This window comes from Sphingobium sp. CCH11-B1 (genome assembly GCF_001556865.1).
In the GTDB taxonomy this organism is placed as follows: Bacteria; Pseudomonadota; Alphaproteobacteria; order Sphingomonadales; family Sphingomonadaceae; genus Sphingobium.
Genome location: NZ_LSJY01000094.1, coordinates 1 through 46,039, shown reverse-complemented (window position 1 = coordinate 46,039; position 46,039 = coordinate 1). Strand labels below are relative to the sequence as shown.

General features: G+C 63.7%; 43 protein-coding genes. 22 read left to right on the top strand and 21 right to left on the bottom strand.

Annotated elements, in window-relative coordinates:
- Positions 1 to 294: 294 nt before the first annotated feature.
- Complete coding sequence (locus AX724_RS10500; RefSeq protein ID WP_231736628.1) at positions 295 to 1,386, bottom strand: aromatic ring-hydroxylating oxygenase subunit alpha; 1,092 nt, start codon at positions 1,384 to 1,386, stop codon at positions 295 to 297.
- A 620-nt stretch (positions 1,387 to 2,006) separates the two neighbouring features.
- Between AX724_RS10500 and AX724_RS10495 the strand changes: the two genes are divergently transcribed.
- Positions 2,007 to 2,768 carry an IclR family transcriptional regulator gene (locus AX724_RS10495; RefSeq protein WP_066766032.1) on the top strand — a complete coding sequence of 254 codons (762 nt, stop codon included), beginning with the start codon at positions 2,007 to 2,009 and terminating at the stop codon, positions 2,766 to 2,768.
- An 84-nt stretch (positions 2,769 to 2,852) separates the two neighbouring features.
- Here AX724_RS10495 and rutA read toward each other — a convergent pair whose 3' ends face one another.
- From rutA to rutB, 4 genes are read right to left on the bottom strand one after another with little or no spacing between them, the layout of a single operon-like run.
- Positions 2,853 to 3,911, bottom strand: coding sequence for a pyrimidine utilization protein A (rutA, locus tag AX724_RS10490; protein WP_066766030.1), 1,059 nt, complete (start codon positions 3,909 to 3,911; stop codon positions 2,853 to 2,855).
- 6 nt (positions 3,912 to 3,917) lie between these two features.
- Positions 3,918 to 4,703: a pyrimidine utilization protein D gene (gene rutD / locus AX724_RS10485; protein ID WP_066766028.1), complete on the bottom strand. Its 786-nt coding sequence runs from the start codon at positions 4,701 to 4,703 to the stop codon at positions 3,918 to 3,920.
- Entirely contained in the window at positions 4,696 to 5,079 is a 384-nt protein-coding gene (gene rutC, locus AX724_RS10480; protein ID WP_066766026.1) for a pyrimidine utilization protein C, read from the bottom strand. Before rutC ends, rutD begins: the two co-directional genes overlap by 8 nt.
- Positions 5,079 to 5,816: a pyrimidine utilization protein B gene (gene rutB / locus AX724_RS10475; protein WP_066766024.1), complete on the bottom strand. Its 738-nt coding sequence runs from the start codon at positions 5,814 to 5,816 to the stop codon at positions 5,079 to 5,081. The genes rutC and rutB overlap by 1 nt, the downstream gene beginning before the upstream one ends.
- Before the next feature lie 114 nt (positions 5,817 to 5,930).
- On the opposite strand from rutB, the gene AX724_RS10470 reads away from it, so the two are divergent.
- Both AX724_RS10470 and AX724_RS10465 read left to right on the top strand, forming a co-directional pair.
- Positions 5,931 to 6,344: an MbcA/ParS/Xre antitoxin family protein gene (locus AX724_RS10470; RefSeq protein WP_066766023.1), complete on the top strand. Its 414-nt coding sequence runs from the start codon at positions 5,931 to 5,933 to the stop codon at positions 6,342 to 6,344.
- The gene (locus tag AX724_RS10465) at positions 6,341 to 7,060 is read left to right on the top strand and encodes an RES family NAD+ phosphorylase (RefSeq protein WP_066766022.1); all 720 of its coding nucleotides are present in this window, start codon (positions 6,341 to 6,343) and stop codon (positions 7,058 to 7,060) included. The genes AX724_RS10470 and AX724_RS10465 overlap by 4 nt, the downstream gene beginning before the upstream one ends.
- 247 nt (positions 7,061 to 7,307) lie before the next feature.
- Here AX724_RS10465 and glpK read toward each other — a convergent pair whose 3' ends face one another.
- The 4 genes from glpK to AX724_RS10445 form a co-directional block, all read right to left on the bottom strand.
- Positions 7,308 to 8,795, bottom strand: a complete 1,488-nt coding sequence (glpK, locus tag AX724_RS10460; RefSeq protein ID WP_066766020.1) for a glycerol kinase GlpK — start codon at positions 8,793 to 8,795, stop codon at positions 7,308 to 7,310.
- Complete coding sequence (locus AX724_RS10455) at positions 8,792 to 10,318, bottom strand: glycerol-3-phosphate dehydrogenase (protein WP_066766018.1); 1,527 nt, start codon at positions 10,316 to 10,318, stop codon at positions 8,792 to 8,794. Before AX724_RS10455 ends, glpK begins: the two co-directional genes overlap by 4 nt.
- 96 nt (positions 10,319 to 10,414) lie before the next feature.
- Complete coding sequence (locus AX724_RS10450) at positions 10,415 to 10,693, bottom strand: hypothetical protein (RefSeq protein ID WP_156448050.1); 279 nt, start codon at positions 10,691 to 10,693, stop codon at positions 10,415 to 10,417.
- A gap of 583 nt (positions 10,694 to 11,276) precedes the next feature.
- A complete protein-coding gene (locus AX724_RS10445; RefSeq protein ID WP_066766038.1) occupies positions 11,277 to 12,581 on the bottom strand; it encodes a radical SAM protein in 1,305 nt (434 codons plus the stop codon).
- Positions 12,582 to 12,711: 130 nt separating this feature from the next.
- On the opposite strand from AX724_RS10445, the gene AX724_RS10440 reads away from it, so the two are divergent.
- Positions 12,712 to 13,374 (top strand): OmpW/AlkL family protein, encoded by a 663-nt coding sequence (locus tag AX724_RS10440; RefSeq protein ID WP_066766015.1) that lies wholly within the window; start codon positions 12,712 to 12,714, stop codon positions 13,372 to 13,374.
- A 334-nt stretch (positions 13,375 to 13,708) separates the two neighbouring features.
- Here the strand turns inward: AX724_RS10440 and AX724_RS10435 are convergent, their stop codons facing one another.
- Positions 13,709 to 14,206 carry a GNAT family N-acetyltransferase gene (locus AX724_RS10435; RefSeq protein WP_066766013.1) on the bottom strand — a complete coding sequence of 166 codons (498 nt, stop codon included), beginning with the start codon at positions 14,204 to 14,206 and terminating at the stop codon, positions 13,709 to 13,711.
- Between the two features lie 16 nt (positions 14,207 to 14,222).
- Entirely contained in the window at positions 14,223 to 14,585 is a 363-nt protein-coding gene (locus tag AX724_RS10430) for a hypothetical protein (RefSeq protein WP_066766011.1), read from the bottom strand.
- 118 nt (positions 14,586 to 14,703) lie between these two features.
- Here AX724_RS10430 and AX724_RS10425 point away from each other — a divergent pair, with 118 nt between their 5' ends.
- The 12 genes from AX724_RS10425 (at position 14,704) to ccoS (ending at position 26,097) form a co-directional block, all read left to right on the top strand.
- Positions 14,704 to 15,519 carry a universal stress protein gene (locus AX724_RS10425; RefSeq protein WP_066766006.1) on the top strand — a complete coding sequence of 272 codons (816 nt, stop codon included), beginning with the start codon at positions 14,704 to 14,706 and terminating at the stop codon, positions 15,517 to 15,519.
- Between the two features lie 20 nt (positions 15,520 to 15,539).
- Positions 15,540 to 16,685, top strand: coding sequence for a sensor histidine kinase (locus tag AX724_RS10420; protein WP_066766003.1), 1,146 nt, complete (start codon positions 15,540 to 15,542; stop codon positions 16,683 to 16,685).
- 15 nt (positions 16,686 to 16,700) lie between these two features.
- Positions 16,701 to 17,306, top strand: coding sequence for a response regulator FixJ (gene fixJ / locus AX724_RS10415; RefSeq protein WP_066766001.1), 606 nt, complete (start codon positions 16,701 to 16,703; stop codon positions 17,304 to 17,306).
- Positions 17,307 to 17,446: 140 nt separating this feature from the next.
- Positions 17,447 to 18,190, top strand: coding sequence for a Crp/Fnr family transcriptional regulator (locus AX724_RS10410; RefSeq protein ID WP_066765999.1), 744 nt, complete (start codon positions 17,447 to 17,449; stop codon positions 18,188 to 18,190).
- A gap of 198 nt (positions 18,191 to 18,388) precedes the next feature.
- Positions 18,389 to 20,047 (top strand): cytochrome-c oxidase, cbb3-type subunit I, encoded by a 1,659-nt coding sequence (gene ccoN / locus AX724_RS10405; RefSeq protein ID WP_066765997.1) that lies wholly within the window; start codon positions 18,389 to 18,391, stop codon positions 20,045 to 20,047.
- A gap of 11 nt (positions 20,048 to 20,058) precedes the next feature.
- Entirely contained in the window at positions 20,059 to 20,793 is a 735-nt protein-coding gene (gene ccoO, locus AX724_RS10400; protein ID WP_066765996.1) for a cytochrome-c oxidase, cbb3-type subunit II, read from the top strand.
- Entirely contained in the window at positions 20,790 to 20,966 is a 177-nt protein-coding gene (locus AX724_RS10395) for a cbb3-type cytochrome c oxidase subunit 3 (protein ID WP_066765995.1), read from the top strand. Before ccoO ends, AX724_RS10395 begins: the two co-directional genes overlap by 4 nt.
- Positions 20,959 to 21,879, top strand: coding sequence for a cytochrome-c oxidase, cbb3-type subunit III (gene ccoP, locus AX724_RS10390; protein ID WP_066765993.1), 921 nt, complete (start codon positions 20,959 to 20,961; stop codon positions 21,877 to 21,879). Before AX724_RS10395 ends, ccoP begins: the two co-directional genes overlap by 8 nt.
- Before the next feature lie 30 nt (positions 21,880 to 21,909).
- Positions 21,910 to 23,346, top strand: a complete 1,437-nt coding sequence (gene ccoG / locus AX724_RS10385) for a cytochrome c oxidase accessory protein CcoG (RefSeq protein WP_066765991.1) — start codon at positions 21,910 to 21,912, stop codon at positions 23,344 to 23,346.
- Positions 23,346 to 23,819 (top strand): FixH family protein, encoded by a 474-nt coding sequence (locus AX724_RS10380; protein WP_156448049.1) that lies wholly within the window; start codon positions 23,346 to 23,348, stop codon positions 23,817 to 23,819. Before ccoG ends, AX724_RS10380 begins: the two co-directional genes overlap by 1 nt.
- Positions 23,819 to 25,954 (top strand): heavy metal translocating P-type ATPase, encoded by a 2,136-nt coding sequence (locus AX724_RS10375; RefSeq protein ID WP_066765987.1) that lies wholly within the window; start codon positions 23,819 to 23,821, stop codon positions 25,952 to 25,954. Before AX724_RS10380 ends, AX724_RS10375 begins: the two co-directional genes overlap by 1 nt.
- On the top strand, positions 25,951 to 26,097 hold the full coding sequence (ccoS, locus tag AX724_RS10370; protein WP_066765985.1) for a cbb3-type cytochrome oxidase assembly protein CcoS: 147 nt from the start codon (positions 25,951 to 25,953) through the stop codon (positions 26,095 to 26,097). Before AX724_RS10375 ends, ccoS begins: the two co-directional genes overlap by 4 nt.
- A 60-nt stretch (positions 26,098 to 26,157) precedes the next feature.
- Here ccoS and AX724_RS10365 read toward each other — a convergent pair whose 3' ends face one another.
- A complete protein-coding gene (locus tag AX724_RS10365) occupies positions 26,158 to 26,601 on the bottom strand; it encodes a pseudoazurin (RefSeq protein ID WP_066765983.1) in 444 nt (147 codons plus the stop codon).
- An 80-nt stretch (positions 26,602 to 26,681) separates the two neighbouring features.
- Positions 26,682 to 27,221 (bottom strand): rhodanese-like domain-containing protein, encoded by a 540-nt coding sequence (locus AX724_RS10360; RefSeq protein WP_066765981.1) that lies wholly within the window; start codon positions 27,219 to 27,221, stop codon positions 26,682 to 26,684.
- Positions 27,222 to 27,301: 80 nt separating this feature from the next.
- Here AX724_RS10360 and AX724_RS10355 point away from each other — a divergent pair, with 80 nt between their 5' ends.
- The gene (locus AX724_RS10355; RefSeq protein ID WP_066765976.1) at positions 27,302 to 28,120 is read left to right on the top strand and encodes a quinoprotein dehydrogenase-associated SoxYZ-like carrier; all 819 of its coding nucleotides are present in this window, start codon (positions 27,302 to 27,304) and stop codon (positions 28,118 to 28,120) included.
- The gene (locus tag AX724_RS10350) at positions 28,117 to 29,067 is read left to right on the top strand and encodes a quinoprotein relay system zinc metallohydrolase 1 (RefSeq protein WP_066765968.1); all 951 of its coding nucleotides are present in this window, start codon (positions 28,117 to 28,119) and stop codon (positions 29,065 to 29,067) included. Before AX724_RS10355 ends, AX724_RS10350 begins: the two co-directional genes overlap by 4 nt.
- A 5-nt stretch (positions 29,068 to 29,072) precedes the next feature.
- Here the strand turns inward: AX724_RS10350 and AX724_RS10345 are convergent, their stop codons facing one another.
- From AX724_RS10345 to AX724_RS10325, 5 genes are all read right to left on the bottom strand, one after another.
- Positions 29,073 to 31,394, bottom strand: coding sequence for a TonB-dependent receptor (locus tag AX724_RS10345; protein ID WP_066765967.1), 2,322 nt, complete (start codon positions 31,392 to 31,394; stop codon positions 29,073 to 29,075).
- Positions 31,395 to 31,462: 68 nt separating this feature from the next.
- Positions 31,463 to 33,421 carry an acetate--CoA ligase gene (gene acs / locus AX724_RS10340; protein WP_066766036.1) on the bottom strand — a complete coding sequence of 653 codons (1,959 nt, stop codon included), beginning with the start codon at positions 33,419 to 33,421 and terminating at the stop codon, positions 31,463 to 31,465.
- A 12-nt stretch (positions 33,422 to 33,433) separates the two neighbouring features.
- Positions 33,434 to 35,449, bottom strand: coding sequence for a TonB-dependent receptor (locus AX724_RS10335; protein ID WP_066765965.1), 2,016 nt, complete (start codon positions 35,447 to 35,449; stop codon positions 33,434 to 33,436).
- A gap of 110 nt (positions 35,450 to 35,559) precedes the next feature.
- Positions 35,560 to 36,939, bottom strand: a complete 1,380-nt coding sequence (locus tag AX724_RS10330) for a hypothetical protein (protein WP_066765963.1) — start codon at positions 36,937 to 36,939, stop codon at positions 35,560 to 35,562.
- A 104-nt stretch (positions 36,940 to 37,043) separates the two neighbouring features.
- Positions 37,044 to 38,006, bottom strand: coding sequence for a PQQ-dependent catabolism-associated beta-propeller protein (locus AX724_RS10325; protein ID WP_066765961.1), 963 nt, complete (start codon positions 38,004 to 38,006; stop codon positions 37,044 to 37,046).
- A 170-nt stretch (positions 38,007 to 38,176) separates the two neighbouring features.
- On the opposite strand from AX724_RS10325, the gene pedF reads away from it, so the two are divergent.
- The 4 genes from pedF to AX724_RS10305 all read left to right on the top strand — a co-directional run bounded on the left by pedF (position 38,177) and on the right by AX724_RS10305 (position 42,080).
- Positions 38,177 to 38,605: a cytochrome c-550 PedF gene (pedF, locus tag AX724_RS10320; protein WP_066765960.1), complete on the top strand. Its 429-nt coding sequence runs from the start codon at positions 38,177 to 38,179 to the stop codon at positions 38,603 to 38,605.
- Positions 38,602 to 39,462 (top strand): substrate-binding periplasmic protein, encoded by an 861-nt coding sequence (locus tag AX724_RS10315; RefSeq protein WP_443018694.1) that lies wholly within the window; start codon positions 38,602 to 38,604, stop codon positions 39,460 to 39,462. Before pedF ends, AX724_RS10315 begins: the two co-directional genes overlap by 4 nt.
- Before the next feature lie 96 nt (positions 39,463 to 39,558).
- On the top strand, positions 39,559 to 41,301 hold the full coding sequence (locus AX724_RS10310) for a methanol/ethanol family PQQ-dependent dehydrogenase (RefSeq protein WP_066766034.1): 1,743 nt from the start codon (positions 39,559 to 39,561) through the stop codon (positions 41,299 to 41,301).
- 11 nt (positions 41,302 to 41,312) lie between these two features.
- Positions 41,313 to 42,080 (top strand): response regulator, encoded by a 768-nt coding sequence (locus AX724_RS10305; protein ID WP_066765959.1) that lies wholly within the window; start codon positions 41,313 to 41,315, stop codon positions 42,078 to 42,080.
- Between the two features lie 40 nt (positions 42,081 to 42,120).
- Here AX724_RS10305 and AX724_RS10300 read toward each other — a convergent pair whose 3' ends face one another.
- The 3 genes from AX724_RS10300 to AX724_RS10290 form a co-directional block, all read right to left on the bottom strand.
- Positions 42,121 to 44,367 (bottom strand): hybrid sensor histidine kinase/response regulator, encoded by a 2,247-nt coding sequence (locus AX724_RS10300; RefSeq protein ID WP_066765958.1) that lies wholly within the window; start codon positions 44,365 to 44,367, stop codon positions 42,121 to 42,123.
- Positions 44,364 to 45,515, bottom strand: coding sequence for an FIST N-terminal domain-containing protein (locus AX724_RS10295; RefSeq protein WP_066765956.1), 1,152 nt, complete (start codon positions 45,513 to 45,515; stop codon positions 44,364 to 44,366). Before AX724_RS10295 ends, AX724_RS10300 begins: the two co-directional genes overlap by 4 nt.
- Positions 45,516 to 45,615: 100 nt before the next feature.
- Positions 45,616 to 46,008, bottom strand: coding sequence for a DUF779 domain-containing protein (locus AX724_RS10290; RefSeq protein WP_066765954.1), 393 nt, complete (start codon positions 46,006 to 46,008; stop codon positions 45,616 to 45,618).
- Between the last annotated feature and the right edge of the window lie 31 nt (positions 46,009 to 46,039).

Below are 46,039 nucleotides of genomic sequence, written 5' to 3'. Positions count from 1 at the left end.
GGTCGCAGGTTCAAATCCTGCTCCCGCAACCATAACACCAATATACATACCAACACATGGTAAGCATCCGCTGAGGGCCGTCACATGCTTCTCTAGAGATGAGTCCACGGCTGTGTTGCCAAAGCTTCGCTCTCGGGCGTAGACCGACTTATGCCTTTCGGAATTAACATCCGCGTCGATAACGGTGACACCGAAGCAAGCCATCGCAAGGAAGGCGATTGGCCCAGATCGCAATCACCACGGATCGCTCAGTGTATTGGGCCGATAACGCTCAGCAGTTTGATGGGACCGAACCTAGGAGGCGGCAACATCCAGCGTTGAGGTTTCTTCGGCAATGGCTCGATCAATCATCATGCGGGATCGCACGCCCCCCGCGTCGATATTCAGTTTGAGCAGGCGGCGGTCAGGGTAGCGAGACAGGTTTTCCTGCTGCAATTCCAGGATCTCCATATCTTCGCGGAACACCGCCCCCTGCTGTTCGCGAATAGTATTGGTGAGTGCAGTGTCATCCACCGCGAACTGACGGGCCATACCCCAGAAATACCAGTGCGACGTTTCGGTTTCAGGCGTGATGAAATCCACGACGATGCTGGACGCCTTAAAAGCATTATCCGCATCATATCCGCCATGTCCGGCCAGCGCCACGCCTACCTCTATCATGACATGACTCGGCAGGGAAAAGCGGCAGATTTGCCAGCGATCGACGGGCGCGCTGTCGTCCAGCCCAGCGCCGCGTAGCGCCATTTGCCAGAAGGGCGGCGCCGTCACATTGGGCATGAAGCGGCTTGTGACGACTTCGCCATCCAGCACGCGCGTCTGAACAGGGGCTTCGTCGATCTCCCGCTGACCGATGCTGCTTGCATGAACGTAGGTTTCATGGGTCAGGTCCATGAGGTTGTCGATCATCAGGCGGTAGTCGCAACGGATATGGTACACCCCGCCGCCATAGGCCCAGCCGTCATCCTCGGCCCAGGGCAGATGATGCAGGCGATCGGCATGGGCATCCTCTGCCCGCCCTGGCCACACCCATATGAAGCCATATCGTTCGAGGGTGGGGAAAGTTCTGGCAGGGGGAAAGCCGCCGACCCGTTGCCCCGGCATGCCCGCCGTCCGGCCATTGCAGTCCATCGCCAGACCATGATAGCCGCACACAAGATTGCCATCACGTATAAAACCGAGCGACAGGGGTGCGCCGCGGTGCGGACAAAAATCCTCAACGGCAGCAACCCGTCCGTCTCTGGCGCGGAAGAACACCATCCGTTCGCCGCAAATCTGGCGACCAAGCGGTCGATCGTCGACTTCTGCTGAGGTAGCCGCAACATACCAAGCGTCACGTGGCCATGGAGCCTTTTCATCCGCGATGACCGGGCTGAATTCCATCGACATCCTCCGCTTTAAACGACGCTTCATACGTCGATATTCAAAGCCCGGCGTATGGGCTGTTCAGCGATACGCTATCATATCTACTGGCGCGGCAACAAGAGATAATTCATATCTACGAATCATTCATGTACACGTATTACGTGGTGTACGATAAAGCGACGTGCTGAATATTAGGGGCTAATGGTGGACATCGCTCCCGTCAGGTCGATTTCGCCGATATTCTCGACATCTCGGGAACCGGCCGTTCGGCCACGCTTCAATTGACAGTTGGCGCGCGCTCGTCAGCGGCCGAAAATAGAGTGGGCCTGTATCCGATTGAAGAATTGTGCGCTGCGCACCGATGCCACTGACTGGGCGGCGGCGATTTCACCAAGGATGGTCCGCTCGGCACGCCCGTCGCACGACGCGATACATGTGCGCCAATGTGGCCATTGTTCTCGTCCGCCGGATACAGCGCTTGGCGACAACGCGATGCTGCTATTCACCTCGAAGGTCCGCCTTTGCCGGATCGTTCCGCAACCTTTTCGTCCCGCCCGAAGGCCGCCGCTTTGCGGCGTGCAAAAGGCTGCTGGACCATTTTCCGCTGAGCTTCCTCTCACCCGATCGTTGGCTATAAGAGCGACATGAAGGACAACGCTCAATCCGCGTCGGTCAAATCGGCGACACGAACCCTCGATATCATCGAGTTGGTCGTTTCGCGTAACACCCCGATCATTGCGCAGGATATCGCCACCGCTCTAGGCATACCAGTGAGCAGCCTCTCCTATCTCCTGGGCACCCTGGTGGATCGCGGCTATCTTGCGCGGGAAGGGCGCTATTATCGCCCCGGTCCGGGGCTGGAGCGATTACAGGCACCGCGTCCGGCGTTTACCTTGGCCGAACGCGTGGCGCCGCTGGTTCGCACACTCCGTATCCAATTGAACGAAACCGCCTCTTTCTTCATTCAACGGGGGTGGGAACTCGAAGCGCTGGTAACCGAAAGCAGCCAGCAGGCCCTGCGCTATGCCGTCCAGATCGGATCATCAGCTCCTCTGCATGCTATTGCGGCGGGGAAGGCGATCCTGGCGGCCATGGATGATGAGCAACTGAATCTCTATTTCGCCTCGACCCGGCGCGAAGTCTTCACCCCCACAACCATTACTACAGACACTGGGCTGCGGGAGGAAATTGCCGAAATCCGCCGTACCGGAATAGCGCGGACCCACGAGGAGCATACGCCCGGTATTCGTGGCCTTGGCCAGGCGGTGATCATTCGAGGTGAAGTGGTCGGCGCCTTTGGCATAGCGATGCCGCTGGTCCGCGCTGATGCGGAATTGGAACGGCGCGCAATCTTGCTTCTGTCTCGGACGGCCGAACTGCTCGAAGACGACCGTCCACCGGCCTGATCGGTCCAACGCTAGTGTCGCCATTCCGTCAGTCATTTTCAGGGTGCAGACGTGCATCGGCGGCAGGAACGCTTAGGAAGCGGCTCAACGACGACTTTTCATCAGCGGTTGGATTCGGGTGCCGAATGCTTCAACGCCCTCAAGAAAATCATCGAATGTCAGCAAGACGCCGCCGGTATTGGGCACCTGCGCCATCTCGTCCAGCATCCGCGCGACCCGTTCGTAGCTGCCGACCAAAGTACCCATATTGATGTTGACGGCGCCTTCGGGCGCAGCGAGCTGGCGAACGTTGGTGGTCGCGTTGACCGTGTCCGCCGCACCCTGGTCCCTGAGCCAGGCGATCGCGACATGATCGACGCCGTCGTTGTAGCTGCGCCATTTGGCCATCGCTTCCTCGTCGGTTTCGGCGGCGATGATCATGACCAGCACGAACACGGACACGTCGCGCCCAGTCTTCGCGGTCGCCGCGGCGAGGCGGTCGTTGTTGAACGCGAAAGCGGTGGGCGTGTTGACGCCCTTGCCGAGGCAGAAGGCATAGTCCGCCCATTTGGCGGAGAAGGCGAGGCCTTCGTCCGAGCTGCCAGCGCATATGATCTTCATCGCACCCTGCGGCTGGGGCCGGACGAGGCAGTCGTCCATCTGATAATAGTTGCCCCTGAAGTCCGAGCGACCAGTCTCCCACAGTTCGCGCAGGATGTGAGCATATTCGTCGAGCATCTTGTAGCGGTCACGGAAATGCGCCTCGCCCGGCCATAGGCCCATCTGGCTATATTCGGGCTTTTGCCAGCCGGTGATGAGATTGAGGCCAAAGCGCCCATGGCTGATCGAATCGATCGTGTTGCACATCCGCGCGGCGAAGGCGGGCGGGATGATGAGCGTGGGGCAGGTCGCGTAAATCTTGATCCGCTCAGTCACGGCGGCGAGCCCGGCCATCAGCGTGAAGCTTTCCAGGCCATATTCCCAAAATTCGGTCTTGCCGCCGAACCCGCGCAGCTTGATCATCGACAGGAGGAAGTCGAGCCCATGCTCTTCCGCCTTGAGGGCGATTGCCTTGTTGAGGTCGAAGGAGGGCTTGTACTGCGGCGCATTCTCGCTGATCAGCCAGCCATTATTGTTGATGGGGACAAAGACGCCGACCTGCATGGCTTGCTAGCTCCTCAGGAAATCGATGACGATGCGGTCGAAGGTCGCGGCATCGGTTACGTTGCAGGCGTGGCCGCCCCACGGCATGTTCATATGGTGTATCCGCGGGTTGAGCCCGTTCAACCGCCCGGAACAGGTCCAGGGGACCAGCATGTCGTCGCCGGCCGACAGCGCCAGCATGGGTGCGCGAAGATCGCCGATCCAGCCGGTCGCGTCGAACGCCGCCAGCGCGGCGACGCGCTTTTCCATGCTGTCCACGCCGGGGAAGGCGGCGACCTGATGCAGCAGTTCCGCGTCCAGTTCGTCGCTATGCGCGCTGATCCATTCGGCGGGATACAGGAAGATTGGCTGAGCGCGCAGGAAGGGCTGGATCCCGGCGTGGCGCAACAGGTTCAGCCGCGCCTCGAAACAGCGCAGGAAATGTGGGTCGGCCTTGGCCCAGCCATTGATGACAACCAGCTTGTCCAGCCGCTCGTCCGCCTTTCGCGCGAGCGCGAGGCCTGCGACGCCACCGGCGGCATGGCCGATGACGCTGGCCCGCGTCCAGCCCTGCGCATCGATCAGCATCCCCATGTCATCGGCCAGATCGTCCACCGTGACGACCTCGGGCAGCGCGCGGTCGCTGCGTCCTGTGCCGCGATGATCGTAGACGAGGACGCGGAAGTGCCGGGCAAGGGCCAGGAGGTTCGGCGTCCAGTAGCTTGCCGATCCTCCCAGGCCCGATGACAGGATCAGCGGCGGCGCGTCGGGTGGCCCGTGCAGTTCGTAATAGAGACCCGCAACCTCAGCCAAGATGGGCCACGCTGGCGATTTCGACCAGACATTCGGGCTTCACCAGATCGCACCGGATGCAGTAGCGCGCCGGTTTGTCGCCCGGGAAATATTCGGCATAAATCTGATTGAACGCGGCATAGTCCGCCAGGTCTTTCAGGAAGATATGGTTCATCGCGATGTCGGCCATCGTTGCACCCGCGGCGGCGAGCGTGGTCTTGATCACCTCCAGAACATGCCGGGTCTGCGCCGCAGCATCGCCGATGTGAAGCACGACGCCACCTTCGCCGAGCGCCAGTACACCTGAGACATAGACGGTGTTCCCCGCCTTCGCGCCCGCCGAATAGGGCGCAATCGGCGCGGGGAACTCTGGCGGATTGATCGGATCGAACGGCATCAGGCCTCCTTGGCAGGCAGCTGGCCGACCGCGCCGCAGAAATCAGCGACCGTGGACACCCAGCCGAAGAATTTTTCGACATTATAGACGGTCGCCTGCTGGATGAAATCAGGCCCCAGATGATGCGTCGCGTCCTCCAGCATCACGCCGAAATATTCGAGGTGGAAACCGTCGCGCAGTGTCGATTCGACGCAGACATTGCTGGCGATGCCGACGAACACGATCGTCCGGATGCCACGCGCGCGCAAGATGCTGTCCAGCTGCGAGTTGAAGAAGGCGGAATAGCGCGTCTTGTGGACGCGAATGTCGCCTGGCTCGGGCTTTAATGCGTCGACCAGCTCATAATCCCAGCCGCCGCGCGCAAGAAGCTGGCCGGAAAGGTCCGGGCGCGCGCGCATCGTTTTCAGTGCGTTGGACTTGTGCCAGTTGGGGGAAGCGGGCGTCCCGGCCTCTCTATAGTCGGCGTCCCAGCCATTCTGCAGGTAGATGACCGGCATCCCGGCCGCGCGCGCCGTCCGCAGCACCTGCGCGATGCGATCGATGACGCCGGCGGCTCCTGCTATGTCGAAACCGGCCAAGTCGACATAGCCGCCTTCGCTTGCATAGGCGTTCTGCATATCGATGACGACGACGGCGGTGTCGGCGGGCGACAGGCGAATGGCCTCCGGCCGGGCGTTCAGCACGACCGTTTCGGCGGTTGACTGGGCGCAGGGATCCACGATCGTCTCTGGGGTCATGGCGTATCGTTGCGCATCCTTTGCGCTGGGGCAAGCCATTGGCGTGGTTTGTATCTGATGGAAACCCGAGGATCGATATTGCCATATGGCATGAATTATTCTATATAATGCCATATGATCACGCTCCAACCGATCGACACGGCTCCGGCTCCCTTCCGCCCGGAGCCGATGACCCAGGAGGAGGGGGGCGCGATGTTTCGCGCGGCCCTGAACCTGTTCGCAAAATGGGGCGTCACCGATGAGCAGGCCGCCATTCTGACCGACATGCCGGTGCGCAGCTTCCGTCGCTGGAAGGCGGCAGGGCCGGGACGTATCTCGCGCGACGGGCTCGCCCGGCTTTCCAACCTCATGGGCATCCACAAAGCGCTCCGGATTATCTTTCAGGAGCCGCAGCGCGGCTACGACTGGATCAATGCGTCCAACGCCGCTTTTGGGGGCGCAAGCGCGCTTGCGGTCATGCTGGGCGGTGAATTGACCGACATCATGCGGGTGCGGCGCTATCTCGATGCAGAGCGCGGCGCCTGGTGACGAGCGCCGCAGCGCCGCCGGTCAACCGGATCGAATGGGAGGCAGCGGTCAGAATCATCCGCAGCCTCTATCCGCCGATCGACCTGTTCGAGGATATTGCCGACCCGGCCGACTGGCCCCTCCTTCTTTCAGCCGAGCAAAAGACGAACTCGCGTATCATGATGTCGATCGGCAACATCGACCTCGTGCCGCCGGAACGGCGCGTTGGCGGCGCTGGCGCATCCTTTCTGATGGCGCCGTTCACCCATGTCAGCACCGATCGCCCGAGCCGCTTCTCAACCGGCCATTATGGCGTCCTTTACGTCGCGCGCAGCTACGAAACGGCACTGTTCGAGACCATCCATCATCATGGATGCTTCATGGCCAGGACGGCGGAGTCGGCCGGATGGACCTCGCAATTCCGGGAGATCATCCTCACGATTGATGCCGACCTCCACGATTTGCGTGGATGTAGCGATATGTTTGCCGATTGCGTCGATCCCGACCGCTATGTCGGGGCTCAACAGCTTGGATCGCGCCTGCGCGGTGCTGGCTCGAATGGGATCGCCTATCCCAGCGTCCGGCACATGGGAGGCGAGTGCGCCGCGCTCTTCTATCCGGACTGCGCCTCAAATCCGGTGCAAGGGCGCCATCTCGATTATCATTGGGATGGAAAGCGTGTCGACCTGGTGCGGGATGCAGGGAGTGGGGCAGTATTCCGCGTTATTGAGAGCTGAATCCTCCATCATGATGCTCTTCGTTCATTTGCGCTCATTGAACGGCTTCATCAGGCAGGTTATGGCGCGGCCAGGCAGGAGCAGCGGCTTTGCGATGCCGGACCGGAAGTCCGGCCGATTACGGAAGCAATGACATTCGAGCAGTTTGGCGTGGGACGGCGAGTTCGCAAATCCTGGACCATCTCGACGACGCGCCGCGGGCACCGGTCATCGCCGCACAGTCGCGATGCCAAAAGGCACTGGAGAATTATTGGTAGGCCGGATGCCGCGCCCTCGCCACGGCATCGCGCCACCCGCCAAGCAGGCACGCGCGATCTGATTGATCGAGCGTCGGCTCGAAATCGGCATCGTGATCTGGCGCGGGCACTTTGGCCAATGATGACCAGATACCCGCGGAAGTACCCGCGAGGAAAGCAGCGCCAAGCGCTGTGGATTCGACATTGGCCGGCCGCGAGATCGGCAACGCCAGAACATCGGCGAGAAACTGACAGAGCCAATCATTCTGCGCCATGCCGCCGTCGATGCGGATAAGGTCTGCACGAAGGCCGCTATCCGCGCGCATCGCGCCAACCAACTCCTCGCTCTGATAGGCGACGGCCTCGAGCAGCGCGCGCGCCACATGCGCCGCTCCGGTTCCGAGGGTCATGCCGCAGAGCAGGGCGCGAGCGGCGGAATCCCAGTGTGGCGTGCCGAGCCCTGCAAAGGCGGGAACGAGATAGACGCCATCATTGCCGGGAAGGCTGCGGGCAAGCGCTTCGGTCTCTTCGGCCGTGGCGATGATCCCCAACCGATCGCGAAGCCATTGGACCCCGGCCCCCGCAACGAAGATCGATCCTTCGAGCGCGTAGCAGGTGCGCCCTTCCGCTCGATAGGCCACCGTGCTCAGCAAGCGATGCCGGGATCGACTGATCGACTCGCCGGTGTGCATGAGGCCGAATGCACCGGTGCCATAAGTGATCTTCACGCGGCCAGGCGAAAGGCAGCCCTGCCCGATCAAGGCGGCCTGCTGATCCCCCGCCATGCCCATCACCGGGATCGCCTTGCCCAGCACCGATGCGTCGGCCACGCCAAACTGGGCATCATTGTCGCGCACTTGCGGCAGTATTGCGCGCGGAACCCCGAACAGGCGGCACAGATCATCGGACCAGTCCATGCGGGCGATGTCGAACAGCAAGGTACGGGCCGCGTTGGTGGGATCGGTGGCGTGGACACGTCCCCGCGTCAGCCGCCACAGCAAATAGCAGTCGATCGTTCCGAAGGCGATCTTCCCGTCCTCGGCGTTTTGTCGCAGACCGGGCATCGTATCGAGCAGCCAAGCCAGTTTGCTTGCCGAAAAGTAGGAATCGAGGACGAGGCCGCTGATCGCGCAAACCTCTTCTTCCAGGCCTTCGCTTGCGAACTTGTCGCATAGGTCCGCACCCCGGCGGTCCTGCCAGACAATGGCTGGATGCACTGGCTTTCCGGAGGAGCGGTCCCATAGGACGAATGTCTCCCTCTGGTTGGCAATGCCGATCGCCGCGACGTTAAGACCCCTTGCCTCTGCCTCTGCAAGGGCCTGGCTTCCCGTCATAACGACATCGCGCCAGATCGTTTCGGGATCATGCTCGACCCAGCCGGGGCGGGGATAGGATTGGGGCAGCTCGACTTGCGCACGCGCTGCGACCTGGCCGTTGGCATCGATGATCAGGGCGCGGGTTGACGTGGTGCCCTGGTCGATTGCGAGGATGGACTTCATTGCACGCCTTCCCTTCTCGCACGCAGATACGCGTCGAGATTCTCTACCTCTGCCGCCGAAAGGCGCAGGCCCAGCTTACTGCGTCGCCACAATATGTCATCGGTCTGCCGCGCCCACTCCCGATCAATCAGATAGTCCACTTCGCGGGCCGTCAGCCCGTGACTGAAATGCGTGCCGCAGTCCGGCAAGGTCCGGGCATCGCCCAGCACTTTCCATGCCAGCGTTCCATATGACGTGATCAGGCGGCTTGCCCAGTCGTGCTGAACGAAGGGATAGGCGGCGATCAGGTCTTCGATCAGTCCGGCGACACCGGTCATGGCAAAATCGCCGCCGGGCAGCGGGGCGCCCCCGGTCCAGTCTCCGCTGTGCAGTTCAGGCATCCGGCTGGCCAGAAGATCGAGCGCCGACTGCGCCAGATGGCGGTAGGTGGTGAGCTTGCCACCGAATACGCTCAGCAGTGGCGGTCCCGTTGCCGCGTCCGACAGATCAAGCCGGTATCCGCGCGTTGCCGCTTCCGGGCGGCCCGATCCGTCATCAACCAGTGGACGCACGCCGGCAAAGCGCCACACGACGTCCGCCGGTGTGATCTGCTTTTGGAAATAGCCGTTCGCACCTTTGCACAGATAAGCGACCTCTGCGTCGTCCGGCGTCACGCCGTCAAGCGAGCCTCTATGGTCGGCGTCGGTCGTACCGATCATGGTGAAGTCCTGCTCGTAGGGAATGGCGAAAAAGATGCGGCCATCCGCCAGCTGAAAAAAGTAGGCGTAATCATGATCGAACAGCCGCGGCACGACGATGTGCGAGCCTCGCACCAGGCGCATCTTTCGACCCCTGCGTTCCTCTGCAAGGCGCAGAACGTCGAGCACAGCGGGCCCAGCGGCATTGACAACCGCCCGCGCAGCATGGCGCGCGCCGTTCCACGTCCCGATCCGCCACCGGTCGTCCTCGCGCACGAGGCTGGTCACCGGCGTTCGGGTCAGAACCGTTGCGCCCCGGTCAGCCGCATCGCGCAGGTTCAGTACGACCATGCGCGCATCGTCCACCCAGCAGTCGGAATAGGCGAAGCCAGTCCTAAAGCCCTGCTTCAGCGGCGCGCCAGCCGGGTGCGCACGAAGATCAAGCGTTTGTGTAGCGGGCAGGGCGCGCCTGCCGCCGATATGGTCGTAGAGGAACAGGCCCATACGCAGCAGCCAGCGCGGACGCAGGCCTGGCCGATAGGGCAAGACAAAACGCATCGGCCGAACGACATGCGGAGCGATCCGCCATAGACGTTCGCGCTCGGCCAGCGATTCCCGCACCAGCCCGAATTCATAATGCTCAAGATAACGCAGGCCGCCATGGATCAGCTTGGTCGAAGCGGAGGATGTGCCGCGGGCTATGTCTCCTGCCTCCAGGACCAGCACCCGTGCGCCGCGACCGGCGGCATCGCGCGCGATCCCGGCGCCATTTATGCCGGCACCGATAACAGCAAGATCGTAGACCGGCGGCTCATGGGTCGGGAATTGTCTTTCGGGTGAAGTCATGGTCGGACCTGTAGAATGGGTTGCGGGTGCGGCGTATCTGTTGGCAGGGGCGTGTCTTGCGCGATGGGCTGGCGGCAAGGAGATTGACGGCTCATGTCAGGCTCCGATCGGTTGTGTAGCGACAAGCACGCAGGTCACGAACAGACCGGACACAATTGCTCCCGGCACGGTCGAACCGAGCACACGTCTGGATATTGCCCCGAAGATACCAGCAACGGCGATGAACACCATGAAGCCGATTGCGGAGATCACGCGCAGACCCTCGGCCGGCAGGAGCAGGTGACCCGTAAGCGCCAGGACGCCATATTGGGCAGCCAAGAACAGAAGGAAACAGCCGGACGTTGCCACAATCGCCCGCGTCATCGCAACAGCCAAGGTGCCATCCTCCAGCGGAGAGACGATCTGGATCAGGCGCAGCGAGACTCGGCAGTTGGCCGTAAGAATGCAGGGCTAATGCCGGTTGAGGACTGATGCAGCCGCGCGCGTATCACATTCGGCGTGATCAGCATCCGTGCCGAACCATCCTCGATACGGCCGTAGATCCGGCCGGGGACGACCGGGGCGGAAGTGCCGAACAGATCTCGCAGCTTGTGTACGGATCCCGTCGCGAGCGGCGCCTCCGGTCCCCACATGGACCCAACAAACTCGTCGCGCGAGCCGTAGACGACAAGGATTTTGCGGGGGAAGGTGCCATGCGAGCGAGTTTTTGTTTCTTGGAACCGGTCACTCTTTTAGAGTCAGCGGATCGCTGGACCCGCCGCGCCTTTCCCGATCGGCGTTGCAAAGCAGAACATGACAGGCGCTGCCCGGCGCGGGTTCCCTTGGCCAGCGGCGCTGGCTGGGCTGAACCAAGCCGGGCGGTGGCGTCCCGCAAAACGGGATGGCGCGCCCAACTGCCGGTGCCGGCAGCGCTCCCGCCGCCAGATTGAGGCAAGCGACAATCGCCAGCCAGGCCGTGCTAGACCGCATGGCTGAAGCGCTTTTCCTCGACCGCCAGATAGGCGTCGAACCGCGCGGCAATGGTGCGCGCATAGGGACGGGCGGCCGGCGTGAGTACTATGCGCCCCTCGCTGCGCTGGACCAACCCCAACGCTTCGAAGTCCGACAGATCGGGCATCGGCGTCGCGCCTGGATGTGCCTCACCCCGGCAGAGCAGCGCCTCTATGATGCGCCCCCGCCGCCGGTCCTCCCCATCGCGGATCAGCCCACGGGTGGCGGTCAGCCGGCCGGCGGCGATCCGCTCGCGCCAAGCCCCGGCGCGCTTCTCATTCTGGATCAAAAGGTCGGGAAATGCGCTGATCGCGCTGGCCCCCATCCCGACCAGTATGTCGGCGTCATCATCGGTGAAGCCCTGGAAATTGCGCCGCAGCCGCCCATCGCGCTCGGATTGCGCCAGTTGGTCCCCGGGCAGCGCGAAATGGTCGAAGCCGATCGCCTGATATCCTGCGGAGACCAGCCGGTCGTGCCCCCGCGCTGCCATCGTGAAGCGGGTTTTCAGGTCGGGCAGGTCATTGGCGTTTATCCGCTGCTGGCGCGGCAGCAGGCGAGGCATATGAGCATAGCCGAACAACGCGATCCGCGCAGGCGCCATCGCGATGCTGGCGTCCAGCGTGGCGATGAGGTCATCAATGGTCTGTCCCGGCAGGCCGTACATAAGGTCGAACCCGGTCGCCACGCTGGCGCGGGCGAAACCCTCCACTGCGCGCTTCACAAGGTCGTGTGGCTGAATGCGACCGATCCGCGCCTGCACCGCCGGGTTGAAGGTCTGCACGCCCAGATTGACGCGATGCACCCCGATGGCCGCCATCGTCGTGATCCACTGATTGTCCAGCCGGCGCGGGTCCAACTCGACTGAAATCTGCGCATCATGCGCATCGAAACAGCGGGTCAGATGTTGCAACAAGCGGACGAAATCGACCAGCGGCAGGGAATTCGGACTGCCGCCGCCAAAGGCGATGCGCCGAACCTGGCCGCGGCCGGACAGGCGCGTGGCGATCATTGCCATTTCCCGCTCCAGCGCCTCAATATAAGCGGTCAGGCGCTGGATGCGATTGGCCGCGCCGGTGTTGCAGCCGCAGTACCAGCAGATGTCGTGGCAATAGGGAATATGGACATAGAGGGAGAGCGACGTGTCCGCCTCCAACGCGTCCAGCCGTGCCATCAATTCGGCCTCTCCCACAGTATCGCTGAATTGGGCAGCGGTGGGATAGCTGGTGTAGCGCGGCACCGGTCGGTTCAGCAGATCGGGATGATAGGTCCACATGCGGGCGAGATCGCACAGGCACGGCCTCCGCACATTGCGCCATGTCAAATGGCGCATTGCGCCGGATCAATGTCCCATCGGCCGATGGAGCGCAAAGGGCAGTCACCAACCAGAAGGGAAGGAGACCCCTATGAACAGGACAGTCCTATTGCTGGCCGCCGCCGCCATTGCCGGCGCGCTCGCCACGCCAGCGCAGGCGAAGCAGGGCGATGTGCTGATCCGCCTGCGCGGCATCATGGTCGCGCCCAATGAGAAGAGCGGCAGCATACTGCCCGGCTTCCCGGGCGAGAAAGTCGGCATCGACAACGCGATCACGCCGGAGATCGACTTTACCTATATGGCAAGCGACCATATCGGTTTCGAGCTGATCGCCGCCACCACCAAACACAGCGCCAGCGGTCGAACTGGCACGACCGGCGGCATTGGCAAGCTCGCTTCCACCTGGGTGCTGCCGCCGACGCTGACCGCGCAATATCATTTCGTGCCGGAAGGCAAGGTCCGTCCCTATGTCGGCGCCGGTATCAACTACACGCTGTTTTACAATGAGGACCCCTCCACGGCTCTGGAAGGCGCGGTCGGCAAGACCAAAGTGCACATGTCCGACAGCTTCGGCTGGGCGGCGCAGGCGGGCGTGGACATCGATCTCACCGACAAGGTCTTCCTGAACCTGGACATCAAATATATCGACATCGACACCAATGCGCGGCTCAGCACCACTGCGGCGGGTGTGCAGAACGTCCATGTGGACCTGGACCCGCTGGTCTTCGGGGTAGGGCTCGGCATGCGCTTCTGACGCAAGCAGGGTGCCGTTTTTAAGACGGCACCCTGCATCGTTCGACCCATGTTTCAGGCCCCCCGCTGATGGATCGGACAGGCCCGTCCGCGTTGTCCGGCCAATATCTTGGCATATGCCTCGCGATCTTCGGCATTGAGGATTACGACCTCCAGTGCCGGATTAGCGCCAATATGCACCCGGGGGTGAGCTTCCTTTCCTCAATCCCCGACTGGACGAGAGCACCGTGCACTTGGCACACAGTACGCAGGCAATAACGATCTGATCTTCAGGTCCACCTTGCGGCTTTGTATGGATATCGTGCGGTAGCGCGGGTTGCGATCCGCACTTCCCCTCAGAAGCAACGCTCCAGCATGACCAGCGTCGCATCGCCCTCGACGACGCGCGCGGAAAAGCCCGTTTCCCGCTCCAGCGAGATCGCGGCGTGGTTTTCCCGACTCTCGATCGACCGGAGCCGGCGGATGCCCCAGTGCCGGGCCTCGGCCGCTACATGGTCGAGCAGCGTCCAGCCGATGCCGCGCCCTTTATAGTCTGCGTCGATGGATATCGCGACCTCGGCGGTCTCGCCGGTCTGGTCGGCTGCTAGCGTGGCAGCCGCGATGATCTCGTCCGTGCCGGGCAGGAAGGCTAGGAACGTCTCGCGCCGGTGATAGTCGAAATCGGTGATGTCCTTCGCCTGCGCCGCCGTCAGATGCCGGATGGAGGACAGGAAGCGAAAGCGCCTGTCCTCGTCCGAAACCCGTTCGAAGAAGGCGATCACCGCCTCGGCATCGGTAGGCGTAGCAGGGCGCACGGCGAAGCTGAAGCCGGCGCGGGTTTCGAGTTGGATCATAGCCATGTCCTTTCGTTCAGGCGGGCGCGAGGCCCTTGACCAGGAAGGGCAGCTGGTCGCCGTCCGGCTCCGTCAGCGTCAGGTAGCTGCCCGGACGGATGGCGTGGGCATCCAGCCGAAATATCCGTTCGTCATCCTCTTCCCCCGGAGCGTAGGACAGCACCCACCCATCAGGCGTGCGGAGCAGGTGGCCGCTCCGATCCGGCTCGTTCGGCCAGAAACGGCGGGCGGTCGCCAGTTCGGGATGGGTTCGATATTCCTGTTCGTTGACCAACCCGTCGCTCCGCAACGGCAGGCGCAGCACGTAGCTGCGTGCCGCCGAGCCATTGGGGAAGCCCTTCGAGCGGGCCAGTTCCAGGCGTATCGTCGTCCATGTCATTGCCTCTTTTTCGGATCTGCCGGCACCTGAGGAAATAAGGACTATCCCTGATGGTGCGATGCCTGGCTGGCTCCTAATCAGAAGACATTGGAAGCATCCGCTCGGAAAGGCCGGAGCCATGAAATCCGTACTGCTTCATATCCATGACGATCTGGGTCAGGAAGGCCGGTTGCAGGCTGCCTTCGACATCGCACGGGCGACCGGTGCGCACATCCGCTGCGTCCAGGTGACGATGCTGCCCGATCTCGTAGCGGCCGATCTCTATGGCGGCGCGGGCTTCGCTCCGACCATCATGGCGGAGCTGCGGGATATTGACCGCAAGGCGCAGGCCGAAGTCGAAACGCGGATGGCGCGCGAGGGCGTACAGTGGGACTGGTTGCAGTGCGAGGGCGAGGCCGTGAGCGGCATCCTTTCCGCCGCGCGGCTGTCGGACCTGATCGTCGCGACCCTGCCGCAAGGGGCGCGCCGCAGCCTGCGCGACCCGCTTGCGATCGTGCCCGACCTTGCTCTGGGTGGTCGCTTGCCGGTGCTGGGCGTGCCGCAGGCAGCCGCGCGCTTCCCGGTCACCGGACGCGCGATGGTCGCATGGGACGGGTCGCAGGAAGCGGCTGCTGCCCTGCGCGCCGCTATGCCGCTGTTGAAGCTGGCGGATGCTGTACTGGTCGTGACTGTCGAAGAAACCGAGAAGCAAGTTTTCCCCGCCATCGATGCGCCGGAATATCTGTCCCGCCATGGCATCGAGGCCGAGTTGCGAAGCTGCCCGCGGCGGGAAGAGTCCGTCGATGACGTGCTGATGCACGCCATTGAGACGCTTGCCATCGACTGGGCAGTTATGGGCGCCTACGGCCATGGCCGGCTTCGCGAGACGGTGTTTGGTGGCGTAACTCATCGCCTGCTGCGTGACACGCCGATCCCGCTCTTGCTGGCGCACTGAAAGAGCGGCATGGTCACGGCATGGCGGTGGCGGACGACGAGACGGAGGGGCTGAGCGCGCGCGCGAACAGCCTGGAACAAGCCCTGCTGGGATCGATCCTGGCCACCGTGCCGGATGCCCTGATCGTGATCGACATGGCCGGGCACATCGTGTCCTTCGGCGCGGCCGCGCAGCGCATGTTCCAATATGCCGAAAGCGACGTGCTGGGCGAGAATATCTCGATGCTGATGCCATCCCCGGATCGCGAACGGCACGATGCCTATATCGGTCATTATCTTTCGACGGGCGAAAAGCGGATCATCGGCATCGGCCGGCTGACCAGCGCCCGGCGGCGGGACGGCTCAACCTTTCCCATCGAGCTGTCGGTCGGCGAAGTGCAGGACGGGACGCGGCGGCTGTTTACCGGCTTTATCCGCGACCTTACTGAACGGCAGCAGGCAGAGCGGCGGGTGGCAGACCTGCAGGCGGAGTTGGCCCATGCCAGCCGCGTGACGGCGATGGGCACGCTGGCCTCCGCTCTGGCGCACGAGTTGAACCAGCCGCTGACGGCGATCGCCAATTATATGGAGGCCGGGCGCGACCTGCTGGATGCGGAAGGGCCGGTCGACCGTGATATGCTGCGCGAGGCGATGGATGAAAGCGCGAACCAGGCGCTGCGCGCGGGCGAGATCATCCGGTCGCTCCGCGAATTCATCCGCCAGGGGGAAACGATGCGCCAGCCCGAGCCGCTGCGCGGCGTGCTGGCCGAGGGCGTCGCGCTGGCGTTCATCGGCGCGGACAGCCGGGGGATCGATATCGACATCAGCGTCGATCAACCGGTGGACAAGGTGCTGGTCAACCGGGTGCAGTTGCAGCAGGTGATCATCAACCTGGTCAAGAATGCAGTGGAGGCGATGCAGGCATGCCCGGCGCGTATCCTGCGTCTGACCGCCAGCCTGGCCGAGCGCGGCCGCGTGGAGGTGGTGGTCGCCGACAGCGGGCCGGGGCTGGACCCCGAAATGTCGCGCACGCTCTTCACGCCCTTCGTCACCACCAAGGCGCAGGGGATGGGCCTTGGCCTTTCGATCAGCCAGACCATCGTGGAAGGACATGGCGGTCGCATCTGGGCCACGCCCTCGCCATGGGGCGGCACCGCTTTCCACTTCACCCTGGACGCGGTGGACTAGCAACGGAAGACCGGCATGAGCGAACCCTACACCATCTATGTCGTGGACGATGACGAGGCCATCCGGCGCTCGCTGTCCTTCATGCTCAGGACCAGCGGCCATATGGTGCGCCTGTTCACAGGCGGGCTGGAATTCCTGAAGGAGGCCGGCGCGCTGCCGCCCGGTTGCGTGCTGCTGGACGTGCGCATGCCTGACATGGACGGGCTGGAGGTGCAGCGGGAGTTGCGCGCGCGGGGCATCACCCTGCCGGTCGTCATCATGACGGGCCATGGCGATGTCGACATGGCGGTCGCAGCGATGAAGGCGGGCGCCAGCGACTTTATCGAAAAGCCGTTCGAGAAGGCGGCGCTGCTGGCCTGTATAGAGGCCGCCAAGACGCTGTCCCTGGCCGAGCGCGGTGCCATGGCGCGCGCGGAAGAGGCCCGCGCGCGGCTCAACATACTGACAGATCGGGAGCGTGACGTGCTGGACGGGCTGGTGCAGGGGCTGCCCAACAAGACCATCGCCTACGACCTCGGGATCAGCCCACGCACGGTGGAAATCCACCGCGCCAACCTGATGCAGAAGCTAGAAGTGAAGAGTCTAGCCGAGGCGTTGCGTATCGCCTTTCATGCAGGGTGAGGCATGGGATGCGGGCGAACCACCACCACAGATGGGAACACAATCAGGCCCGCCATTCCGGGTTCCATCTGCCTGACGCCATTCGCCGCTAGGGACATTTACGGATAGGTTGCGGCCTGCGCTCTCGTCATCCAGCGGACATGGATATGCGATTTGACGTGGCGCAAAATGCCGCCTTCCAGACCCCGGCACGGTCCTGCGGCAGCCGGTCCTGCGCAGCCTGCGTCGTGCGCGACCAGGCCATCTGTGCGGATCTCAAGGATAGCGATCGCGACGCGCTGAGCCTCCTTGGACGGCGGGTCACGTTGCGGGCCGGGCAGACGGTGATGTGGGAGGGGGACGATAGCATGATCGTCGCCAATGTGATCGAAGGCACCCTGAAGCTGGCCACGTCCACAGGCGACGGGCGCGAGCAGATTGTCGGCGTGGTCTATGCCTCTGACTTCATCGGCCGCCCTTTTGGCGTGAGGACGCCCCATAGCGTGACGGCGCTGACCGACGCGCGACTGTGCCTGTTTCCGCGCGGCAGCTTCGATGGTTTCGCCATGCGGCACGGGGAATTGCAGCACCGCCTGTTGCAGCGCACGCTGGATGACCTTGACCGCACCCGCGCCTGGATGCTGCTGTTGGCACGGAAGACCGCGCGGGAGAAGGTCGCCACGTTCCTGCTCGACATGGGAAGGCGGCTACGCGCGGATGGGGACGACGTGATCGCGCTACCCCTTTCGCGCCAGCAGATCGCCGATGTGTTGGGCATCACCATTGAGACGGTGTCGCGCCAGATGACCGAATTGAAGCGCGAAGCTGTTATCGACCTGATCGGGCGCCGCGGCGTGCGGCTGCTGAACAAGCCGGCACTGCAGGCGATGGCGGAAGCTGCGTGAAGCCGTAGAGGGATATTTCCGCACCGTCATGCCAAAGGCGGTTCGAGCGATTTATTGCCGAACTCGCATCATTTCTCCTAGACAAACGGCCTACGCATTTTCCCGTAAAGACCCGTCGCACCGCTTTTGACAGAGGTCAGGGCACAAGGGCGGCACCTTTCCCAAGGAGCGCCGCAGGCCTTTTGCGGGGACAGGTCCATGGACAGATTGGTAATGCGGACAGGCGGCTGGTTTGCGCTGGCGCTGGTCGCCTTCGCGGCCATGTTGGCGGCGCGCGACAGCGGCTTTTCCTTTCATATGGGGATCGTCAGCGCGGCGGCGCTTGGACTCGCCATTTATGGGATGCGTACCGCCGATTATGCGGGATTTGCGAGGGGTCTGGTCAGGATGCCGGCCGACCAAGGGCGCTATTATGACGATGTGATCCGCTGCGGTGTGATCGCCACCCTTTTCTGGGGCCTCGCCGGTTTCCTTGCCGGTCTCTATATCGCCCTGCAACTCGCCTTCCCCGCGCTGAACCTGGGCTTGGAATATACCAGCTTCGGGCGGCTGCGGCCGCTGCATACGTCGGCGGTCATCTTCGCCTTCGGCGGCAATGCGCTGATCGCCACCAGCTTCTATGTGGTTCAGCGCACCTGCCGCGCCCGGCTGTTCTCCCCCGCGCTCGCCAACTTCGTCTTCTGGGGCTACCAGCTCTTCATCGTGCTGGCGGCCACCGGCTACTTGCTGGGTATTACCGAGGGCCGCGAATATGCCGAGCCCGAATGGTATGTCGACCTGTGGCTGACGATTGTGTGGGTGGCCTACCTCGTGGTTTTCGGTGGCACGATCCTGAAGCGCAGCGAGCCGCATATCTATGTCGCGAACTGGTTTTACCTTTCGTTCATCCTGACGATCGCGATGCTGCATATCGTCAACAACCTGACGGTGCCGGTCAGCTTTCTGGGCTCGAAGAGCTATAGCGCCTTCGCGGGCGTGCAGGATGCCCTGACCCAATGGTGGTACGGCCATAACGCGGTCGGCTTCTTCCTCACCGCCGGCTTCCTCGCCATGATGTATTATTTCGTGCCCAAGCAGGCGCAGCGGCCGGTCTTCAGCTATCGCCTGTCAATCATCCACTTCTGGTCGCTGATCTTCCTCTACATCTGGGCGGGCCCGCACCACCTGCACTATACCGCGCTGCCCGACTGGGCGCAGACGCTGGGCATGGTCTTTTCGATCATGCTGTGGATGCCGAGCTGGGGCGGCATGATCAATGGCCTGATGACGCTGAATGGCGCGTGGGACAAGATCCGCACTGACCCGATCATCCGCATGATGGTCATGGCGTTGGCCTTCTACGGCATGTCGACCTTTGAAGGGCCGATGATGTCGATAAAGGCGGTCAACAGCCTCTCCCACTATACCGACTGGACCATCGGCCACGTCCACTCGGGCGCGCTCGGCTGGAACGGCATGATCACCTTCGCGGCGCTCTACTATCTTGCCCCGCGCCTGTGGAAGCGGGAGCGGCTTTACTCGCTGCGGCTGGTGAACTGGCACTTCTGGCTCGCGACACTTGGGATCGTCCTCTACGCCGCGTCGATGTGGGTCGCGGGCATCATGCAGGGGCTGATGTGGCGCGAATACGGGTCCGATGGCTATCTGGTCTACGCCTTCTCTGAGGTCGTAAGCGCCATGCTGCCCATGTACCTCATCCGCGTGGCCGGCGGCCTGCTCTACCTTTCCGGCGCGATCATCATGGCCTGGAACATCGGCCGCACCATCGCCGGCAGCCCCCTGCGCAGGGAGAAGCCGATGCACGACGCGGCCTATGACCCGGCGGCCGACAAGCCGCTGATCGCCCAGCCCGCATAAGGAGACGCCCCATGGCATCCCGATTTTTCGACCACGGCAAGCTCGAGCGGAACGTCTCGCTGTTGGGCATCGCCGCGCTGATCGTCGTCGCTATCGGCGGCATCGTGGAGATCGCTCCCCTCTTCTGGATCGACAACACGATCGAAAAGGTTGAAGGGGTGCGCCCCTACACCCCGCTGGAGCTGGCGGGCCGCAACATCTATATCCGCGAAGGCTGCTACAACTGTCACAGCCAGATGATCCGCCCGTTCCGGGACGAGACCGAACGCTACGGCCATTACAGCCTGGCGGCAGAAAGCATGTACGACCATCCGTTCCAATGGGGGTCGAAGCGCACCGGGCCGGACCTGGCCCGGGTGGGCGGCCGCTATTCGGACGAATGGCATGTCCAGCATCTGAAAGACCCACGGCGCGTCGTGCCGGAATCGATCATGCCGACCTATCCGTTCCTGTCGGAGCGCGAGCTGAAGGTGGGCGACATTGCCGCACACCTGACGGCGCTTTCCGACGTCGGCGTGCCGTATAGCAAGGACGACGTCGCCAAGGCCGATGCCGACCTTGCTGCGCAGGCCGATCCGAGCGCCGAGACCACCGATCTTTTGAAGCGCTATCCCAAGGCGCAGGTGCGCGACTTCGACGGAGATCCGGGCAAGTTGACCGAGATGGATGCACTGGTCGCCTATCTCCAGATGCTGGGCACGCTGGTCGACGTGAACGCCGCCGAATCGCAGGAGGTGGAGCAATGAGCAGCTATGACACGCTGCGGCATTTCGCCGATAGCTGGGGGCTCGTCTTCATGGGGGCGAGCTACCTCGTGCTGGTGGGGTGGCATTTCCTGCCCCGACGCGGCGCGCGCAGCCGCGCCGCCGCGAGGATGATCTTCAGGAATAGCGAAGAGACGGAGGCCGATCATGGCTGACGAAAAACCTATCGACGCAGCCACGGGCACGGAGCTTAAGGGGCATGAATGGGACGGCATCCAGGAGCTGGACACGCCGCTGCCCCGCTGGTGGCTGTGGACCTTCTACGCTACCATCCTCTTCGCGATCGCCTACACCATCGCCTATCCCGCCTGGCCGATGATCCACACTGCCACGCAGGGCTTGCTCGGCTGGTCGAGCCGGCACGCGCTGGACAATGAGCTGGCAGAGCGGGAGGCGCAGGTGGCCCCCATCCGCAAGGCCATCGCCGAAACGCCGATCGAGGCGCTGCCCGGCAAGCCCCACCTGATGCAGGCGGCGGTCGAGGGTGGGCGTGCCGCGTTCCGGGTGCATTGTGTGCAATGCCATGGGTCGGGCGCGGCGGGGTCGAAGGGCTATCCCAACCTCAATGACGACGACTGGCTGTGGGGTGGCGATCTCGCGACGATCGAGAAGACGATCTTCGACGGTGTCCGCAATCCCGATCATGCGGCTACCCGCATGTCCCAGATGCCCGCTTTCGGCCGGGACCAGTTGCTGACCCCGGCGCAGGTGGACGATGTCGTTGCCTATGTCCGCATGATCAGCGGGCAGGATCGGCCGGGCGCGGCGGCGCGGCTCGGCGCCAAGCTGTTCGCCGACAATTGCGCCGTCTGTCACGGGCCCGCCGGACACGGCGATCGCGCGCTGGGCGCGCCCAACCTGACCGACGGCATCTGGCTCTATGGTGGCGACACCGAGACGATCCGGGAGACCGTTTGGACCAGCCGCCAGGGCGTGATGCCCCGCTGGGGCGACAAGCTCGACAAGGCGACAGTGCGTATGCTTGCCGCCTATGTCCATAGCCTGGGGGGCGGCGAAACGCTGCCAGTCGTGGCGGCTGTTGAAGGGGCGGGCGATGCGGGGAAATAAACCTCAACGGCTGCTGAGGCGGTAAGCGTCATGTTGATGCCCGCCGGCTCCGCCGCGCTCTATGAAAAGCGCAAGGGCGTCTATCCCAAGGCGGTCGACGGCTTTTATCGCCGCCTCAAATGGGCGGCGATGGCGGTGACGCTTGCCATCTACTGGATTACGCCGTGGCTGCGTTGGGACCGAGGAGCCTATGCGCCCGACCAGGCTGTACTGGTCGACCTTGCCCACCGGCGCTTCTACATGTTCGCGATCGAGATCTGGCCCCAGGAATTCTATTATGTCGCGGGCCTGCTCATCATGGCGGGAGTGGGGCTGTTCCTCGTTACGTCGGCGGTCGGACGAGCCTGGTGCGGCTATGCCTGCCCGCAGACAGTGTGGACCGACCTGTACCAGCATGTCGAACGGTTCATCGACGGCGACCGCAACGCGCAGATCCGGCTGGCGAAGGCACGCTGGACCGTCGCAAAGTTGGCGAAACGCCTGGCCAAATGGAGCGTCTGGCTTGTCATCGCGTTCCTGACGGGCGGGGCCTGGATCTTCTATTTCGCCGATGCGCCGACGCTCCAGCAGCAATTCTGGACCGGCACCGCTGCACCCGCCGCCTATGCGACCGTTGGCGTACTCACCGCCACGACCTTCATATTGGGCGGTTTCATGCGCGAGCAGGTGTGCATCTACATGTGCCCCTGGCCGCGCATCCAGACCGCTATGCTGGACGAGAAGTCGTTGGTCGTAACCTACAAGGACTGGCGCGGCGAGCAGCGCGGCAGCCTGAAGAAGGCGGAGGCGCATCCGGGCGACTATGGCGACTGCATCGACTGCAACCAGTGCGTCGCGGTGTGCCCGACCGGCATCGACATCCGCGAAGGGCCGCAGATCGGCTGCATCACCTGCGCCCTCTGCATCGACGCCTGCGACAAGGTGATGGCGCAGGTCGGGCGGCCGCGCGGCCTGATCGACTATTGCACCGAGGAGGATGCGGAGGCGGAGAGGAAAGGGCGTGCGCCCCGGCCGGTGTTGAAGACACTGCTGCGCCCCCGCACCATCGCCTATCTGACGCTCTGGTGCGGGATCGGGATAGCGATGCTGTTCGCGCTCGGTGCCCGCGCCCGCATCGACATCAGTGTGCAGCAGGACCGCAATCCGATCGCGGTACGCCTGTCTGACGGCATGGTTCGCAACGCCTATACGGTGAAGCTGCGAAATATGGAGGCGCGGCCCCGCCCCATGGCGGTGACGGTCGAGGGCTTATCGGGCGCGCGCCTCTGGACCGACGGCATGACACGCGAACAGGCCCTGCCGGCGATAGTCACGACCGTGCCCGCCGACAGCGTCGCCAGGGTGCGCCTGTTCGTCGCCCTGCCCGGCGCCGGACCGCAGCGTCAGGACTTCCGCTTCGCCGTGCGCGCCACTGACCGCGAAGGCGGCGGCGACAGCGAGCCCGCCCGTTTCGAAAGGCCTCAATGATGTCCAGCAACCTTCCCGCCCCCCGCTTCACCGGCTGGCACATAGCCGGGATCCTGGTCGCCTTCTTCGCGGTGGTGATTGCGGTCAATGTGCTGATGGCCACCATTGCGGTACGTTCTTTCGGCGGCACGGTGGTGGAGAACAGCTACGTCGCGAGCCAGCGCTTCAATGGCTGGCTGGCCGCTGCCCGGGCGCAGGACGGGCTTCGCTGGAAGGACGACGTAGTGACCGATGGCGCGCGTCATGTCGTGCTGACGCTGGGCGACTATGCCGGGGCGCCGGTTGGGGGCGGGACGGTAGGGGCAGTCGCGCAGCATCCGCTGGGTCGGGCCGCCGATATTCCGCTCGCTTTCCATGAGACCGCTCCGGGCCGCTATGTCAGCGTGACTGGCTTGCCGGCCGGCCGCTGGCGTGTTCGCCTCGATGTCCGGCACGGCGGCAGCGAGCAGCATCTGCTGCGGGAGATCGACTGATGGCGACGCGAGCGCTCCTCCCAGAACCGGCTCCGCAGGCCGAAACATGCGAAAGCCTGCTCGCCGTTCCCGGTATCCACTGCGCGGGTTGCATCGCGAAAATAGAGAATGGCTTGCCGAAGGTGACTGGCATCCAATCCGCCCGCGTCAACATGGGTGCCAGGCGTGTCGCGATCCGCCATGATCCAGCGCTGAGCCCGCCAGAGCTCAAGGCGGCGCTGGCTTCGCTTGGCTTCGAGGCGGAGCCGCTGGCCGACCCGGGCGTTGATGTCTCCGCGGCGGAGAACCGGACGCTCCTGCGCGCTCTTGCTGTCGCCGGCTTCGCCGCCATGAACATCATGCTGCTGTCGGTTTCGGTCTGGTCGGGCGCGGAGGGTGCCACTCGGCAGATGTTCCACTGGCTCTCCGCGCTGATCGCGCTGCCGACCGTCGCCTATGCCGGCCTGCCTTTCTTCCGTTCCGCTTGGGCGGCGCTGCGGCACGGACGTACCAATATGGACGTCCCGATCAGTATCGGCGTGCTGCTAACGACAGGGATGAGCCTTTACGAGACCGCGACAAGCGGTGCCCATGCCTGGTTTGACGGGGCGGTGATGTTGCTTTTCTTCCTGCTGGCGGGGCGCTGCCTCGACAGCATGATGCGTGGTCGCGCGCGCGCTGGCGTTGCGGCACTGCTCAAGCAGACCGCGCCGGGCGCGCTGGTGATGGATGGGGCGGGGCAAAGCCGCTGGACGAAAGCCGAAGCGCTTCGTCCGGGGATGCGTATGTTGGTCGCGGCGGGAGAGCGGCTGGCGGCGGACGGGCGCGTCCTGTCAGGTGATACCAGGCTGGACATTTCGTTCCTGACTGGAGAAAGCACGCCCGTTCGCGTCAGCGCCGGCGATATTGTGCAGGCCGGAGCACTGAACGTCGCCGATCCCTTGACGGTCGAGGTGACGGCGGCGGGTGCCGACACGGTCATCGCCGACATAGCCAGGATGATGGAGGAGGCGGCACAGGGCAAGTCGCGCTATGTCCGCCTCGCCGATCGGGCCGCACGCTGGTATGCGCCTTGCGTCCACCTGCTCGCCGCCCTGTCCTTCACCGGCTGGATGATCGCTGGCGCGGGCGTGCACCAAGCGCTGCTGATCGCGGTTGCGGTGCTGCTCATCACCTGCCCCTGCGCGCTGGGGCTCGCCGTCCCGGCCGCTCAGATCGTGACTTGCAGCGCGCTGATGCGGCAGGGCGTCCTGGTGAAGGACGGCTCCGCGCTGGAGCGGCTGGCCGAAACGACCGAGGCTGTTTTCGACAAGACCGGCACGCTGACCCTCGGCCGCCCCCTTCCGCGTCATCTCGACCGGCTCGACGTGCAGGATCGCTCCATCCTCCTCGCGCTGGCGCAGGCCAGCCGCCACCCGCTGAGCATCGCGCTGCGGCAGGCGCTGGAGGCGCAAGGGGTATGTCCCGCTGCGCTCGACGCGATCCGCGAGGTGCCGGGTGAGGGACTGTTTGCTGACCATCACGGCGTGCCGGTATCGCTCGCCCGGCCGCGCAGCCTCATCACCCTGCTCGAGCTGGCGAGCGAATATCGCCGCGGCACGGGCGTGCATCTGCTCCCCTTCACAGATGCGTTGCGGCCCGATGCGGTCGAGACGCTGGCCGTGCTGCGTGCTGCTGGCCTTCGGACGCTGATCGCCAGCGGCGACCGGCCCGAGGCGTTGGAGGAGATTGCGCGCGCGACCGCGACGACGGCGATCGGCCGGCTTCGGCCTGAGGGCAAGTTGGCGCTTCTCGAGAGGCTGGAGGCACAGGGCCAGAAGGTGCTGATGGTCGGCGACGGGCTCAACGACGGCCCTGCGCTTGCCGCCGGGCACGCCAGCATGGCACCCGCATCGGCAAGCGATGCCAGCCAGCTTACCGCCGATATCGTCTTTTTGGGCGACCGGCTGGCGCCGGTTGCGATTGCGCTGCGCGCCGCGCGGCGCACCGTGCGGGTGGTGAAGCAGAATTTCGCGCTCGCCATCGGCTACAATATAGTGGCAGTGCCGCTCGCGATCGTGGGCAAGGTGACACCGCTGGTGGCGGCGGCAGCCATGTCTTTGTCCTCGCTGGTCGTGGTCGCCAATGCCCTCCGTCTCAACGACAGCGCGAAATGACCGGCCTAGCTCTCCTCATCCCGCTGGCCCTGCTGTGCGGACTGGTGGCGCTGGGTGCTTTCTTTATGGCGCTGCGCGGCGGTCAATATGACGATCTGGACGGCGCGGCGATGCGGATTCTGACCGATGGCGAGGAGGATTGATTCCGAACCCGCCCACGAACCGACATTCGCTCAAGTGAACATGTTCGGACCGCGACGCGATCACTTAACCTTGTTCAGAAGAGCCGTCATCCGCTTGGCGGCGAACGGTGGCAGCTTGATTGCGCGAGCAGCGGCGATGTCAGCGACACCCGCCTTTCCGACTTGGATCAATGCCACCATACCCATTGAATAATGCGGCATGCACTTGATGCCGTACAGGCCAGCCTTCGTGACTGTCAGCGACACCTCCTTGTTCATCATTCCTTTCATCGGTGATGCGCCGGCCGGGAGCATATTGGGTATCGTTTCCGCATTGTGGCTCGGGTCGGTGGGCTGGAAACGGATGACATCGCCAGGCGAGGCCTTCACGAAAGATGGCTCAAACACCATGGCGCCTTCGGCTCCCTGATTCTTCATGTGAACCACGATTTCCTTCGCTTGCGCGGGCATTGCCGCTGCGGCAACCAGCAGTGCTGCGCCCGCCATCAGGATAGGATGTCGCATCTGGTCTCTCCCATAGGCCGTTTTCGATTGCCCCGCACTTTGACCATGGTCCCTGTTCGGGCAATTGACCTTTGGTCCAATCAGCGTTCGGGAACGACCGGGGCCAAGGGCAGGCGCAGGTCGAGCCAGCCGTCGCTGCCTTCCGCCAGCCACCAGACATTGCGATAGCCCATCGCGCGCAGCCGACGCGCCGCGTTCCAGCTCATCCAGCAGTCGGCAAGGCAGAAAGTGACGATCATCCGGGACTTGTCGCCACCCGACAGGCGGGCGACGTTGCGCTGGAAAGCGGACAATATGGCGGGTGGAGGTGCCGACCGCCCGGCCTCGGGAAACCAGTGCGCGCCGGGGATACTGCTGTGCGCCCTCGCCAGGCGCCAACGACCATTGTCCTGCCGGTAGCCGCCCTCAGCCGGCAGCACGTCAATAAGGACGGCATCGATGTCTGGCTGCAAGGCGGCGACGGCGGCCGGTGCGATCCGCCCCACGCCTTCGGGCGCGCGCTGCACCGGGCCGCGATACTGCGCGGCGCGATAGCCCGCCTCATCGAAGAGGCCGGATTCCTGCGCATAAAGGGCAGCAGGCAACGTCATCAACAGGAGCCCGCAGACCATCGCCCTCATCGCATCCTCTCCATTCTCGACCCAAGGTGCAATGGTAGCGATCCTGATGGCCAAGTAATCATGGACTTTGGGAGAGCGACATGAAGCGCCTATTGAAATGGACGGCTCCGGCCCTGCTGTCGCTGTTCGGCTCGGTCGCCTCAGCCCAGCCGGGTGCGCCTTATCCGGCAGACCCGCTTCAGTCGCCGATGTGGGAAGCCCATGCCCGAACCTTGTTTGGCGAAGATCCAGTCCGGTTCGACCCGCGCCTGCGTGTCCTTTTTCCCCAGATCGCGGAAAATCAACGCAGTTTTCCCGTGATGGTGGATGCGCGGGGACTGGGTCGGGTCGAGCGGATGCTGATCTTCGCTGACCTCAATCCCATTCCTCTCGCCGTCGATTATCGGCCTATCCGGGCCGATGCCTATGTCGCGACACGGATCAAACTGGATCAGCGGACGCCGGTTCGCGGAGCTGTACGACTTTCAAGTGGCGAGTGGCTGGTCAGCGGGGGCTGGGTGGATGCCGCAGGTGGCGGCTGCTCCGCTCCGCCGGTGAGCCGCGTGAAAGGGGACTGGGCAGAGCATCTGGGCGAGATAAGGGGCGGGGCCTGGCCGGCCTCTGACGGCGTGAGCCGGCTGCGCCTGACTTTCCGCCACCCAATGGACACGGGCTTTGTCGCTAATGTCCCGACCTACCATATCGACCGGCTGACGATCGCCGATGCGTTTGGCGAGCTGCTTGGCGAGATGGATATCTGGGCGTCGGTCGCGGAAGACCCTGCAATCACCGTTATACCGCGCGCGCAGGGCGGGGCGTCGCTGGCCGTCACGGCGCGCGATACCAACGGCCGCGTCTATTCTGCAAAGGTCATCGTCGCCCGCCAGTCGCCGTTCCCGTCCGGCGGCGATATCCCATGAGGATGAACCGCCGGCACGCGCTGGCCAGCCTGATCGGCTTCTGGCCGATGGCCCGTGCCGCAGCAGAAAATAGCTATGTCATCAAACCGATCGCTGTTGGCGAAGGATTATGGATGATCCACGGCGCGGAAGAGCCAATGCTGTTCGCCAATGGCGGCGCGATTGCAAACATTGCCATCATCGCCACGCCGGTGGGTGCGGTGCTGGTCGATGCCGGCCCCTCCGTCCGCTATGGGCGCGCACTCAAGGCCGCGGCCGAGGCGCTGACCCGTCAGCCAGTGGTCAGGGTCTATGTGACCCATCTTCATCCCGATCACGGCATGGGTATCGCCGCGTTCGATCCGGCCATCGTCGCCGCGCTGCCCGGTACGATTGCCGACATGAAGCGGGACGGAAGCGGCTTTTCCGATGCACTCTATCGGCTCCTGGGCGACTGGATGCGGGGTACGGATGTGGTGTTGCCGCGAATAGGCATCGACAATGCAATCGAGGAGTTCGGCGGCCGCCGGCTCCGCTTGCTGGCGCTTTCCGGACACAGCAGCGCGGACCTTGCCCTGCTCGACGAGCGGACCGGCACGCTGATAGCGGGCGACCTGCTGTTCCTTGATCGTGCCCCGAGCACGCCTACGGCCGACCTTGCGCGTTGGCGCGAAAGCCTGTCGGTGCTGGCCGCTTTACCGCACAAGGCGGCCATTCCCGGCCACGGCCCATTCGACCCCACCGGGAGCCGGGCGATCGGTCAGACCAGGGATTGGATCGACTGGCTGGACGAAACCTTGCGCCGGGCAGCGGAGTCCGGGCTCGATATGGTGGAAGCGGGCGATTTGCCCATCCCTCCACATTTTGCAGCTATGGCAGCGGCACGCTATGAATTTCAGCGTAGCGTGTCGCACTTCTACCCGGCGCTGGAAATGCGGCTGCCGCGCATCGACGTGACTGGCGAGTAAGCCGTTCAGAACCGCGCCTTGATGCCTGCATACCAGCGCCGCGGGGTGCCGGGGCCATAAGCGCGCGGGTTGCTTGCCCCGGGCGCTTCCTCAAGGTCAATCTCGTCGACCTGAGTGAAGGTTCCGAACGTTGCATAGCGGCGGCCCAGGAGGTTGCGAACCTCGCCGAACAGGGTCACGCCCGGCAGGATATCGACCCCCGCCCGGACGTTGGCGATCAGATATCCGGGCAGTCGGGCATTGTCATTGCCTTCGTCCCCGACAAGATACTGACCGGATCGCGCGATCAGATCGCCGCCGACCGTCCAACGGCGAAGGCGGCTGACCGGGCCTGCATAATCGAAGGTGAGGGTCGCCGAATGCCGCGGGATGCCGGGCAACGTGTCGCCCTTTTTCACCCCGATGGTCCCGTCTTCGCCGGCCATGGGGTTAGCAGGACTGCTGAGCACAAGCGCATCCCGGTATTTCGCATCCGTGAGGGCGTAGCTAAGCCCTGCGGCAAAGCCGCCTCGTTGCAATTTGACGGACGCCTCCAACCCCTGCCGCCGCGTCCTGCCGATGTTACGAAAATAGGCGCGCCCCCGGATTGCAGATGCGACATACTGAATATCGTCGTGGTTGATGGTGCGATAGGCCGACAATAGCCAGTCGGCGCTCCACCCACCGCGGAGGACATGGCCTGATGCGCCCGCTTCCCAGCTTCGCGCGACGACCTGCTTGAGCGGCGGATCGGCGATGAAGAAGTTGGTGAGGCTGCATGGCGCGGCTTCGTCGGCGCAGGAGAGTTCGGCGGGTGTGGGCGCACGGCTGGTCTCTGCATAGCCCACTCGCAGCGACAGGCCATCCGACAGGCGATAGTCAAGCTCGACGCCCGGATTGAGGCGCCGGAAACCGTGTCGCCCGTTAAGAGCAGTGCCGATCTGATCGGCGAGTTCTATCCGCGCATGGTTCCAGCGCAAGCCGACTTCTGCCGTCAAGCCCGGAGCAATCGGCAAGCGGTCCTGAAGAAAAACACCCCAGTGGCGACTATTGGCGACCAGCCCGACCGGGGCGATCGCGCCGTCGTCCTGCACGATGACGGAGCCCAGTCCGGTCACGCTGCGATCCTCTGTCAGCGCGCCCAGCTCGGTCGATGCGTCAAAGCGGGTACGGGCACGATCATGGCTGATGCCGACCGCGAGGTGATTGCGTCCGCCTGCCAGGCTGCGATCATCAATGATCTGGATGAGGAAGCCGACGGCATCGGTCCGCGTCCGTCCCCGGTTGAGCACGCCATAGCCTTCCCCGCCGAGCCGATCCGCAACCGGATGGCCACCAGATGTCGTCAGGACTGCCGGCTCGTCCGTTTCACCGATCGTTTCCAGGCACAACAACCCGGCTTCATCCTCTTCTCCGCATGCTTCGATGTCGGCGGCGTCGCCGTTGACCGTTCGCAACGTCAGGCGCTGCGCATAGAGGCTGCTCTCCAGCCGGCTGCTGTTCGACAGCGCGACCCACGGGTGCAGGCTGACGCGGCCATAGCGGCTGCGGCTGTTATCCGGCCAGGTGAAGACCGCGCGCCGATCGGCGGCCAGCAACTCGACCGGCGCGACGCCATTGCCGGTCAGATCAGTATCCGCGCCGACGAACTTGAGATGCACGCCACCATCGGTTGCATCCAGCCCCACGTCAAAATAGCCGTTCGCGAGGCGAGAGGGGCTATGGTCGCGCCAGCCATCTTCGCGGCTATATTGGACAGCGCCGAACGCGCTGAAGGCGTCCTGCGCGAAGCCCCCGGCCGCGCTTGCCTCCGCATAGCCGAAGCGCCCGCCGGTGACGCTCGCCTCGATGCCCGGTTCGGCACGTCCGTCCTTGGTTTCCAGCAGCAGCGCGCCCCCCAGCGCATTGAGACCATAGACCGGGCTTGCATCGAGCAAGCTGACGGAGCGGATCGCGGCTTCGGGAATGAGGTCGAATTGCACGGTGTCGCCAAAGGGCTGGTTGAACCGTACGCCGTCCATATAGACCGCAATGCCCTGCGACTGGCCCTGAAGCGGTGAGGCAACGAAGCCGCGATGGACAAGGTTTGGCTGCCAGGGATTGCCTTGCGCGTCCTGCAAGGTGATGCTGGCGATGTTGCGGGTCAGCGCGGCCAGCAGGTCGGGCGTGCCGGCCGCCGCAGTATCATGGGTGTCGATCCTGCGCGCATCGTCCATGTCGATCGCGCCGCCGGGCGCAGTAACGATGATCGCCGCCGGCTGGGCTGTTGCCGCCTCCTCCGCCCGTGCCGGGACTACGCCGCAAGCGATGCTGGCAAAGCCCGCAAAAAGCCAGCCTCGGTTCGACATGTCCTCTCCCGCTTCTTTGTTTCAGGAAAGGGTAGGAGCGGCTCCAACTGCGTCCATTAGACCTTCGGTCAGGCGGCCTGCACCAATCGGCTGCGTACCAGATCCTCCACGACCGAAGGGTCGGCCAGCGTGCTCGTGTCACCGAGCGCCTGGGCGGAGACTTCACCCTCTGCGATCTTGCGCAGGATGCGGCGCATGATCTTGCCCGAACGGGTCTTGGGCAGCGCGGACGCGAACTGGATGACGTCGGGGGTCGCGATCGGACCGATTTCGGCGCGCACCCACTGGATCAGCCCCCTGCGCAAATCCTCGCTGGGCGCCTCGCCTGCGTTCAGCGTCACATAGGCATAGATGCCTTGCCCCTTGATCTCATGCGGCATGCCCACCACGGCGGCCTCGGCGACGGCGGCGTGAAGGACGAGCGCGCTTTCGACCTCTGCCGTTCCCATGCGATGGCCCGACACGTTGATGACGTCATCGACGCGCCCCGTGATCCAGAAATAGCCATCCGCATCGCGCCGCGCGCCGTCACCGGTGGTGTACTTGCCAGGAAAGGTCGTGAAATAGGTCTGGAAAAAGCGCGCATGATCGTTCCACACGGTCCGCATCTGGCCGGGCCAGGATCGCGCGATCACCAGATTGCCTTCGCCTTCGCCCTCTAGCGGTTGTCCTTCGCTATCGACGATCATCGCCTCGACTCCCGGAAGGGGGAAGGTCGCGCTGCCGGGTTTCAGGTCGGTGGCGCCCGGCATCGGCGCGATCATGGCGCCGCCGGTTTCGGTCTGCCACCATGTGTCGATGATCGGGCAGCGTTTCTCCCCCACCACCTTGTGATACCAGCGCCATGCTTCCGGGTTGATGGGTTCGCCGACGCTGCCCAGCAGGCGCAGCGAGGCGCGGCTGGTGGCATGGACGAACCCGTCCCCCTCCTTCATCAGTGCGCGCAATACCGTTGGGGCGGTGAACAGGGTGTGGACCCTATGCCGGTCGACGATTTCCCAGATGCGGCTGTGCGTCGGCCAGTTGGGTAAACCCTCGTATATGAGCGTCGTAGCGCCATTGGCCAGCGGACCATAGACGATGTAGCTGTGGCCCGTGACCCAGCCCACATCGGCTGCACACCACCAGACGTCGCCGGGCCGATAATCGAAGCAGAGTTCGTGTGTCAGGCTGGCCCAGAGAAGGTATCCGCCGGTCGAATGCACCACGCCCTTGGGTTTGCCGGTCGAACCCGAAGTGTAGAGCAGGAACAATGGATGTTCGGCGTCCACGATCTCGGCCGGGCAATCGGCGGATGCCTGCGCCATGGCCTCGTCATACCAGACGTCGCGGCCATGCTGCATCGACACCGCGCCGCCGGTTGCCCGGACCACGAGGACGTGACGGACGCTGGAGCAGTGATCGAGCGCCAGCGCAGCATCGACATTGGCCTTGAGCGGCACGCGCCGCCCGCCCCGGCGTCCTTCGTCGGCCGTGACGACAAGGGTGGAATCGCAGTCGATGATCCGGCCGGCCAGCGCTTCGGGCGAAAAGCCGCCGAACACCACCGAATGGATCGCGCCGATGCGGGCGCAGGCGAGCAGCGCCACAGCGGCCTCTGGGATCATCGGCAGATAGATGGTGATGCGATCACCCTTACGCGCACCCGCGGATTTCAGTACATTGGCGAAACGGCAGACCTCGGCGTGCAGCTCCCTATAGGTGATGCGGCGCGGCGCTTCGGCCGGATCATCCGGCTCCCACAGGATGGCGACCGCGTCCCCGCGCTCGGCAAGATGGCGGTCGAGGCAATTGACCGATGCATTGAGCGTACCGTCAGCGAACCAGCGGACGGCGAAATCGGCTTCATCGAAACTGCTTTCCGACGCGCGCGTCGGCGACCTGTTCCAGTCCAGCCGGCGCGCCTGTTCCAGCCAGTAAGCGTCGGCATCCTCCAGTGAGCGGCGATAATCCGCCGCCCGCGCGGCCTTGTCGATCCGCGCACGCGCAGCCCAACCGGCGGGTACCGGGAAAAGATCGTCAGACATCATGGCTCCCCTTCAATGACCATATCGCACGCCGATCCACAGCGTCCGGGGCGTTCCCAGATCGATGGACCCACCAGCGTTCCGTGTAATGACCCGGCTGTCGGACAGATTTTCGGCGCGTGCGATCAGGCTTAAACCGCGTGCCACTGGCAGGCGCACAAAGCCGTCGATCGTCAGCGCATCAGGCAGCGCGTCGGTTTGCAGATCATCTTCATATTGCCGCCCGACATAGCGCAGCGTTGCCGACAATGTCGCGCCGCCCCGCGTCCAGTCCAGCGTTGCGCTCGCCGCATGGCGTGGCACCTGCGCTGGCCGCTTGCCATCGAGCAGCGCGCCGGGTGCAGAAACGCGGGATCGGCTGTAGGCGTAAGCAGCGCTCAAGGTGAGAGCCGGGCCGAACTTCGCCCGCCCGCTCAACTCCGCGCCTTCCGCTCTGATGGCATCGACATTCTGCCGCTGGCGCAGGTTGGGGCCGATCGTGACATTGGCGATGGCATGGTCGAGCCGGTTGGTGAACAGGGTTGCGGACACCGTGAGCCGGTCGTCCAGCGTGACGTCGAATCCGCCTTCCGCGCCTTTCAGTCTTTCGGGCTTCAGAGCAGCATTGGCCTGCGTCGTCACCGGAAACACAACGAAGGGGCGATAGAGCTCATTGAGCGTTGGCAGGCGAAAGCCGCTATAGGCTGACGCTCTCAGGGCAAGAGCGTCCGCGAGATGGAACAGCGCGCCCGCCCGGCCCGAAACGACCCAGTCGGCGCGGTCGGCAAAAATAGTGTCTGCGGTCAGTGCGCCGGCCGGGTTGGTGGCGCGGAAGCCGCCGTTTCGAATGGCCCAACGGTCCGCTCGCATACCCCCCGTCAGCACCAGCCTTCCTTCCGGGCCAGAAGGAGTCCAGTCCTCTTCGATGAAGAATCCGGTCGTCAGCTGATCCCCGCTCGCCTGACGCCGCGCGGTGATCGGGTTGGCGGGGAGGTTCGCGTTATAGGCGTCCTCCATCATCACCCCGTTCGACCATCGCGCATCGATCCCGAAACGCAGGGCGTGGGCAGTTTCCGTGAGTGGCCGCAACTCGATCTTGCCGCCGATTCCGGTGGAAGGCGTGTTGCGCTGGTCAAGCGACTTGCGGAAGCTGGTCGACGAAATGACAATATTGGAGAAGTTCCGCGCCTGGATATAGGCCAGCGCATCGACCTGCCAGCGTCCGCGCGACAGATATCGGATGCTGGCATCCTGTCCCTGGCTCCGGCTATCCGCTCCGGCGAAGCGCAGCGTGCGACGATCGTCGAAGAGGGTGGCGCGAAATTGCACTTCCTCGTTCGCGCCGATTGGCGCGGCAATCCGCAGATTGGCGGACCAGCTATCATACATGGCGGGAACCGTGGCCGCGACGCGCTGGTCACGCGGCGTCGTCTGGAACCCATCACCCTTGTCCCAGCGCCCCGACAAGGATGCGAAGCCGCCCCCGAGATCCGGCGAGACGCTGGCGGATATCTCGCGCGCATCCCGGCTGCCGTAAAACGCGCTGGCATCGACATAGTCCAACTGGTCGCGCGTGGCGCTCGCCATCTCGATCGTTCCCGCGACCGCGCCGGAGCCGAATGCGCCGCTTCCCGCGCCCCGGGTCACGCGCATCAGCGACAGCCGGTCAGGCACCAGCGCGGAGAAGGGGATATAGCCGAAGAATGGGTCTGCGACCGGCACGCCATCCAGCAGGACGAGCGTTCGGCTCGACGCATTGCCGCCCAGCGCCCGCAGGGTTGCTCCCTGGTTGGACGGATTGGACGAGCGGCTGTCCGACCGGCGAAACTGCTGGAATCCGGCGACATCGGACAACAGGTTCTCGATCCGCCCCGACGCATTGTTTTCGAGCCGGGGCCGCTCGATCAGAACTGATCCATAGGCAGGCGCGCCGGGCGGGAGCGGTAGCGATGCACCAGTGACTACGATCGCCGGGCCGGGCGACGCCTCCGGCTCCGCACAGGCAGCAAAGGGCGTTGCGGCGATCGCGAGACAGGCTAGCCTCCGCATCTTCTGTTCTCCCCCCCCACCCCATTGCCGCGTCGAGGCGGCACCGCATTGATAGGGTGCCGCCTCCTGCTGTGACATTGACCTTTTGGTCGCCCCCGCAATCCCGTTACTCAGAAGAAGAGGATTGCCCCCGCCGCGACAGTGTCGCTCTGCGCCTCGTTTCCGTTGTGCGCGCGCGCCGTGGTGCTGATATATTCGCCGATCAGCGTCACCCAGCTGGTCAGCCCGTAACGCGCCTGGCCCACCCAGCTGCTGTTCCGGCGGAGCAATGCGGGATTGGCGATCGCATCGGCGGCGTTGGCGTAATGCAGCCGGCTCGCGCCATAGCTGCCGCCCACCGAGAATTTGCCGAAGGTGGCAAGCCCCTGGACATAGAAGCCGTCGCTGTCGCGCTTGTTGCCCAATGCGTCGGTGTCGAACAGGTTGAGCGCAGTCGTACCCAGGCCCGATCCATTATAGTAATAGCCGGTCAGGACGACCGGGCCATATCCGATCTTGGCACCCGTATCAAAGCCGCTCCCCGTGTAGGAAATGCCGTCGACGCGGTTGTGCTTCTGGGTGATGCCGGACAACCATGCGCGGGCGGAAAAGTCGCCGAATTTGCCGTCATAGACGATCTTGCCCTGAAAGCCGGGGGACTTGCTGGTTTCGCCGGGGCCGGTCAGGGACTGGAGCGGCTCGAAAATGCCGACCGACACCTGGAACCCCGACAGATTGGGGGATGTGTAGGTGATCTGCGGCTGGAAGTCGGTGTAGATGTAACCGATCCCGATGCGGCCGAGCGAGGTGTTGGACGGCGCGACATTGCCGCCGCTCGACCCGACCGATAGCAAGGTGATGTCGTTCAATATGCCTTCCGAACCGAACAGGCCGATGTCGCGGCCCAGCTTGAATTCGCCAAAGCCTGCGCGGCCGACCGTCATATAGGTCTGGCGAAAGTCGATGCCCGCCGTCTGTAGTGCGACCGGGCGGCCGGCTGAGTTCGCGCCGCCGCCAGCGGCATAGTTCACGCTGTTGATGCCCGGATACATGCCGAAATGTGCGCCGACGTCCCAGCCACCCTGTTTGGTCGTCACGTCGAACTTCAGGAAGCCGGGCAACAGGCCGTTGCGGATCGCCGAGCTGCCGCCGCCGACCGGCACCACGCCGCCGACCACCGCCGTCCCGAGCCCGGCCGCCTGTCCGCTTTCATGGGTGTAGAACCCGTTGACAGACCCCGAAATCTTGACCGTCACGTCGCCGACATCGAAGCCGACGCCGCTGTCCGCCACCCGCACCACGGGCTTCCCGTCGGACATGGCGGCCGGTGCAGCCGCGGGTGCAGGTGCCGCATCGTCCTTCGCCAGTTGGGCATATTCCTCGTCGGTCAGGATACCCTTTTCGTGCAGTCGCTTCAGAAGTTCCGTTGTGGTTCCGGCCTGCGCCGACGCGCTCGCCGCGACAAAGAGCAGTGCCGACGCCGCGCTGCACAGGAATTTCCCCCTAACCATGTCATCCTCCCCGTAAACTGCCGGTCACGCCGGCCAATGGAGAGAGTGCGCGGCAGGCAGGGCCGCTGGAATTGAACTTTGGGTCTTGCGGCTCCTCCTTTGGGTCAGGGCGCGACGACTATCCCCCATGGCCCCGAACCGGTCGGGACGGTTCCGACGACTTTCGCAGACGGAATATCGATGATCGAAACGGTGTCCGAAAGGCCATTGGCAGCATAGGCACGCGCGCCGTCGCCGCTGACGGCGATATGCCAGACGCGTTTGCCCACCGGCACATAGGCGCGGACCTTGCGGGTGGCGACATCGACCAGCGCCACATGGTTGGCGCGTCCCAGAGCCACGATGGCTGTCCTGCCATCGGGCGTGAAACGGATGCCGCACGGCAATATCTGATAGTCCGGCACCCCCGGAATGGCGAAGCGGATGGTATCAACGATTTTACGCGTCGCGGGGTCAGTAACCTGCACGGTTCCGCCAATCTCGGCCGCGATCCAGAGCGCGGCGCCATCGGACGTAAATTCGACATGGCGCGGGCGCTGGTCGGTCGGCGTCGCGTCGACCATCTTTCTGCTGGAAAGGTCGATCCAGTTGACAACCCCCTCATCCTCCGAGGTCACAACCACCCATTTGCCATCGGGGCTTTGCGCCACGCCCTCCGGTTCCTTGCCGACATTGACCTGGAAGGCGACGGTGCGCGTCTTGAGATTGATCGCGGTCAGCGCGGCATCATCCTCATTGGCGACGAACAAAAGGGTCCCGTCGCTCGACAGGAAGAATTGCTCCGGGTCTTGCCCTGACGGAAGATCGGCGATCAGCTTGCCCGTCGCCCGATCGATCATCTGCACCGCATGGTCTTCGCTGGCGCAGAGCAGGATATATTTGCCGTCGGCCGTCAGGGTGATGCCACGCGGCCTGCCGCCCACGGGCCATGTGGCGACTGTCTGCATCTTTGCCGCATCGATGACGGTTACGCTGTCTCCCCGCTCATTGGAGACATAGAGGGTTTCGGCATGCACCGCAGCCGTCCCGCCGGCCAGCGCCATACCAAAGAGGATGGCCTTGATCATGTTCCTGCACCCTCTCCCTTGCCTTCTCTGCGCTGATATCTAGCCCGACGCACAGCCGGACAGGATTGTACCAAAGGCCAATGGGGCGGTTTGCCCGGCACTCTTACTATCCACAGCCATCATCAAGGATCGCAGGCCAGCAGCGGTCGCGACAGACAAGAGGGTTTGGGATGAGGAAGTTCGGACGCATCGCCCTGATCGGCGCAGCCTTCCTGGCCGGGGGGTCCATCGCATCGGCACTGATGGCACATGGCAATGTCACGCCGCAGGCAGTGGACACCTCCGCCCTGCCGGACATCGGAACTGACTGGGTGCAGCACAATCCCTACCGGGGCAACGCAACCGCCGCGAAGATCGGCGAATCAGCCTATGGCCAGAACTGCGCACGCTGCCACGGGCTGGACGCCGAAAGCGGCGGGATCGCCCCGGACCTGCGTTATTTGGAGGTCGGAGACAGCGGGGACGAATGGTTCATCCAGCGCTTCCAGCACGGCTCCAGCCACGATGGCAAGGTGTATATGCCGCCGTTCGGCGACGTGCTGGGGCAGAAGGCCGGCTGGGCGATCCGCGCCTGGCTCGAAACCAAGCATCAGGAATGATGGCCGTGGATCGCCGCGCCTTTGTCCTGAGCCTGGCGGCAGCCGCGCTCGGCCCCGTCGCGCCAGCAGCGGCGGCCCCGCTCGGCCGGGTCCGGGAACTTGGGACTCTCCGGATTGCCGTCTACAAGGACAATCGCCCTTGGTCCTGGCGCAAGGACGGTAAACTGATCGGCATAGATGTGGATATCGCGCAAGCCCTCGCCAGGGCGCTCAGCGTGCGTGCCGACATCGCCGAACTGGTCGCCGACGAAAGCGTCGATGACGATCTGCGCAACGGGGTGTGGAAGGGCGGTCTGCTGGGCTTTCAACCCGCCGACATCATGCTGCACGTGCCATTCGACCGGACCTTTGCCATGCGAAACGATCAGGTCGCAATCATCGCTCCCTACTATCGGGAAAGCTTCCAGTTCGCTGCTGCCAGGGGGGCGCTCGATGTGAACGCGCCGCCGACGCAATATCGTGGCAAGCGGCTTGCCGTCGAGATCGATTCCATTCCCGATTTTTATCTCATCGGCGCGTTTGGCGGCATATTGGCGAAGGATGTCGTGCACTTCCCTGGCGGAACCGAAGCGGTGACGGCGGTCATCGACGGTCGGGCCGACGCCGTACTCGCCAGCCGCGCGCAGATCGACGCCGTGCTGCACGAAAGCGGTGCAACCCACATTGTGCGGCGCACTGGCCCGCTTCCCGCCTTCACCACGCCCGGCTGGGACATCGGCATGGCGGTCAAGGAAAACAGCCGCAACCTGGGGGATGCGGTGGAGGCGATCCTGACGGAGATGGCGGCATCCGGCGCTCTCAAGGCGATATTCGAGTCGCACGGCGTCGCCTATGCCCCGGCGCTCGCGGCAGGCTGACCGCCCCGACCCAAGGTCCAATTGGCAGCAGGGCTTGGCCCCATAATCTGTTGCATCGACGGCGCGGAGCGCGCCGGAAAACGAGGGAGGATGAAAATGACAGGACGTTTCACGCGTTCGTTCATGGGGGTAGCCGCTTGTTCCTTGATCGCGGCCGCCTCGCCGCTGGTCGCTGCGGGGCCGACCGACGCCGATCTGATGAACGACGCGGCTTCCACTGGCGACGTGCTGACCTATGGCATGGGTCCGCAGGCGCAGCGCTTCAGCCCTCTTGCTCAGATCAATAGCCAGACAGTCACGAAGTTGGTGCCGGCTTTTTCCGCGTCGTTGGGCGGCGAAAAGCAGCGCGGTCAGGAATCGCAACCGCTCGTCTATGACGGGACCATCTACGTCACCGGCTCCTATTCGCGCCTGTACGCCTTCGATGCGCGGACAGGCGAGGAAAAATGGGAATATGCCGCGCGCCTGCCCGACGACATCATGCCCTGCTGCGACGTCGTCAATCGTGGCGCGGCCATTCATGGCGACAAGATCATCTTCGCGACGCTGGACGCGCGGCTGGTGGCGCTCAATCGCCACACAGGCAAGGTCATCTGGAACAAGCAGATTGCCGACTACAAGGCTGGTTACAGCGCGACCGCCGCGCCGTTGATCGTGAAGGGCATGGTCATAACCGGCAATTCGGGCGGCGAGTTCGGCATCGTCGGCGCAGTGGACGCGCGCGACGTAGAGACCGGCGAGCTGATCTGGCACCGCCCGGTGATCGAGGGCAATATGGGTACGCTGCGTGGCAAGGATAATGGCGTCACCGGCAAGACCAATGCCAGCTGGACCGGCGATCTCTACAAGACGGGCGGTGGTGCGACTTGGCTGGGCGGCACCTACGATCCGGAAACAAACCTCCTCTATTTCGGCACGGGCAATCCTGCCCCCTGGAACAGCCATTTGCGGCCGGGCGACAATCTTTACACCGCATCCACCCTTGCGATCGACCCGGACACCGGGATCATCAAATGGCATTATCAGACCACGCCGCATGACGGATGGGATTTCGACGGAGTCAATGAATTCATTCCGTTCGATGCGACCATCAATGGCAAGCCGATGAAGCTGGGCGCTAAGGCCGACCGCAACGGCTATTTCTTCGTGCTGGACCGCACCAACGGCAAGTTTGTCAGTGCCAACAAGTTCGTCATGCAGACGACCTGGGCCAATGGTTATGACAAGAACGGCAAGCCCATCCTTATTCCGGCAGGTCGCCCCGGCGCGCCCAACGGCACGGAAAAGGGCACGACCGTCTTTTCCTCGCCGAGCTTCCTGGGCGGCAAGAACTGGATGCCGATGGCCTACAGCAAGGACACAGGCCTGTTCTACATCCCATCGAACGACTGGGGCATGGACATCTGGAACGAGCCGATCGCCTACAAGAAGGGCGCGGCCTATCTGGGGGCGGGCTTCACCATCAAGCCTATTGCCGAGGATCATATCGGTGTGCTTCGTGCGATGGACCCGAAGACGGGTAAGATCATGTGGGAGTATAAGAACAAGGCGCCACTTTGGGGCGGGGTGCTGACGACGGCGGGCAATCTTGTCTTTACCGGTACGCCGGAGGGCTATCTCAAAGCCTTCGACGCCAAAACCGGCACCGAACTGTGGAAATTCCAGACCGGATCGGGCGTCGTCGGGTCGCCCGTCACCTGGGAACAGGATGGTGAGCAATATGTCGCCGTGATGTCCGGCTGGGGCGGCGCCGTGCCGCTGTGGGGCGGCGAGGTCGCCAAATCCTTCAAGGACATCAACCAAGGTGGCTCGCTCTGGGTATTCAAGCTGGCGAAGTAAGGGGCAACAAGATGATCGTCATGGGGCGCGGGCAGAGAGTCCAAAGCGGAAATCGCGGGCAATTTGCTCCGCCCTATCCTATGATCCATCATCATGGCGGGGGGCCGGGCATGCGGATCGAGCAGAACGAAGCGATGATGGAACGGGTGCTGATCGTCGACGATCATCCGCTCGTTCGTGACGGGCTGCGCAGCGTCATCGCCGTGAGCTTTGACGGTTGCGAAATTTTCGAGGCCTCCAGCATGGAGGAAGCGATGGTGACGCTTGGCAAGCAGTCAAACTTCGACCTCGTATTGCTCGACGTCAACATTCCGGACGTTAAGCGGCTCGACGGCCTTAAGTTGCTACGCAACCGCCATCCGATCCTTCCAGTCGTGATGGTGTCGGGATCGTTCGACCGCGCGATCGTGCGAGAGGCACTGGCGGCCGGCGCAGCGGGCTTCATCCCCAAGTCCATCAAACGCAGCGCAATCGTCGAGGCACTTCATCGCGTCGTTTCGGGCGAAATCTACATGCCGGATGCGATCGAGGATTCGCCTCAGGAAAATGCGGAGGAAGCCGAGATACTTGCGAAGATCGAGAGCCTGACGCCCCAGCAGCGGATCGTGCTGACCCATCTGGTGCATGGTCGCCTCAACAAGCAGATCGCCCATGACCTCAGCGTATCGATGACCACAGTGAAGGCGCATGTGTCCGCCATCCTGCAGAAGCTCAATGTGTTCAGCCGCACCCAAGCCGTCATCCTGGCCAACCGGGTTCATTTTGACGGCGACAATTAGGCCGGTCGCGCTCCGCCGCGCGGCTATGCTGCAGTCAGGGCTAAGCCAAAACCATCCGCAGCAGCGCTCGCAACTGGGCCGGCTTGACCGGCTTGTTGAGCAGCGGGATGTCGCTTGCGGCAAGCTGGTTCTTGAGCGCTTCGCCTCGGTCGGCCGATATGATGATGGCCGGTACTGATGCGCTGAAATGGGCCCGCAGCCGGGCGACGACATCGTTCCCCGTCTCGCCGTCGTTCAGATGATAGTCGACCAGCATGACATCGGGCCGCGCCCCGTCGTGCGAGCGCGCCGCCGCCTGATCGAACCCGTCTGCGACAACGACGCGGCACCCCCACCCCGTCAACAGATTTACCATGCCGGTCTGGATCTGCCTTTCATTGTCGATCACGAGCACGGAAAGACCACGCATAGAGCGATCCCGCGCTTCGATCCCCTGCGGTTCTTCGTCCTGCTGTTCGGCCCCGAGCGGCAGGGAGATGGAGAATGTCGCGCCGCGCCCCGGCTCTGAGTGCAGACTGATCGGATGGCCGAGCATGTCGCTGGCGCGCCGTACGATCGCCAGGCCCAGTCCCTTGCCCGGGCTTCGGGTATCAAGGCGACGGAATTCCTCGAAGATGAACTCCTGCTGCTCCGGCGCAATGCCGGGGCCGCTGTCGGCAACGCTGATCTCAGCCTTTCCGTCCGCGCACCGGCACACCACAGTGACGGCTCCCTGCGACGTATAGCGCAAGGCGTTTGAAATGAAGTTCTGGAGAATGCGGCGCAACAATCGCTGATCCGATTCCACCCAAATCGGCTGTGCATCCACCGTGAAAGCGAGTCCTGCCGCTTTCGCCATCGGAGCAAATTCGACGTGCAGCTTCCGGAGCAGCCGATCGATGCGAAAGGACGTCACCTCAGGCTGTATTGCACCCGCATCCAGCCGCGAAATCTCCAACAAGGCTTCCAGCAGCTCTTCGACCGAGTCCAGCGCGATCGATGTCTGGTTGACCAGAGCCCGGGTCGGCAGCGCGAGCCGTCGATCGCCAAGCGCCGCGACGAACAGGCGCGCCGCATTCAAGGGCTGCAGCAGGTCGTGGCTCGCCGCGGCGAGGAACCGCGTCTTGGAGAGGTTGGCCTTTTCAGCGGCGATCTTCGCCTCGGTCAGCTCCGCCTCGATCGTCCGGCGCTCGGCAACCTCTTCTTCCAGCTGGCCATTGAGACGAACGAGTTCCATCGTCCGCTCCGACACCCGCCGATCCAGCATCTCGGCTGTTTCCTGGAGGCTGGCCTGCGCGCGCAGCATGTCGGTCACGTCGGTAAAGCCGAACACCCGCCCGCCATCGCCCATCACGCGGCTGCGCAGTTCGAAGTGCCGATTGTCACGGGCGCAGGAACAGATCGCGGCTTGATCGGCCTGCCCTTGATGCTGCCAATCCAACCAGCCCTGATCGTCCATGCCCATAGTGTCGCGGCACCAGTGCAGCAGGTCCGCATGGGTTTCCAAAACACCCATAAAATCGTCCGGCAGGCGCAGCAGCCGGCGCAGCGCGTCATTCCATGTCGCGAGGTGCCCCAACCCGTCAAACAGGCATACACCCTCCGACAGATTGTCGAGCGTCGCCTGCAACATGATGTTATGCTCGGCCAGTTCGCGAGCCCGCGCCCGCGCGTCCTCCGCCTTGGCTTCAGTGATGTCGGTATAGATGCCGACGATCCCGCCCTCGCTGGTCCTCAATTCGTTGATCTGGATCCAGCGTCCATCCGCCAGCCTTTGGACATGGCCGCCATTGGCGATGCTATGTCGCGCCAGTCGATCCGATACCCAGCGATCAGGCGCCACCTGCGCGCCGGCGGGCTGTTGGTTCTGTGCAACGATGCGGGCGATGTCCTCAAACGTCAGCGGCTCGCCGATTTGCTCCGCCACCTGCGGCCAGAAGCCGAGATAGGCTTCGTTGTAGAGGACAAGCCGATCGTCCGCGTCGAAGAGAACGAAACCCTCGTTGATCGATTCGATCGCGTCACGCAGCCGCATCTGTGCAGCATTGGCCTGCGCATGGGCGTCGGCGAGGGCGGTGTTGGCCAGGGCAAGACGGCGTAACGCATCCTCCAACTGCAAGGTGCGGTCGCGCACCTTGGCCTCCAACGCGATCGCCGTTTCAAACATAGAAAAGGCGTTGCTCGACATGTCGGTGGAACGTTCCACCCGCTCCATCAGCACGTCATTAATCCGCCGCAGCTTGCGCAATTCCGCCTGCAGCGCATCCGTCTGCGCTTGCAAGTCAGGGGCGGCGCCCAGGTCGTTCATTTGCCGATCGCTAGTCCACTGAAGGTCTGGTTGACATGCAGCGCATGATATTGCTCGCCATAGGTGTTGAAGCCGATGACGCGGTGGCGGGCATAGAGCGCCGAGACTTCGCGCGATATCTGTCGTTGTTCCGCGTCGATGCGATTGAGCACGCAGTCGAAGGCGATGATGCGATCAATCTCGCCGACCTGCTCTTCGAGTTCGTTGAACAGTTGCTGCATTCCGGCGATGCGATCCACGGGTTCTCCGATCGACAGGACGAGACCCTCGTCGATCGCGCAGTAGAATGTGAGGCTACCATCGGGGTTGGCGCTCTGGATCGAACGGACATGATATTCCCCGCCCGCCCGCACCATCGGCGGATGGGCGGCGAAGAATTCCATGCCCAGTTCCTCGCCTGCATGGCCGGCAAGCCTCAGATATTCCGCGGCCGCCGGTTCCGCATTGACTTCCGTCACGATCCGCTCGTGCGGTGTGGCCCCTGTAATGACCATCTTGTGCGGTCCCGGCCGGTAATGCTGCGCCTTGAAGACATGGACCGGACGTGACGTCGACAGGATGGCGATCACGGCCGCGCGCGCATGGAAGCGCCCATCATCGAATATGGCGGTTTGGCGGAAGGCGAGATCGTCGCCGGACGACCCGCCGATCAGCGGAATGTCGCCCAATGCATCCTGCACCGCCATCGTCATCCATTCTTCCCGGTGGGACAGGCCGTCGACCAGGAACAGGGCCACATGGTTGACCGCATCGCCAAAGTGCAGTGCGTCGCGCTGCGCCCGCGCCACAAGTGATCGCACAGCATCCCGCGCCGCGATCGGATCAAAATTGTCGATGTCGTCGAAACAATGCGTCGTCATGCGAAAGTCTGATGCGGGAAAGCCAATCATCGTCACGCAGTCATGATCATAGCCAATGTCGGTCAACTCGCCTGAACTGATGCAGCCGATGACCTGAATGCCGTCGAACTGCCGGTTTATCGCCCGCGACATCCGATCCCGATCATAGCGATGAGCGCAAAATGCCACGATTCCCGCCAGCGGATCGTCGCCTAGTTGCTCTGCCAGTGCGGTCGTCGCCTCCTGCGGATCGTCCTTGTGCGATACCGCAAAGCGGACCCCGCTCCTGGTCGCTGCGCCTGTCGCCATATCCTGCCCCCATCGCCCATTCTCTTATGCTTAGGGACAATATGATTTAGCGGCTTCTCCATCGCTGTCACGCGAAACCCATCGCTGGCGTGCGCATGGATCAGGCGCCACGGGGTGGATCCCCGGCAGCATCCAGCGCAGCCGCCTCGGCATCGGTGAAGATGCGCGAGCGGACGATGAAGCGCTGCCCTTCCGGGCTTTCCAGCGACATGCCTGCGCCGCGCCCCGGCACAACATCGATGACGACCTGCGTATGTCGCCAATAATCGAACTGCGCAGCGCCGATCCAAACCGGCACATCACCTGCGACATGCCCCAGCAGCACGTCCTGCGCGCCGACCCTGAACTCCCCGGCCGGGAAGCACATCGGTGCCGATCCGTCGCAGCACCCGCCCGACTGATGGAACATCAATGGCCCGTGTCGCTCGATGAGGTGTGCGATCAGGGCTTCGGCTGCCGGGGTGCCGAGAATGCGGGCGGGCAGATCGGCCATGCTTCACCTGTCGGGAAAAGAAGCGGCGGGC

Excerpts from the sequence above, each read along its gene's own strand:
- AX724_RS10440 (WP_066766015.1), top strand. The coding sequence starts at position 12,712 with ATGAACAGGACAGTCCTATTGCTGGCCGCCGCCGCCATTGCCGGCGCG.
- fixJ (WP_066766001.1), top strand. The coding sequence starts at position 16,701 with ATGAGCGAACCCTACACCATCTATGTCGTGGACGATGACGAGGCCATC.
- glpK (WP_066766020.1), bottom strand. The coding sequence starts at position 8,795 with ATGAAGTCCATCCTCGCAATCGACCAGGGCACCACGTCAACCCGCGCC.
- AX724_RS10310 (WP_066766034.1), top strand. The coding sequence starts at position 39,559 with ATGACAGGACGTTTCACGCGTTCGTTCATGGGGGTAGCCGCTTGTTCC.
- ccoO (WP_066765996.1), top strand. The coding sequence starts at position 20,059 with ATGGCATCCCGATTTTTCGACCACGGCAAGCTCGAGCGGAACGTCTCG.
- AX724_RS10315 (WP_443018694.1), top strand. The coding sequence starts at position 38,602 with ATGATGGCCGTGGATCGCCGCGCCTTTGTCCTGAGCCTGGCGGCAGCC.
- acs (WP_066766036.1), bottom strand. The coding sequence starts at position 33,421 with ATGTCTGACGATCTTTTCCCGGTACCCGCCGGTTGGGCTGCGCGTGCG.
- AX724_RS10495 (WP_066766032.1), top strand. The coding sequence starts at position 2,007 with ATGAAGGACAACGCTCAATCCGCGTCGGTCAAATCGGCGACACGAACC.
- AX724_RS10360 (WP_066765981.1), bottom strand. The coding sequence starts at position 27,221 with ATGAGGGCGATGGTCTGCGGGCTCCTGTTGATGACGTTGCCTGCTGCC.
- AX724_RS10410 (WP_066765999.1), top strand. The coding sequence starts at position 17,447 with ATGGATATGCGATTTGACGTGGCGCAAAATGCCGCCTTCCAGACCCCG.
- AX724_RS10350 (WP_066765968.1), top strand. The coding sequence starts at position 28,117 with ATGAGGATGAACCGCCGGCACGCGCTGGCCAGCCTGATCGGCTTCTGG.
- AX724_RS10355 (WP_066765976.1), top strand. The coding sequence starts at position 27,302 with ATGAAGCGCCTATTGAAATGGACGGCTCCGGCCCTGCTGTCGCTGTTC.
- AX724_RS10425 (WP_066766006.1), top strand. The coding sequence starts at position 14,704 with ATGAAATCCGTACTGCTTCATATCCATGACGATCTGGGTCAGGAAGGC.
- AX724_RS10470 (WP_066766023.1), top strand. The coding sequence starts at position 5,931 with ATGATCACGCTCCAACCGATCGACACGGCTCCGGCTCCCTTCCGCCCG.
- AX724_RS10445 (WP_066766038.1), bottom strand. The coding sequence starts at position 12,581 with ATGTGGACCTATCATCCCGATCTGCTGAACCGACCGGTGCCGCGCTAC.
- AX724_RS10305 (WP_066765959.1), top strand. The coding sequence starts at position 41,313 with ATGATCGTCATGGGGCGCGGGCAGAGAGTCCAAAGCGGAAATCGCGGG.
- AX724_RS10365 (WP_066765983.1), bottom strand. The coding sequence starts at position 26,601 with ATGCGACATCCTATCCTGATGGCGGGCGCAGCACTGCTGGTTGCCGCA.
- AX724_RS10300 (WP_066765958.1), bottom strand. The coding sequence starts at position 44,367 with ATGAACGACCTGGGCGCCGCCCCTGACTTGCAAGCGCAGACGGATGCG.
- AX724_RS10325 (WP_066765961.1), bottom strand. The coding sequence starts at position 38,006 with ATGATCAAGGCCATCCTCTTTGGTATGGCGCTGGCCGGCGGGACGGCT.
- ccoN (WP_066765997.1), top strand. The coding sequence starts at position 18,389 with ATGGACAGATTGGTAATGCGGACAGGCGGCTGGTTTGCGCTGGCGCTG.
- ccoS (WP_066765985.1), top strand. The coding sequence starts at position 25,951 with ATGACCGGCCTAGCTCTCCTCATCCCGCTGGCCCTGCTGTGCGGACTG.
- ccoG (WP_066765991.1), top strand. The coding sequence starts at position 21,910 with ATGTTGATGCCCGCCGGCTCCGCCGCGCTCTATGAAAAGCGCAAGGGC.
- AX724_RS10500 (WP_231736628.1), bottom strand. The coding sequence starts at position 1,386 with ATGTCGATGGAATTCAGCCCGGTCATCGCGGATGAAAAGGCTCCATGG.
- AX724_RS10290 (WP_066765954.1), bottom strand. The coding sequence starts at position 46,008 with ATGGCCGATCTGCCCGCCCGCATTCTCGGCACCCCGGCAGCCGAAGCC.
- AX724_RS10375 (WP_066765987.1), top strand. The coding sequence starts at position 23,819 with ATGGCGACGCGAGCGCTCCTCCCAGAACCGGCTCCGCAGGCCGAAACA.
- AX724_RS10345 (WP_066765967.1), bottom strand. The coding sequence starts at position 31,394 with ATGTCGAACCGAGGCTGGCTTTTTGCGGGCTTTGCCAGCATCGCTTGC.
- AX724_RS10295 (WP_066765956.1), bottom strand. The coding sequence starts at position 45,515 with ATGGCGACAGGCGCAGCGACCAGGAGCGGGGTCCGCTTTGCGGTATCG.
- ccoP (WP_066765993.1), top strand. The coding sequence starts at position 20,959 with ATGGCTGACGAAAAACCTATCGACGCAGCCACGGGCACGGAGCTTAAG.
- rutA (WP_066766030.1), bottom strand. The coding sequence starts at position 3,911 with ATGCAGGTCGGCGTCTTTGTCCCCATCAACAATAATGGCTGGCTGATC.
- AX724_RS10395 (WP_066765995.1), top strand. The coding sequence starts at position 20,790 with ATGAGCAGCTATGACACGCTGCGGCATTTCGCCGATAGCTGGGGGCTC.
- AX724_RS10330 (WP_066765963.1), bottom strand. The coding sequence starts at position 36,939 with ATGGTTAGGGGGAAATTCCTGTGCAGCGCGGCGTCGGCACTGCTCTTT.
- AX724_RS10380 (WP_156448049.1), top strand. The coding sequence starts at position 23,346 with ATGTCCAGCAACCTTCCCGCCCCCCGCTTCACCGGCTGGCACATAGCC.
- AX724_RS10455 (WP_066766018.1), bottom strand. The coding sequence starts at position 10,318 with ATGACTTCACCCGAAAGACAATTCCCGACCCATGAGCCGCCGGTCTAC.
- AX724_RS10435 (WP_066766013.1), bottom strand. The coding sequence starts at position 14,206 with ATGATCCAACTCGAAACCCGCGCCGGCTTCAGCTTCGCCGTGCGCCCT.
- pedF (WP_066765960.1), top strand. The coding sequence starts at position 38,177 with ATGAGGAAGTTCGGACGCATCGCCCTGATCGGCGCAGCCTTCCTGGCC.
- rutC (WP_066766026.1), bottom strand. The coding sequence starts at position 5,079 with ATGCCGTTCGATCCGATCAATCCGCCAGAGTTCCCCGCGCCGATTGCG.
- AX724_RS10335 (WP_066765965.1), bottom strand. The coding sequence starts at position 35,449 with ATGCGGAGGCTAGCCTGTCTCGCGATCGCCGCAACGCCCTTTGCTGCC.
- AX724_RS10430 (WP_066766011.1), bottom strand. The coding sequence starts at position 14,585 with ATGACATGGACGACGATACGCCTGGAACTGGCCCGCTCGAAGGGCTTC.
- AX724_RS10420 (WP_066766003.1), top strand. The coding sequence starts at position 15,540 with ATGGCGGTGGCGGACGACGAGACGGAGGGGCTGAGCGCGCGCGCGAAC.
- rutB (WP_066766024.1), bottom strand. The coding sequence starts at position 5,816 with ATGACCCCAGAGACGATCGTGGATCCCTGCGCCCAGTCAACCGCCGAA.